The 57,479-nt window shown below is 58.5% G+C and carries 49 protein-coding genes and 2 tRNA genes (1 of these 51 cut by a window edge); 29 read left to right on the forward strand and 22 right to left on the reverse strand.

Annotated features, from left to right (window positions below; translation table 11 throughout):
* The 4 genes from AC1RN6_RS09650 to AC1RN6_RS09665 form a co-directional block, all read left to right on the forward strand.
* Positions 1-53, forward strand: partial view of a SpoIIE family protein phosphatase gene (locus AC1RN6_RS09650; protein WP_493004926.1) — the 3' portion only. Its footprint begins 1,201 nt before the window's first position; only the last 53 of its 1,254 coding nucleotides appear in the window; the start codon falls outside the window, past its left edge; it ends in the stop codon at positions 51-53.
* A 19-nt stretch (positions 54-72) separates the two neighbouring features.
* On the forward strand, positions 73-633 hold the full coding sequence (locus tag AC1RN6_RS09655) for a SiaB family protein kinase (RefSeq protein ID WP_493004927.1): 561 nt from the start codon (positions 73-75) through the stop codon (positions 631-633).
* An 80-nt stretch (positions 634-713) separates the two neighbouring features.
* Positions 714-1,106: a DUF1987 domain-containing protein gene (locus AC1RN6_RS09660; protein WP_493004929.1), complete on the forward strand. Its 393-nt coding sequence runs from the start codon at positions 714-716 to the stop codon at positions 1,104-1,106.
* Positions 1,103-1,813, forward strand: coding sequence for a diguanylate cyclase (locus AC1RN6_RS09665; protein ID WP_493004931.1), 711 nt, complete (start codon positions 1,103-1,105; stop codon positions 1,811-1,813). The genes AC1RN6_RS09660 and AC1RN6_RS09665 overlap by 4 nt, the downstream gene beginning before the upstream one ends.
* A 182-nt stretch (positions 1,814-1,995) precedes the next feature.
* On the opposite strand, the gene AC1RN6_RS09670 is transcribed toward AC1RN6_RS09665, so the two are convergent.
* Positions 1,996-2,421 carry a DUF1801 domain-containing protein gene (locus tag AC1RN6_RS09670; RefSeq protein ID WP_493004933.1) on the reverse strand — a complete coding sequence of 142 codons (426 nt, stop codon included), beginning with the start codon at positions 2,419-2,421 and terminating at the stop codon, positions 1,996-1,998.
* 279 nt (positions 2,422-2,700) lie between these two features.
* Here AC1RN6_RS09670 and AC1RN6_RS09675 point away from each other — a divergent pair, with 279 nt between their 5' ends.
* Both AC1RN6_RS09675 and AC1RN6_RS09680 read left to right on the forward strand, forming a co-directional pair.
* On the forward strand, positions 2,701-3,111 hold the full coding sequence (locus tag AC1RN6_RS09675; RefSeq protein WP_493004935.1) for a hypothetical protein: 411 nt from the start codon (positions 2,701-2,703) through the stop codon (positions 3,109-3,111).
* A gap of 717 nt (positions 3,112-3,828) precedes the next feature.
* Positions 3,829-4,926 carry a DUF4268 domain-containing protein gene (locus AC1RN6_RS09680; RefSeq protein WP_493004937.1) on the forward strand — a complete coding sequence of 366 codons (1,098 nt, stop codon included), beginning with the start codon at positions 3,829-3,831 and terminating at the stop codon, positions 4,924-4,926.
* Between the two features lie 164 nt (positions 4,927-5,090).
* On the opposite strand, the gene AC1RN6_RS09685 is transcribed toward AC1RN6_RS09680, so the two are convergent.
* A tRNA-Leu gene (locus AC1RN6_RS09685) sits at positions 5,091-5,183 on the reverse strand.
* Positions 5,184-5,421: 238 nt separating this feature from the next.
* Between AC1RN6_RS09685 and AC1RN6_RS09690 the strand changes: the two genes are divergently transcribed.
* The 4 genes from AC1RN6_RS09690 (at position 5,422) to AC1RN6_RS09705 (ending at position 9,302) form a co-directional block, all read left to right on the forward strand.
* Positions 5,422-6,297, forward strand: a complete 876-nt coding sequence (locus AC1RN6_RS09690; protein ID WP_493004939.1) for an alpha/beta fold hydrolase — start codon at positions 5,422-5,424, stop codon at positions 6,295-6,297.
* 178 nt (positions 6,298-6,475) lie between these two features.
* A complete protein-coding gene (locus tag AC1RN6_RS09695; RefSeq protein ID WP_094563222.1) occupies positions 6,476-6,826 on the forward strand; it encodes a RidA family protein in 351 nt (116 codons plus the stop codon).
* A gap of 15 nt (positions 6,827-6,841) precedes the next feature.
* Positions 6,842-9,100, forward strand: coding sequence for a RelA/SpoT family protein (locus AC1RN6_RS09700; RefSeq protein ID WP_493004941.1), 2,259 nt, complete (start codon positions 6,842-6,844; stop codon positions 9,098-9,100).
* Positions 9,101-9,225: 125 nt separating this feature from the next.
* A tRNA-Val gene (locus AC1RN6_RS09705) sits at positions 9,226-9,302 on the forward strand.
* On the opposite strand, the gene AC1RN6_RS09710 is transcribed toward AC1RN6_RS09705, so the two are convergent.
* A complete protein-coding gene (locus AC1RN6_RS09710) occupies positions 9,297-9,488 on the reverse strand; it encodes a hypothetical protein (RefSeq protein WP_493004943.1) in 192 nt (63 codons plus the stop codon). The genes AC1RN6_RS09705 and AC1RN6_RS09710 overlap by 6 nt on opposite strands.
* Positions 9,489-9,533: 45 nt before the next feature.
* Positions 9,534-10,934 carry an aminotransferase-like domain-containing protein gene (locus tag AC1RN6_RS09715; RefSeq protein ID WP_493004945.1) on the reverse strand — a complete coding sequence of 467 codons (1,401 nt, stop codon included), beginning with the start codon at positions 10,932-10,934 and terminating at the stop codon, positions 9,534-9,536.
* A gap of 214 nt (positions 10,935-11,148) precedes the next feature.
* On the opposite strand from AC1RN6_RS09715, the gene AC1RN6_RS09720 reads away from it, so the two are divergent.
* Entirely contained in the window at positions 11,149-11,391 is a 243-nt protein-coding gene (locus AC1RN6_RS09720; protein WP_493004947.1) for a hypothetical protein, read from the forward strand.
* A gap of 133 nt (positions 11,392-11,524) precedes the next feature.
* Here AC1RN6_RS09720 and AC1RN6_RS09725 read toward each other — a convergent pair whose 3' ends face one another.
* Positions 11,525-12,286, reverse strand: a complete 762-nt coding sequence (locus AC1RN6_RS09725; protein WP_493004949.1) for a GntR family transcriptional regulator — start codon at positions 12,284-12,286, stop codon at positions 11,525-11,527.
* Positions 12,287-12,575: 289 nt separating this feature from the next.
* Between AC1RN6_RS09725 and AC1RN6_RS09730 the strand changes: the two genes are divergently transcribed.
* The 4 genes from AC1RN6_RS09730 (at position 12,576) to AC1RN6_RS09745 (ending at position 19,261) form a co-directional block, all read left to right on the forward strand.
* A complete protein-coding gene (locus AC1RN6_RS09730; protein WP_493004951.1) occupies positions 12,576-13,793 on the forward strand; it encodes a pyridoxal-phosphate-dependent aminotransferase family protein in 1,218 nt (405 codons plus the stop codon).
* Positions 13,794-14,032: 239 nt separating this feature from the next.
* Positions 14,033-15,316 (forward strand): MFS transporter, encoded by a 1,284-nt coding sequence (locus AC1RN6_RS09735; protein ID WP_493004952.1) that lies wholly within the window; start codon positions 14,033-14,035, stop codon positions 15,314-15,316.
* A 101-nt stretch (positions 15,317-15,417) separates the two neighbouring features.
* On the forward strand, positions 15,418-16,185 hold the full coding sequence (locus AC1RN6_RS09740; protein ID WP_493004953.1) for a 2-keto-4-pentenoate hydratase: 768 nt from the start codon (positions 15,418-15,420) through the stop codon (positions 16,183-16,185).
* Between the two features lie 61 nt (positions 16,186-16,246).
* A complete protein-coding gene (locus tag AC1RN6_RS09745; RefSeq protein WP_493004955.1) occupies positions 16,247-19,261 on the forward strand; it encodes an FAD-binding and (Fe-S)-binding domain-containing protein in 3,015 nt (1,004 codons plus the stop codon).
* On the opposite strand, the gene AC1RN6_RS09750 is transcribed toward AC1RN6_RS09745, so the two are convergent.
* The 4 genes from AC1RN6_RS09750 to AC1RN6_RS09765 form a co-directional block, all read right to left on the reverse strand.
* Positions 19,258-20,373, reverse strand: coding sequence for a YncE family protein (locus AC1RN6_RS09750; protein ID WP_493004957.1), 1,116 nt, complete (start codon positions 20,371-20,373; stop codon positions 19,258-19,260). The two genes, AC1RN6_RS09745 and AC1RN6_RS09750, sit on opposite strands and share 4 nt — an antisense overlap.
* Before the next feature lie 2 nt (positions 20,374-20,375).
* Complete coding sequence (locus tag AC1RN6_RS09755) at positions 20,376-22,841, reverse strand: TonB-dependent siderophore receptor (RefSeq protein WP_493004959.1); 2,466 nt, start codon at positions 22,839-22,841, stop codon at positions 20,376-20,378.
* A gap of 114 nt (positions 22,842-22,955) precedes the next feature.
* Positions 22,956-23,948, reverse strand: coding sequence for a FecR domain-containing protein (locus AC1RN6_RS09760; RefSeq protein ID WP_493004961.1), 993 nt, complete (start codon positions 23,946-23,948; stop codon positions 22,956-22,958).
* Between the two features lie 8 nt (positions 23,949-23,956).
* Positions 23,957-24,463 (reverse strand): sigma-70 family RNA polymerase sigma factor, encoded by a 507-nt coding sequence (locus AC1RN6_RS09765; RefSeq protein WP_493004963.1) that lies wholly within the window; start codon positions 24,461-24,463, stop codon positions 23,957-23,959.
* A 1,151-nt stretch (positions 24,464-25,614) separates the two neighbouring features.
* Between AC1RN6_RS09765 and thrS the strand changes: the two genes are divergently transcribed.
* The 9 genes from thrS (at position 25,615) to AC1RN6_RS09810 (ending at position 34,393) form a co-directional block, all read left to right on the forward strand.
* Positions 25,615-27,522, forward strand: a complete 1,908-nt coding sequence (gene thrS, locus AC1RN6_RS09770) for a threonine--tRNA ligase (protein WP_493004964.1) — start codon at positions 25,615-25,617, stop codon at positions 27,520-27,522.
* A gap of 65 nt (positions 27,523-27,587) precedes the next feature.
* On the forward strand, positions 27,588-28,109 hold the full coding sequence (gene infC / locus AC1RN6_RS09775; RefSeq protein WP_081493440.1) for a translation initiation factor IF-3: 522 nt from the start codon (positions 27,588-27,590) through the stop codon (positions 28,107-28,109).
* A 257-nt stretch (positions 28,110-28,366) separates the two neighbouring features.
* On the forward strand, positions 28,367-28,564 hold the full coding sequence (rpmI, locus tag AC1RN6_RS09780; RefSeq protein ID WP_007882755.1) for a 50S ribosomal protein L35: 198 nt from the start codon (positions 28,367-28,369) through the stop codon (positions 28,562-28,564).
* Between the two features lie 20 nt (positions 28,565-28,584).
* Positions 28,585-28,944, forward strand: coding sequence for a 50S ribosomal protein L20 (gene rplT / locus AC1RN6_RS09785; protein ID WP_007882754.1), 360 nt, complete (start codon positions 28,585-28,587; stop codon positions 28,942-28,944).
* A 266-nt stretch (positions 28,945-29,210) separates the two neighbouring features.
* Positions 29,211-30,227 carry a phenylalanine--tRNA ligase subunit alpha gene (pheS, locus tag AC1RN6_RS09790; protein ID WP_493004966.1) on the forward strand — a complete coding sequence of 339 codons (1,017 nt, stop codon included), beginning with the start codon at positions 29,211-29,213 and terminating at the stop codon, positions 30,225-30,227.
* A 119-nt stretch (positions 30,228-30,346) separates the two neighbouring features.
* A complete protein-coding gene (gene pheT, locus AC1RN6_RS09795) occupies positions 30,347-32,773 on the forward strand; it encodes a phenylalanine--tRNA ligase subunit beta (RefSeq protein ID WP_493004968.1) in 2,427 nt (808 codons plus the stop codon).
* Positions 32,774-32,828: 55 nt separating this feature from the next.
* The gene (locus tag AC1RN6_RS09800; RefSeq protein WP_050476750.1) at positions 32,829-33,242 is read left to right on the forward strand and encodes an integration host factor subunit alpha; all 414 of its coding nucleotides are present in this window, start codon (positions 32,829-32,831) and stop codon (positions 33,240-33,242) included.
* A gap of 15 nt (positions 33,243-33,257) precedes the next feature.
* On the forward strand, positions 33,258-33,653 hold the full coding sequence (locus tag AC1RN6_RS09805) for a MerR family transcriptional regulator (protein ID WP_493004971.1): 396 nt from the start codon (positions 33,258-33,260) through the stop codon (positions 33,651-33,653).
* A 230-nt stretch (positions 33,654-33,883) separates the two neighbouring features.
* A complete protein-coding gene (locus tag AC1RN6_RS09810; protein ID WP_493004973.1) occupies positions 33,884-34,393 on the forward strand; it encodes a GNAT family N-acetyltransferase in 510 nt (169 codons plus the stop codon).
* Between the two features lie 25 nt (positions 34,394-34,418).
* Here AC1RN6_RS09810 and AC1RN6_RS09815 read toward each other — a convergent pair whose 3' ends face one another.
* Positions 34,419-36,938, reverse strand: coding sequence for an aldo/keto reductase (locus tag AC1RN6_RS09815; protein WP_493004975.1), 2,520 nt, complete (start codon positions 36,936-36,938; stop codon positions 34,419-34,421).
* A gap of 30 nt (positions 36,939-36,968) precedes the next feature.
* Positions 36,969-37,916 carry a glycosyltransferase family 2 protein gene (locus AC1RN6_RS09820; RefSeq protein WP_493004977.1) on the reverse strand — a complete coding sequence of 316 codons (948 nt, stop codon included), beginning with the start codon at positions 37,914-37,916 and terminating at the stop codon, positions 36,969-36,971.
* 220 nt (positions 37,917-38,136) lie between these two features.
* Here AC1RN6_RS09820 and AC1RN6_RS09825 point away from each other — a divergent pair, with 220 nt between their 5' ends.
* From AC1RN6_RS09825 to AC1RN6_RS09835, 3 genes are read left to right on the forward strand one after another with little or no spacing between them, the layout of a single operon-like run.
* A complete protein-coding gene (locus AC1RN6_RS09825) occupies positions 38,137-38,943 on the forward strand; it encodes a WecB/TagA/CpsF family glycosyltransferase (RefSeq protein WP_493004979.1) in 807 nt (268 codons plus the stop codon).
* Complete coding sequence (locus AC1RN6_RS09830) at positions 38,940-40,349, forward strand: undecaprenyl-phosphate glucose phosphotransferase (RefSeq protein ID WP_493004981.1); 1,410 nt, start codon at positions 38,940-38,942, stop codon at positions 40,347-40,349. Before AC1RN6_RS09825 ends, AC1RN6_RS09830 begins: the two co-directional genes overlap by 4 nt.
* 32 nt (positions 40,350-40,381) lie before the next feature.
* Complete coding sequence (locus AC1RN6_RS09835; RefSeq protein ID WP_493004983.1) at positions 40,382-41,575, forward strand: GNAT family N-acetyltransferase; 1,194 nt, start codon at positions 40,382-40,384, stop codon at positions 41,573-41,575.
* Here AC1RN6_RS09835 and AC1RN6_RS09840 read toward each other — a convergent pair.
* From AC1RN6_RS09840 to AC1RN6_RS09885, 10 genes are read right to left on the reverse strand one after another with little or no spacing between them, the layout of a single operon-like run.
* Complete coding sequence (locus AC1RN6_RS09840) at positions 41,532-42,305, reverse strand: polysaccharide deacetylase family protein (protein ID WP_493004985.1); 774 nt, start codon at positions 42,303-42,305, stop codon at positions 41,532-41,534. The two genes, AC1RN6_RS09835 and AC1RN6_RS09840, sit on opposite strands and share 44 nt — an antisense overlap.
* Positions 42,306-42,347: 42 nt before the next feature.
* On the reverse strand, positions 42,348-43,487 hold the full coding sequence (locus tag AC1RN6_RS09845; RefSeq protein WP_493004986.1) for an acyltransferase family protein: 1,140 nt from the start codon (positions 43,485-43,487) through the stop codon (positions 42,348-42,350).
* Positions 43,484-44,875 (reverse strand): hypothetical protein, encoded by a 1,392-nt coding sequence (locus AC1RN6_RS09850; RefSeq protein ID WP_493004988.1) that lies wholly within the window; start codon positions 44,873-44,875, stop codon positions 43,484-43,486. Before AC1RN6_RS09850 ends, AC1RN6_RS09845 begins: the two co-directional genes overlap by 4 nt.
* Before the next feature lie 4 nt (positions 44,876-44,879).
* Positions 44,880-47,270 carry a capsular biosynthesis protein gene (locus AC1RN6_RS09855; RefSeq protein ID WP_493004989.1) on the reverse strand — a complete coding sequence of 797 codons (2,391 nt, stop codon included), beginning with the start codon at positions 47,268-47,270 and terminating at the stop codon, positions 44,880-44,882.
* Positions 47,267-48,664 carry an O-antigen ligase family protein gene (locus tag AC1RN6_RS09860; protein ID WP_493004990.1) on the reverse strand — a complete coding sequence of 466 codons (1,398 nt, stop codon included), beginning with the start codon at positions 48,662-48,664 and terminating at the stop codon, positions 47,267-47,269. The genes AC1RN6_RS09855 and AC1RN6_RS09860 overlap by 4 nt, the downstream gene beginning before the upstream one ends.
* Positions 48,648-49,574: a glycosyltransferase family 2 protein gene (locus AC1RN6_RS09865; protein ID WP_493004991.1), complete on the reverse strand. Its 927-nt coding sequence runs from the start codon at positions 49,572-49,574 to the stop codon at positions 48,648-48,650. The genes AC1RN6_RS09860 and AC1RN6_RS09865 overlap by 17 nt, the downstream gene beginning before the upstream one ends.
* The gene (locus AC1RN6_RS09870; protein ID WP_493004993.1) at positions 49,571-50,890 is read right to left on the reverse strand and encodes a lipopolysaccharide biosynthesis protein; all 1,320 of its coding nucleotides are present in this window, start codon (positions 50,888-50,890) and stop codon (positions 49,571-49,573) included. The genes AC1RN6_RS09865 and AC1RN6_RS09870 overlap by 4 nt, the downstream gene beginning before the upstream one ends.
* Positions 50,845-51,795, reverse strand: coding sequence for a polysaccharide biosynthesis tyrosine autokinase (locus AC1RN6_RS09875; RefSeq protein ID WP_493004995.1), 951 nt, complete (start codon positions 51,793-51,795; stop codon positions 50,845-50,847). The genes AC1RN6_RS09870 and AC1RN6_RS09875 overlap by 46 nt, the downstream gene beginning before the upstream one ends.
* A gap of 13 nt (positions 51,796-51,808) precedes the next feature.
* A complete protein-coding gene (locus AC1RN6_RS09880) occupies positions 51,809-53,191 on the reverse strand; it encodes a Wzz/FepE/Etk N-terminal domain-containing protein (RefSeq protein ID WP_493004997.1) in 1,383 nt (460 codons plus the stop codon).
* Between the two features lie 20 nt (positions 53,192-53,211).
* Entirely contained in the window at positions 53,212-54,000 is a 789-nt protein-coding gene (locus AC1RN6_RS09885; protein WP_493004999.1) for an SLBB domain-containing protein, read from the reverse strand.
* A gap of 585 nt (positions 54,001-54,585) precedes the next feature.
* On the opposite strand from AC1RN6_RS09885, the gene AC1RN6_RS09890 reads away from it, so the two are divergent.
* Positions 54,586-55,632 (forward strand): LLM class flavin-dependent oxidoreductase, encoded by a 1,047-nt coding sequence (locus AC1RN6_RS09890; RefSeq protein ID WP_493005000.1) that lies wholly within the window; start codon positions 54,586-54,588, stop codon positions 55,630-55,632.
* 184 nt (positions 55,633-55,816) lie between these two features.
* Here the strand turns inward: AC1RN6_RS09890 and AC1RN6_RS09895 are convergent, their stop codons facing one another.
* Entirely contained in the window at positions 55,817-56,968 is a 1,152-nt protein-coding gene (locus tag AC1RN6_RS09895; protein ID WP_493005001.1) for a glycerate kinase, read from the reverse strand.
* A 265-nt stretch (positions 56,969-57,233) separates the two neighbouring features.
* Here AC1RN6_RS09895 and AC1RN6_RS09900 point away from each other — a divergent pair, with 265 nt between their 5' ends.
* Positions 57,234-57,413 carry a hypothetical protein gene (locus tag AC1RN6_RS09900; protein WP_493005002.1) on the forward strand — a complete coding sequence of 60 codons (180 nt, stop codon included), beginning with the start codon at positions 57,234-57,236 and terminating at the stop codon, positions 57,411-57,413.
* The last annotated feature ends 66 nt before the right edge of the window (positions 57,414-57,479 follow it).

Genomic DNA, 57,479 nt, shown 5'->3' on the forward strand with positions numbered 1-57,479 from the left:
ATGACCTGACATTTTTCAGTTTCCGCCTGCGCGGATCGATTAACAGTAAATAGAAGTCAAGTGCAGATAGCTATGAACGGGATTCAACAGCAGTGGGATGATTTTCACCGATGCGTCGAGCGGCGCGACGTGATCTTTTACTACGTCGGGTATTTTTCGCAAACGATCATTGCCGCCATGGCCGATGCCGTCAAGCTGCGCGCCGAGCACACCGGCGCAGTCGCCGTCACGCGCCGCAAGCTGTTTTCTTCGTTCATTGAAATGACGCAAAACATCGTGCACTATTCGGCGGATTCGTACGACAAGGAAGGCATTTCGGAAGCCGGCATGCGTCACGGCGCAGTCTTCATCTCGCTGACCAACGAGCGCTACTATCTGCATTGCTCCAATCCGGTCAACGCCGTCGTCGCCGAAAAGCTGCGCGAGAAGCTGGAGCATTTGCGCTCGCTCACCATCGACGAAATCAAATTGGAGTATAAGGAGATGCTGCGCTCCGAGACGCCGCCCGACAGCAAAGGCGCCGGCCTCGGTTTTCTGACGATGGCGCGCGATGCCAGCGCACCGCTGGAGTTTGAATTCTCGCCGCCGGTTGCCGACGGCACCTCAATGTTTTATTTAAGAGCGACGATCTGACCCGCCATGCTTTGTTGTGCAAAGTGACGTGATGGCGGGAGATATGTTTCTCGTGGTTTGTTTGAATAAAGAATGTAAATATGGATAACTTATTTATCGCGGCCAGTGCCAGTTCCCCTGAAGTCGATTTTCGTTTCGACGAGCGCAAGCTCTCGTTGAAAGGGGAGTCCTATCCGGAAAACGCCGCGCAGTTCTGGGGCGACATCATCGCCGTGCTGCGCCAGTTTCTGGAGCAGGATGCCGAGGGCACAAGCATCACGGTCAACGTGGCGCTGGCCTACTTCAACAGCTCCAGCACCAAGATGCTGTTCTCGCTGTTCGGCACGCTGAACGAAAAAGCCAAGACCGGCACCGAAGTCGTCCTCAACTGGTACCACGACGAAGAAGACGACACCATCTTCGAGTTCGGCCAGGAACTGAGCGAAGACTTCCCCAACCTCGTTTTCCACGATCAGGCAGTAAAAAGCGAATGAGCGACGTCGACCTATTTGAAGCCGAGACCGCAGTTCTCACCCGCGCCACGCAAGTCGTAGCAAGCGGCGCTGACGAACCCGAGCAATACCGGCAAGCCCTGGAAGAACTGGTTAAAAGCTACGGCCGCCTCATGCGCGAAAGCCGCCGCCTGATCGCCCGCAGCGACCGCACCGAGCGCGAACTCAACCAGCTCAACTCCAGACTGCAACAACTCACCGACGAGCTGGACTACAAAGCCAGGCACGACAACCTCACCGGCGCGCTCAACCGCGGCGCCATCTTCGAGCGCGCGCATCACTTCCTCAAGAAAACCTCGCTGTCCCTCGTCGTCCTCGACATCGATTTCTTCAAACGCATCAACGACGAATTCGGCCACCCGACCGGCGACGCCGTCATCCGCGAACTGGTCAACCGTCTGCGCAGAACGCTCAACGGCGAAGGTGAAATCGGCCGCGTCGGCGGCGAAGAATTCACCATCCTGCTGCCCGGCGTATCGCTCGACGCAGCGGTGATCATCGCAGAAGAAATCCGACTCGCCATCGTTCAGGAAACCTTCCCCTGCCTGCCGTCACGCCCGGTGACATCCAGCTTCGGCATCTCCTGGAGCGACGTCGGCGCCGATTTTGAAGATGCTTATGCACGTGCCGATGCAGCCTTGTACAAAGCCAAGCACGGTGGCCGCAACCGCGTGGAGCGGGACGCTTAAACCTTGTTGTAAGTCTTGCTTGTCAGTGCTGATGCAGAGAGCGGGGATGAATGAGTGGAGGTGGAGGAGTGGAGTTGTTCTGAAGCGTAAGCGCCTTGGATGTCCCTCTCGCAAAGACTGCCTCTGACTGAATAGTTGCATCATTGCCGGCAGCATCGACCGCTGCCATCTCCGCAGTAAATCTAATCCTTCGCCTTCTTCACCGACTTCGACTTTGCAGCCAACTTGCCGGTGCTGTTGAAGGTGATCGCCTCACGAATCAAGGCCTTGAACGCCGCAGCATCAATCTCTTCCCCTTCATGAATATCGATCGCGCGCCGCACCTTGCCATCAAGGCTTGAGTTGAACAGCGACGCAGGATCTTGCAGCGAAGCTCCCTTGGCGAAGGTCAGCTTCACCACCTTCTTGTAAGACTCGCCGGTACAGAGGATACCGTCGTGCGACCAGACGGGCACGTCGCCCCATTTCATTTCTTCGATGACTTCCGGATCTTCTTGTCGGATCAGCTCGCGCATTCTGGTGAGAGTGGTGCTGCGCCAGTCTGCGAGGCTGGTGATTTTTTGGGAGATCAGGTTTGATTCGGATTTAGTTGTGTTCTGTTTCGTCATAGTCTCCTCCTGAAATTTATAAAAAAATGAATTTTCAAATGGGCCTGGCTAAGTGCATCACCGAGATCTATGTGAGCCGTCGACCGTTTTTTATGATGCGTATCGGCAATTTTGTTTCGTGAATTAAAACATACTCAGATGTATGCGTTTCGAAATCAAATTTATGCGGAATAAAGTGCTGTTTGGCTCTTGCTTACCAGTTTGATATCCAAGTAATCTTTAAGCTTGAATATCAATTACTCGAAAACAAACGAACATCAAACAAGAACCGGGGGAAGCATGGAAGTCTTTTGGATAGTGGTTGTTCTTGGCATTGCTGCAGTGATTTGGAATGCAATAAAAAAACAACGAGAACTGGAAGCTGCCAAAGCCAGCTATATGAACAGCCTTGAGGAGTTGAAGCAGCATCCAGCGAATCCCGAACTCAGGCAGGCAACTCTGGCCAAAGGCCGCTATTACTCCAATCTGACGAGAAATAAAAAAGGCGTCACGATGTTCGACGAGGTTGCGTTGATGAATGACATCAATGCAGCTTGCGCTGGCGCTGCCACTTTCAAATCTTCGTTCCCAGAGGCCGTCTCTGATTCAATTGAAGAGCGTCTTAAAAAACTCACCAAGCTCAAAGAATCGAATTTGATTACGGAGCAGGAGTACAACGATAAGCGCGTGGCTATTCTTGCTGAGGTTTAACTGCCAAGTAATGACAACTGTCTATGTCCTGAATCTGGACGCTGATCTCACACGCTGCTCATGTAGCCGAATGAAAAACACAAAAAATAAAGGCAAAAAATGGGTTCTTTCAGCATCTGACACTGGCTTATTTTATTGATTCTTGCTCTGACGGTTTTTGTCCCGTTCGGAAAAATACTGTCTCGCACCGGCCATAGTCCTCTCTGGGCAATTCTTTTAATTATTCCCATCGTCAACTGGATTGTGATTTGGGTATTTGCTTTCAAGAAATGGCCGATTGATAGGTACTAAATAACGACAACTCAAGGGGGGCGCATGAGGCAATACATCAAGACGGGTGTCATCGCAATAGTGCTTGCGGTGGGGACATCTGCTTACGCAAAAGGTGGCGGCGGGCATTCGAGTTCTGGTCATTCGCATAGGGCTGCAACAGGTACCGGTTCCAGCATGTCGAAAACGCATGTCAGCGGCTACTCTACGCACACGGGTAAGCACGTTGATAGCCATAACCGATCTACCAAGGATCAGACGAAGACGAATAACTGGTCAACGAAAGGAAATGTCAATCCAGATACTGGTAAGCCGGGGACTAGATAATTTCAAAATACGTATTTACTCCTTAACTGGCTTTGATTGGCTCAAGTCAGTTATCGTAAAAGAGCCACACCGGTGCGTTCGAATTTGTGATGATTTTGAGAAAACGGAGTTGGAGAAAGAATGGCGCTATTTGAAATGACGGAAGAAAATTTAACCGCTATCAGTGAAACCAGTTTCGATATTGAGGGAATCTACGAACGTAGAGATCTTCAACGGCACCTCAAGAAAAATATTTCCGCCCTTGCACCTGACCTCATGGTCATCGCAGAGGAATATGGCGATTGGATTGATAGCCTGCGCCGAGTTGATTTGCTCTGTATTGATAAAGATGCCAATCTCGTCGTCGTTGAAATCAAGAGGACAAATGACGGCGGTCACATGGAGTTGCAGGCCATCCGTTACGCTGCGATGCTATCAACAATGACTTGGAAACAGCTCATTGAAGCGCATGTGACATACCTGAGTGCCGAAGGCAAGCCAATTGATACAGCAGAAGCCGATATTCTCGCGTTCCTCCATGTTGAAAGCCGAGATGAAGAGGCGTTTGGAAAGGATGTACGAATCATCCTTGCTTCTTCCAATTTCTCAAAAGAAATTACGATGGCTGTCCTATGGTTGAACGATCACGATTTGGATATTCAGCGCATCAAGCTCAAGCCATATCGCCTACAAGACAAGCTTTTATTGGATGTTCAGCAGATAATTCCTCTTCCCGAGGCCGCAGAATTTCAGACTCAAATCCGCGCGAAAGAGAACGCAGAGCGCGTTCAAAAAGCTGAAAGATATGATATCCGTTTCCAGTTTTGGGAAGAGTTGCTTGCCTATGCCAAGACAAGAACCCAACTCCATGCTTCGCGCCGCCCTGGTAAATATCATTGGATTGGTGGAACGACGGGTAAGGCAGGGGTTTATATCAATTACGTCATTCGAGGCGACGATGCACAGGTTGAACTCTATATTGATGACCATGATGAAATAACCAATAAAGCGAGGTTCGAATACTTCAAGAGCCATGCTGACGATATCAATGCCAAATTTGGTGAAGGTTTAATTTGGGAGGAGCTTCAGAGCAAAAGAGCTTGCCGAGTAAAGTATGAGCTTCAAGGTGGATGGCGAGCTGATAAGGCCGAATGGAAGGTCATGCAGCAGAACATGGTCGACGCTATGATTAAGCTCGAAAATGTCTTTCGACCGTATATCACTAGCATGACCATCTGATGCGATCAGGAGTGCGCTATATGCGGTCTTTCTTGTTTGGCGCAGGCGCCTTAGTCTCACTTGCTATAGTGCCGCTTTAGACTGACTAGGACAACAAAAAGCCCGCGAGGCCATAAAGCGTGCGGGCTTTTAAATTTCTTTGGACTTGCTTTGAAACAGCTTCTTGGTACCTGAGACCGGACTTGAACCGGTACGCCCCTTTCCAGGTAAGCGGCGGATTTTAAGTCCGCTGTGTCTACCAATTTCACCACTCAGGCAGCTGTTTTTCGCGATGTCGTATCGCGGAAAAGGAACGCATTATAGCAGCGACTCCGTCCGAAATCAGCCTATTGTGACGACGACTTCCTGTTTCCTTCCGTTTTACCCCCTGCGTTGCCCGTAAGCAGGCATGGGCCGGTCTCGGACCGGCTCTTCCCCGTCGTTTCTCTTTCCGGTCTACAACAGCCGCCTCAGGGAGTAAAATATCGAGTATTCCAACCTGACTTGGCCGAGACCATGACACAAGCTGTATTGAAGACAGTTCAATGTATTTCGCCTGCCGGTTTGCATTCGATGGCTTACAAGGAGTGGGGCAATCCTCACAATCCCAATGTGCTGGTGTGCGTGCATGGCGTGACGCGCGTGGGCGACGATTTTGATGTGATGGCGCGTGAGTTGTCCGAGACGTATCGGGTGGTGTGCCCGGATGTGGTCGGGCGCGGGCGCTCGGGGCGCTTGCAGGCGCCGCAGTATTATGTGATTCCGCAGTATGTGAGCGATATGGTGACTTTGCTGGCGCGTCTGGATGCGGAGTCGGTGGACTGGTTCGGCACCTCGATGGGCGGGCTGATCGGCATGGGTCTTGCATCGATGCCGGAGAATCCGATTCGCCGTCTGGTGCTCAACGATATCGGTCCTTCGATCAATGCGTCGGCATTGGCGCGCATCGGTGAATACATCGGGCAGGATATCCGCTTCACGACCTTTGACGAGGCGGCGCAATATATTCGCACTATTTCGGCGACTTTCGGGCTGCATACGGATGAGGAGTGGCACAAGCTGGCTGCGGATGTTTTGCGCCAGGACAAGGACGGCAAGTGGACGCGCCACTATGATCTGAAGCTGGCGGAACCGTTCAAGACCATGACGCCGGAAGCGGCGAGCATCGGCGAGTCGATGCTGTGGGCTGCTTACGATGCGATCCGCTGCCCGACGCTGCTGGTGCGCGGCAAGCAATCCGACCTGCTGCTGCCGGAGGTGGCGCAGGAAATGACGCAGCGCGGTCCCAAGGCGAAGCTGGTGGAATTTGAAGGCGTCGGTCATGCGCCGACGTTCATGCATGCCGAGCAGATCCAGGTTGCTAAGGACTTTTTGCTCGGCCAGGTCGTTTGAAATCGTTTGAACAGTTTCAACCGATGAATTCGGTTGAAACAATGGAATTACTAACAGGTTGATTCGTCCAACATCAAAAACAGGCTGCAACGGCTGACAACAGCCGTTCAAAAACGGCGATAGGTCAATAGCGCCGGCAGCACCGGACATCAATTCATACACTTACAGAGGAAACATCATGACAGTACAACGTCTCCACGTCGGCAAGCGTCTCTCCGAAGCCGCGATTCACAACGGTACCGTCTATCTGGCCGGCCAGATCGCCGAAGACACCACCCAGAACATCGAAGGCCAGACACGTGAAGTACTGGGCCACATCGACCGTCTGCTGGCTGAAGCCGGCAGCAGCAAGGAAAACATCCTGTCGTGCCAGATCTATATCGCCGACGTGAAGGATTTTGAAGGCATGAATTCGGTCTGGGATAGCTGGGTGCCTGCCGGCAACACGCCGCCGCGCGCCACCGTCGAGGCCAAGCTGGCCCGTCCTGAATTGCTGGTCGAGATCATCATCGTCGCTGCTCAAAAATAATCCAAGCAAGGTTTCATGGTTTCAGTCGTCGCAGTTCCGCAAGAGGGCACCGCCCCCATCGTCGCCGGATTGAGTCCGGATGACGCCGCGCGCGTATTGAGCGCGCTGGCGTTCGTCGCGCCTCTGTATGCCGGCAAGCCGATTCCATCGGGGCAGGATGCCTTGCAGTTCGTGCAGGGCGTGGTCAGCGTGCTGACCGCGCTGAACGTCGACGCTGAAACACGCATCGCCGGTCTGCTGTTCGAGTTGCACGTGCTTGATCTGGATGCTGCGGCGTTGATTGAAGAACGCTTCGGCAAGGACATCACCGATCTGGTTGCGGGTGTGCGCCAGTTGATGCGTTTTCATAGTCTGACCTTCCAGCATCCGCAAGAAGTCTTGCGCGGCAAGAACGCGGCGCAACAGGCTGCGGCGCAGGTTGAGACCTTGCGCAAGATGCTGCTGGCGATGGCCAGCGACATGCGCGTGGTACTGGTGCGCCTGGCTTCGCGCGTGACCACCTTGCGCTACTTCGCCGAGAACAAGCTGGAGAACGAAGGCACCGCGCAATATGCGCGCGAGACTTTCGACCTCTATGCGCCGCTGGCCAATCGCCTCGGCATCTGGCAGCTCAAGTGGGAGCTGGAGGATTTGTCCTTCCGCTTCATTGAGCCGGCCACCTATAAACGCATCGCTAAGATGCTGGAAGAAAAGCGCATCGAGCGCGCGGAGTTTGTCGCCACCGCCATCGACCGTCTGCGTACCGAGCTGACCGCCGCCGACATCAAGGCGGAAGTCTCCGGCCGCCCCAAGCACATCTACAGCATCTGGAACAAGATGCGCGGCAAGGCCATCGATTTCTCCGAGCTGTACGACGTGCGCGCCTTCCGCGTCATCGTGGACGACATCAAGACGTGCTACACGGTGCTCGGCATCATCCACAACATCTGGGTGCCGATTCCCAAAGAGTTTGACGATTACATTTCACGTCCCAAGCAGAACGGCTATCAGTCGCTGCACACGGTCGTGATCGCCGAAGACGGCCGTCCGCTGGAAGTGCAGATCCGCACGCACGAGATGCATCATTTCGCCGAATACGGCGTGGCGGCGCACTGGCGCTACAAGGAAAGCGGCGGCTCCAATTTCGCGGCGCAAAAGTACGATGAAAAGATCGCCTGGCTGCGTCAGCTGCTGGCATGGAAGAGCGAAGTCTCCGACGCCGTGGTCGAGCAGGAAGAAGTGCGCCGCGACTGGGTCGAGAAGCTCAAGTCGACCACGCTTGACGAGCGCATCTACGTACTGACGCCACAAGCGCGCGTGATCGAGCTGCCCAACGGCGCCACGCCGATCGACTTCGCGTATCACTTGCACAGCGACGTCGGCCATCGTTGCCGCGGCGCGCGCGTCGATGGCGTGATGGTGCCGCTGAACACGCCGCTGAAAAACGGCCAGACCGTCGACATCATCACCGTCAAGAGCGGCCCTGGTGTGGGGCCGTCGCGCGACTGGCTGAGCCCGGGTTACGCCGCCAGTTCGCGCACGCGTTCCAAGGTGCGCGCCTGGTTCAACGCCATCGAACAGGAAGAGACGCTGGCCCACGGCCGCACCGTGCTGGAAAAAACGCTGCAACGCGAAGGCAAGACCGCAGTCAATCTGGAAGAACTCGCGCACAAGCTAGGCTTCGCCAAGGTCGACGATCTGTGCCTGTCGCTGGGGAAGGACGAATTCAGCCCGCGCCAGATCGAACAGATGCTGCACGAAGGCGAAGAGGGCAAGGAAAGCAAACACGCCGAACCCGACGAAGCCTCCATCACCCGCAAGAGCCGCGCATCGAGCGTGGTGCAAGGCGCCAAATCCGGCGTGCTGGTGGTCGGCACTGAAGGCCTGATGACGCAGCTGGCGCGCTGCTGCAAACCGGCGCCGCCGGACAGCATCGTCGGCTTCGTCACGCGCGGCAAGGGCGTATCCATCCACAGGCTGACGTGCAAGAACTTCGCCGAGATGAGCAGCAAGGCGCCCGAACGCGTCATCCAGACCGAATGGGGCAGCTCCGGCAAGGACACGGTTTATCCGGTGGACATCTTCGTGCTGGCAGGCGATCGTCAGGGCCTGCTGCGCGATATTTCAGAAATTTTCCTGCGCGAAAAGATCAACGTCATCGGCGTCAGCACGCAAAGCGTGAAGGGGCAGGCGCGCATGGGATTCACTGCCGAGATCGGCTCGACCGCGCAATTAATCAAGGCGCTGGCGGTGATCCGCGAAGTGAAGGGCGTGCTGGAAGCCAGACGCCAGTAGGCTTTGCGGCGGGTTGGCTAGTTGCTGAAAGATGTCGGAAGAAGCGGCGAACAAGATTTTTTAAAAAACTTTTCGCCAAGACTAGCCAAAAATAAAAAATGCCCCTATAATCTCGCTTCTTCACTAGGCGCGTAGCTCAGCTGGTTAGAGCACTACCTTGACATGGTAGGGGTCGTTGGTTCGAGTCCAATCGTGCCTACCAATATTCTTGATGTTGTTGAATATTGGTATCGAAGCAGGTCATCATGACCGTTTCGACAAACAGCATCAAATGTAAAAAACGGAAGCGCAGTGCGGCTTCCGTTTTTTCTTTTTGTGCGCCGTTTTTTCTGCTTTTCTTTCCCAGGTAATCTTCTCTTCTCGCCAGGAATACTCTTCTTTCAAACATTCCATTGCGAGAGCTCCCGGATGAAGCGCCGTGTTTCCCGGCCAGTTAAACCACAGCAGCGCTGAACGACTCGGGCCGCCGCGCAAGCAGATGAGACAGCCGTTGAAGACCGGCCTGTAAGCGTCCGCGGTCCTTGATGCTACCCAAAGAGATCCGAATTGCATTCACGGATCGGCCGCCAGTTGCGAATGCCTCCGCCGGCGTGACTGCGATGCCCTCGCTGTCGGCGGCACGCGCAAGCTGGGAGGAGTTCCAATACGCCGGTAACTCGAGCCATACATGCAGGCCGTCTCCGGCGCCGCTGTATCGCCCCGCCAGAATATCCCGAGCCATCCGGTGGCGCAGGCGCGCCTCCTTGCGTACACCTTCCATCAATCCGTTCGCCGAACCGTCGAAGATCCACTGCGTGGCCAGTGCTGCCGTCAGAGGAGCAACCATCAGCGCAAATGATCTTAGCGCGACCAGGAAACGTTCGCGTTCGTGCGGGTCGCGTATCAGCACGAAGGCGACACGCAAACCGGGCGTCAGGCATTTTGACAGGGTTGAGATGTAGTACACCTGTTCCGGGGCAAGCGTGGCAATAGGTGGCGGCGGGGCATCGGCAAGGAGCCAGTAGGGATCGTCCTCGACGATGCGTACATTGCAGCGCTTCGCGATGCCGGCGAGCTCTTTGCGACGGCGTTCCGGCACGGTGATGGCGGTCGGGTTCTGCAATGTCGGATTGAGGTAGACCAGCCCGGGCTTGTGCCGGCGGCACGCTTTTTCAAGCATCTCAGGCAGCATTCCGTACTCGTCCGCTTCCACCGCAATGATGTGCCGGCCGAATTGGGTCGCTGCGGCACGCAAACCGGGATAACTCATTGGTTCTGCCAGGATGACATCGCCAGGCTCCGTCAGCGCAAGGATCAATGCGGCGATCGCCGCTTGCGCACCCGGACAGGCAACAACCTGTCGAGAATCCAGCTGTCCGAACATCGGTGCCAGCCATTTGGCTCCAGCCTTGCGGTCGGAGTCGCTTCCACCGGCCAAGTGGTAAGTCATCAGCAATTCATTGTCTGCCCGCATCAATACTTGAGACAAACCTTGTTTCAACATGTCGTCGAAGTCCACGCCCTCCGGCGGTGGCGGGGTATTCATGCTCAGGTCGAGGACCGAGGTCAATTCAACTTTCGGCGCCGCGATATAAGTGCCTCGAGCGCCGCGGCCCTCCAGCAAGTTGCGGCGTCTGGCTTCGTCGTATGCGCGCGTGACTGTCGTCAGGTCGACGTCCAGCTGCGCCGCCAACTGGCGCTGCGGAGGCAGACGGTCGCCCGGTTTCAGCGATCCTTCCGCCACTGCCGCCTGCAACGCATCGGCAATCTGCAAAAAACGTGGCCCGCCGTGCATGGCCAATCGCGGCAACCAGAGCGGCAAATTTTCATCTTGTATGGTTGTTGACTGGGACATTTTGTCTCAATGTATGGAAATTGCTTTTAGGTAGTATGCGTCAGGACGTGCAGCAACACCATCCTTGCATGGCGGCATAGGTAGAGATAATGAAAGATCCAGGCAGAATGCCTGGATGGATGGTTTGAGCAAAAAATGAAGCTGCTGAAGCAGCGTTTTGAGGGCGTGCTCCTCACGATGGATAGTGTCAAGTAATAGCCTGGAAATATTCAAAATGGATTGGGTTCCGATAGTCTTCGTTACGTTTAAGGTTTTCGTGCTCGGCATAGGCATGTTCTTTGCCATCAAGTGGCATTACGATCAAGGGAAGAAGGAGACGGAGACAAAAAAAGAGACGCGCGCGGTGCTACGCGCGGGCGGCAAGGTGGCCGCAGTTTTCGTGCTATCGCTCCTGGGCCTGGGGCTTGTCACTGTCGTCCTTGCCAGAACGCTCGGTCTGGACTTGACCTTCCCCTGATGGCGAAGAATAGCCGGCCGGTTCAGTGATGCTGCAGCAATTCCCCGATGCGGCAGCAGTAAGGATATATTCGCTCCAGCCATAAAAAAAGCCATCGCAAGCGATGGCTCTCAGCGACAAATCACAGCTGTTTTTATTGATTATTCGTTTTCCCCGCAGGTACTTCACTTGCAGTCACCGGCACCGGAACATTGAGTACGGCGTCGCGCTTGTCCAGCAAATGCTGGCGCAGGATCGCCGCCAGGCGTTTGCCGTCGCGCGCTTCCAGCGCCTTGACCATTTCGTCGTGATCGTGCGCGGCGCTGTCCCATTTTTCGGGGCGGAAGTTGGACTTGAAGCGCAGCGCCTGCAGGCGGCGGTTCAGTCCCAGGTAGGTCTGATGCAGCACCGAGTTGCGCGCGGCTTCGTTGATCTTGTTGTGGATGGTCTGGTTGCGGCTGTAGTAGCCGGGCAGGTCGTTCTGCGCTTTGCAGGCCAGCATGGCGTAGTGCAGCGCCTTGATTTCGGCGACTTCCACCGGGGTGATGCGTTCGCACGCCAGTTCGCCGGACATCGCTTCCAGGCCGCTCATCAGTTCAAAGGTTTCCCAGATCTCGGTTTCGGACATCTTCGACACCGACGCGCCGCGGTTGGGAGAGATCTCAATCAGGCCTTCGGCAGCCAATACCTTCAATGCTTCGCGCAGCGGCGTGCGGGAAATGCCGAGCGTTTCGCACAGCTCGCGCTCATTCAATTTAGTGCCGGGCGGCAGCACCGCCTCCACGATCAGATTACGCAAATGCTCGACGACGGTGTCGTGCAGGCGCTGGCGCTCCAGTTTCGGCAGGGCGGCAGGGGTGTTCGGTGTCTCGGCTTTATCGAGTTCAATCATGGCGTTGATAGCTGAATTTTGCATTCAAAATCCTTTATGTCCTACTGAGGCGTATTTTAGCAGGGATCGTTTCATTGCCAAAAATACCAGCTTTTGACTGTGGTATGGATGAAAAATATTGCCCGTCAATCCGTATTGGTGATCCTAAGTATATCTATTTACGCGGTTTTTACCAAAATCGCGCACCCACTCCATACCTGAAGTAAGGACTGCCGGGATCAAAAAAACCTTTACCTCTCTGAATCTCGCTGCTAAAGTATTTTGCATGCAAAATACAAAATTCGATAAAAGACAGATTTCAAAGGAGGAGTAAATGTTAAAACTAGACTTTCATCCAGCCGGCCGTCATTTCCTGCAAATCCCTGGTCCGAGCCCTGTGCCTGATCGCATCCTGCGCGCCATGAGCTTGCCAACCATCGACCATCGCGGTCCCGAATTCGGCGCGCTGGGTTTGCAGGTGCTGGCCGGCATCAAGAAGATTTTCAAGACCGAGCAACCTGTCGTCATCTACCCCGCGTCGGGCACCGGCGCCTGGGAAGCGGCGCTGACCAATACCCTGAGCCCAGGCGACACTGTGCTGATGTACGAAACCGGTCACTTCGCCACGCTGTGGAAGAAGATGGCCGAAGCGCTGGGACTGAAGCCGGAGTTCCTCGGCTTGCCCGGCATCGAAGGCTGGCGCCGCGGCGTGCAGGCCGATCTGATTGAAGAGCGTCTGCGCAAAGACAGCGGTCATCAGATCAAGGCCGTCTGCGTGGTGCACAACGAGACCTCGACCGGAGTGACCTCCGATATCGCATCGGTGCGCAAGGCCATCGATGCTGCAGGCCATCCGGCGCTGCTGCTGGTGGATACGATTTCCGGCCTGGCGTCGGCGGATTATCGCCATGACGAGTGGGGCGTCGACGTCACCGTTTCCGGTTCGCAAAAGGGTCTGATGCTGCCGCCGGGCATCAGCTTCAACGCCGTCTCGAAGAAGGCCATCGAAGCCGGCAAGAGCGCAAAGCTGCCGAAGGCTTTCTGGGGCTGGACTGAAATCATCGAGATGAACGCCACCGGCTACTGGCCGTACACACCGAACACCAATCTGCTCTACGGCTTGTCCGAAGCGCTGGAGATGATTCTCGGCGAAGGCCTGGACAACGTCTTCGCGCGTCACGAACGTCTGGCCGAAGCTTGCCGCAAGGCGGTCACGGCCTGGGGGCTGGAAATCCAGTGCGCCGATCCGGCTGTGTATTCACCGGTGTTGACGGGCGTGATGACGCCGGCCGGTTTCGACGCCGATGCAATCCGCAAGGTGATTTACGAAAACTTCAACATGTCGCTCGGCACCGGCCTCGGCAAGATGAAGGGCGGCATGTTCCGCATCGGCCATCTGGGAGAAGCCAACGACCTGACCTTGATGGCGACGCTGGCCGGCTGCGAAATGGGCCTGAAGCTGGCGGGTGTGAAGCTGGCCGGCAGCGGCGTGCAGGCGGCGATGGAGAACCTGACCGCCAAGAAAAACAAGCCGGCGCTAAAGGTCGCCTGAATTAAATATCAGCCGGTTGTATCCCCGCCGTTTGCGCCGTAAGGAGCGCAACCGGCGGGGCAAGCAAAAGCAATAGCGGAGGAAAGAACGCCGGGCAGCACGCATTCATCAAGAAGCGCTGCGCCGGTCACGTGGATCAATAACGAAAACCCGGCGAAGCAACATCCCGCAGAGGAATCGAAGCAGCCCGAGAAAGCTGTTTCACGGCGCGCCGGTGTACCAATACTGGAGACAATGCAATGAGACACCTGCGTTTGCGCGCGACCACGGTCGTGCTATTGATGTTATGCATGATGTATTTCATCACCTATCTCGATCGCGTCAACGTCAGCACCGCCGCGGCCGGTTTTGCCAAGGAATTCAACCTCTCGAAGACGGAAATCGGTCTGGTCTTTTCCGCCTTTGCTTATCCCTATTTAGTGTTTCAGATCATCGGCGGCTGGGTCAGCGACAAGTTCGGTGCGCGCCGCACGCTGATTTATTGCGGCTTGCTGTGGGCGCTGGCGACGGTGCTGACCGGTTTTGCGGGCGGTCTGGTGTCCTTGCTGCTGGCGCGTCTGCTGCTCGGTCTCGGTGAAGGCGCTACCTTCCCGGCGGCGACGACGGCGATGTCGCGCTGGGTGTCGAAAGACAAACGCGGTTTTGCCCAAGGCATCACCCACGCTTTTGCACGCATCGGCAATGCGGTGGCGCCGGCGGCGGTGGTGTGGATCATGGCGGAGCATGGCTGGCGTGAATCGTTCTACATCTTCGGCGCGTTCAGCCTGGTGTGGGTGATCGTCTGGGCTTTCGTGTTCACCGAAGATCCCGCCAGGCATCCGCGCATCACGTCGGAAGAACTGGCGATCCTGCCGGCCGGCAAAAAGAAGAACCCGCAGATTCCTTGGGGCCCGCTGTTCAAGCGCATGATGCCGGTCACCATCGTCTACTTCTGCTACGGCTGGACGCTGTGGCTGTTTCTGAGCTGGATCCCGCAATACTTCCTGCACAGCTATGACCTCGACATCAAGAAGTCGGCGCTGTTTGCTTCCAGCGTGTTCTTTGCAGGCGTGGTGGGAGACACTCTGGGCGGCATCGTCAGCGACAAGATTTTGAAAAACACCGGCAATCTCAAACGTGCCCGGAGCTATATGGTGTCGGTGTGCATGCTGCTGACCTTGCTGTCGCTGCTGCCGCTGATGTTTACGCACAATGTTTACGTCTCGATCCTGAGCCTGGGCGCCGGTTTCTTCTTCGCGGAAATGACGATCGGTCCGATGTGGGCGATTCCGATGGATATCGCGCCGGAGTATTCGGGCACCGCCAGCGGCATGATGAATACCGGTTCGGCGCTGGCCGCGATCATCTCGCCGGTGCTGTCGGGCTACCTGATCGACAAGACCGGCAACTGGGAACTGCCTTTCCTCGGCAGCATGGTGCTGATGGGCTTCGGTGTGCTGCTGGCTTTCCGCATGCAGCCGGACAGCAAGTTTGAAAACACGACGCCGGATGCCGGCGGCCACGTGGTCAAGGCGCGCGCCTGATTTTCAGACTGTACAAAACAAGTGCTTCCGGCAAGGAATGCCGTCGCTGATCAGCGGCATTCCTTCGCCTCACTGACCACCGACTACCGACATAAATGGCCATGACGACTTTACTTTCTGCGGCTGAAGAACTCGGCCATCTGTTGAGCGACGCTTATTCCCGTCAGGCGACACTGGCCATCGTGCCGGACGAGCTGGAACCCGCGAGCATTGACGACGCTTACCTGGCGCAACAGGCTTTCCTGCGCCGCAGCCGCGCTACCATCGGCGGCTGGAAGATCGGTTCCAAGACGGAAATCGGAGCGGTGCAAGGCGCCCCGTTGCCCCTGAACGGTATTCATCCGGCATCTTCCTCCCTGCGGCGCAGCGCTTTTCCGGTGCTGGGGATCGAGCTGGAAATCATGTTTTGCTTCGACTGCGATTTCACGCCGAGACCGGCGCCGATTGCCGAGGCGGAGATCATGGACAGCATCAGCGCCATGGGCGCGTCCATCGAAATCGTTTCCAGCCGCATCGCCGGATGGCCTGAAGTGCCCAGGCTGAGCCAACTGGCTGATCTGCAAAATCACGGTGCACTGGTGATCGGCGAACTGTGCGACTACCGCGATGGCTTCGACTTCCGCCGTCCCGAGGCGCATCTGACTTTCAACGGCGAGGACGTGTTCAAGGGGCAGGGTGTCAATCCCGCCGGCGATCCGCGCCGTCTGCTGAGCTGGCTGGTCAATCACTGCAGCGAGCGCGGCATCGCCATCCCCGGCGGCACTGTGATCACTACCGGTTCCTACACCGGTATGTATTTCCCGAAGGCGCCGGGCATGGTGATCGGACAGATCGCCGGATTGCCGCCGATTCATTTCGAATTGAGTTGAATTGAATGACTTGAGCTGAACTTCGCTCCCTTTTTTCCCGTTTTTTTGACAGGACTACCTCATGCTGGTCAAGCCCATCCATCTTGTTCCCCCGAGCGGGCGGAGCACTGCACCCGCTACGCCATTCGCCATGCAATTGCAGCGCGAGATACGGGGCGAAGTCATGTTCGGCAAAGCCGATCGCGGTCGCTATGCCACCGATGCTTCCATTTATCAGATCATGCCGCTGGGCGTGGTGGTGCCGCGCGATCAGGACGATCTGAAAATTGCGCTGGATGTCGCACGCCAGCACCGCATGCCGGTATTGGCGCGCGGCGCAGGCACCAGCCAGTGCGGCCAGACGGTTGGCGAGGCGCTGATCGTCGACAACAGCAAATATCTCAATCAGGTGGTCGACTTCGATCCGGTGGCGCGCACGATCACGGTCGAGCCGGGCATGGTGCTCGATCATCTCAACGCCTGGCTCAAGCCGCATGGCTTGTGGTTTCCGGTGGATGTGTCGACGGCGGCACAATGCACCATCGGCGGCATGTCGGGCAACAACTCCTGCGGCTCGCGCTCGATCGAATACGGCAACATGGTGCACAACGTGCTGACCATCGATGCCGTGCTGGCCGACGGTACTGAAGGCCGCTTCGGCCGCTTGCCTGAGATGTCCGGCAATGGCCGCATCGGCGATATTGTGCGCGGCTTGCAAGCCATCGCGCAGCGCGAACGCGGCGAAATCGTTGAACGTGTTCCCAAGGTATTGCGCCGCGTGGCCGGCTACAACATCGACATCTTCGATTGCCAGAATCCGCGCGCCTATACCGACGACGGCGTCGCCAATCTCGCGCATATTCTGATTGGTTCGGAAGGCACGCTGGCCTACAGCCGCCAGATTACGCTGGCGCTGGCACCGCTGCCGGCGCACAAGGTGCTGGGCGTGGTCAACTTCCCGACCTTCTATCAATCGATGGACATGACGCAGCACATCGTCAAGCTGGGACCGACTGCAGTCGAGCTGGTCGATCGCACCATGATCGATCTGGCGATGAGCAATCCGGCATTCAAACCGGTAATCGAGAAGGCGCTGGTCGGTCATCCGGAAGCGATTTTGCTGGTGGAGTTCTCCGGCGAAAATCTCGACCGGCAACTGGAGCAGCTCAAGCGTCTGGGCGAACTGATGGGCGATCTCGGCTTGCCGGGTTCGGTGGTCGATATGCCTAACGCCAATGAGCAAAAGGCGCTGTGGGATGTACGCAAGGCCGGTCTCAACATCATGATGAGCATGAAGGGCGACGGCAAACCGGTGTCCTTTATCGAAGACTGCGCCGTGCCGCTGGAGCATCTGGCCGAGTACACGCGCCAGCTGACCGAAGTGTTCCATAAGTACGGCACCGAAGGCACCTGGTACGCCCACGCCAGCGTCGGCACTTTGCATGTGCGGCCGATTCTCGACATGCGCCGCGGCGGCGCCAAGGACATGCGCGAGATCGCCGAGGCCGCTGCCGTGCTGGTGCGCAAATACAAGGGCGCGTATTCCGGCGAGCACGGCGATGGCCTGTGCCGTGGCGAATGGGTGGCATGGCAGTACGGGCCGAAACTCAACGCCGCCTTCAGCGAGATCAAGGACTTGTTCGATCCCGACAACCGCTTCAACCCGGACAAGATCGTGCGCCCGCCGAAGATGGATGACGCTAGCAACTTCCGCTTTGCGCCAGGTTATCGCGAACTGCCTTACAGCCCGGCGCTGGACTGGTCGCCATGGAACGTCAGGCGTGATCCGCTGACCGGCAAGGAAAGCGCACCCGGCAGCGGCGGCGACCGCAGCGACGGTCTGGCCAAGCTGGTCGAGATGTGCAACAACAACGGCCACTGCCGCAAGTTCGATGCCGGCACCATGTGCCCCAGCTATCGCGTCACGCGCGACGAGAAGCACGTCACTCGCGGCCGCGCCAATACTGTACGGCTGGCCTTGTCGGGACAGCTCGGCAACGAGGGCATGGCCAGTCCCGAGGTCAAGGAAGTGCTGGACCTGTGCGTCTCCTGCAAGGGCTGCAAGCGCGATTGCCCGACCGGCGTCGACATGGCAAAGATCAAGATCGAAGCGCGCGCGGCCTGGGCCGGCAAGAACGGTATCAGCCTGCGCGACAAGCTGATCGCCTACATGCCGGCGTATGCGTCCTATGCCGGCAGCGTTGGCGGCGCGCTGGCGTTGGCGGAAAAGATTCCGGTGATTTCAGGCTGGGTGAAGGGTTTGCTGGGGCTGGCGCCGCAACGTTCGCTGCCGCGTTTCCGCAGATCTTTTTTGAGCAATGCGCAGAGCGCACCGGCGATGAACACCGGCAAGGAAGTCCTGCTGTTCGTCGACACCTTCAACAACAACATGGAACCGGAAAACGCCCGCGCCGCGCAGCGGGTTTTGGAAGCAGCCGGTTACAAAGTGCATTTCAACACGCTGCCCGAGCAACGCCCGCTGTGCTGCGGCCGTACTTATCTGGCGGCGGGACTGGTCGACCAGGCCAAGGCGGAAGCGCGCCGCACGCTGGATGCGCTGATGCCCTACGTGCGCCGGGGCGTGGCCGTGGTGGGGCTGGAGCCGTCCTGCTTGTTGTCCTTGCGTGATGAGTTTCTGAACTACGGTTACGGCGAGGAAGCGCAGCAACTGGCGAAGTCGGCTTTCCTGTTTGAAGAATTTTTGGTGAGGGAACACAAGGCCGGCAAGTTGAAGCTCGACCTCAAACCGCTGTCGTCCAACAAGATCGTGCTGCACGGTCACTGCCATCAAAAGGCCTTCGACGCGTTCCGTCCGGTGCCGACCGTGCTGCAGTGGATTCCACAGGTGGAAGTCGCTGTGATCGAGTCATCCTGCTGCGGCATGGCTGGGAGTTTCGGCTACGAAGAGGAGCACTACGAGGCATCGATGGCGATGGCGGAGTTGTCGCTGTTGCCGGCGGTGCGCAAGGCTGCGGCGGAAGCGATCGTGGTGGCTGACGGCACCAGCTGCCGTCATCAGATTCATGACGGTGCCGGGCGTGAAGCAGTCCATGTGGCTCGCGTGCTGGCGGCCGCGCTGGACAGCGAGAAAAATTAACGCGATGGCGGGTTCAGCGTGAGTGTGAGAACCGTGAAGCTGTCTGCGTGAAAAACGGGATCTTGCTTGTGGCCGGCGGCATCCGCCGCCGGCTGGGTGAAGTCCATGGTGAACAGATAGGCAGCGCCGCGCGCTGGGTCGTACACCATGTTGTGCGCCCACAGGCGCGTGCCGACGTAACCGAGCATGCGGTAATGATCGGGGTCGTCCTGTTGTACGACGGAGAGGTTGCCGGCATTGCCGCTCGGGATAAGCAGGCGGCGTTGCGTGCTGTCCCATGCCAGCGCATTGACCGCCGGTGTGATCGGCAGGCTGGCGATCGGTGAACCGCTGTCGAGGTCGGCGATCGTCAGGATCGGCGCCTTGCCGCGGCAGGCGACAAACAGGCGGCGATTGACATTGTCGCTGGCGAGTGCGCTGGGCTGCACGCAGCCGGGAAAACTGTAGCTCGCCAGCGTTTCCAGCGTCTTGCCGTCGAGGCGAATGACCTTGCCTTCATCGCGCATCGGCAGCAACAGGTTACCGTCGCCGAGCACCAGCAGAGGATCGATTTTCTTGATGTCGACGTTGCGTTCGCCGACGATGCGATCCTGCTTGGGATCGAGGATATATAGCGTCGACTGGTTGGCGCGGCGACCGCTGGCGATGATGACGCGGCGGCTGACTGGTTCGTACACGGCGCTGTTGAGGTTGGCGTCGGCGACCGGCAGGCGCTTGAGCGTCTTGAGGTCGGACAGGCGCACGACGGTCAGCGAGCCATCCATATTGGTGATGTAGGCGCGGTCCGCATCGGAGACGAATACGATGCCGTTGGCGCCGGTGCTGTCGTCGAGCGTGCGGACAGTTTGCTGCGTGTCGGTGTTGAACACGGTCAGGCCGTTTTCGCGGCGCGCGATGAACAGGTAGGGGCGGGTCGGATCCTTGGCGGCGAAGCCCCAGCTGTGGCCGGAGCCAGGCAACACGCTGACGTGTGTGGTCCGCGCCAGCGGCTGAGGGGCGGATACTACGGATTCTGCGGCAACTGCGGTGGCTGCGGTGGCCGCCACACCGGAGCCGAAGCCCAGGGTGGCAAGCAACAGCGCCAATCCGTGATGGCCGACGGCGGCGCGCATGATCAGAATTCCAGCGTGGTCAGCAGCGAGACCTGGCGCGCATCACCCATCGAGACGAAGTACTGGTTCGCGCTCGAGGTGTAATAAACACGGTTGAACATGTTCTTCACATTGAGCTGGAACTTGACCGACTGGCCGCCGATTTTGGTGTCGTAAGTAGCGAAGGCGTCGGCGGTGGTGTAGCTCGGCAGCATGAAGCTGTTGGCCGAATCACCCGCGCGCTTGGCGACATAGTGCATGCCGGCGCCGGCGCGCAGCTTGTCACCGCCGGCGATGGCGCCGAAGTCATAGGCGGCGGACAGCGCGGCAGTTTGCTTGGCGACGTTCCACATGCGCAGGCCGGCGTAGAGTGGATCTTCGGTGGTCTTGGCATCGGTGTAGGCGTAGCTGCCGATGATGTTCCAGCGATCGGTCAACTGGCCGGTGACGTCCAGTTCAATACCGCGCGAGCGGGCGGCGCCGGCAGTACGGTAGTCGGTCAGGTTGGTGACGGCGTTGAACTGCGACACCAGCACATTTTTCTTCTTGATGTCGTAGACCGCCAGGGTTGCTGTCAGGCCGGAGGCCAGGTCGTACTTGGCGCCGGCTTCCCATGAAGTTGCCTGTTCAGGCGCGACGTTGGAGTCGATCACGACGCCGGTCCCGAAGGGCGCGATGGTCGAGGTCGGCTTGAGCGATTTGGTGAAGCTGGTGTAGAGCGACAACTGGTCGTTCAATTTGTAGATCAGACCGGCGCGCGGCAGCCATTTGGAGCCGGCAAGATTGGTGTTGGCTTTGAACGGACGCCCGCGTCCGGCCAACTGGTTGTAGTCCTGATAGCGCATGCCGCCGACCAGGATCCACTTGTCGGTCAGGTACAGTGAGTCTTGCATGAACAGCGAGCGATCGTGCAGCAGATCGGTCTGGTCACTGTCGCTTGCCGATACGGTGGACGACGGCTGCAAGGTGCCATATACGGGATTCAGAAAATTGAAATTGGGGGCGGCCTGACGCAGCAGATCGGCGCGATAAATCTTGCGGTATTCAATATCGGCACCGACCTGGATATCGTTGCGCAGACCGGCGATATTGGTCTTGCCTTGCAGGTAGGCGGTGCCGTAGCTGTCCGTGCTGAGCGAACCGTGGGTAGCGTCGTTGCTGCGAGTGATGACGCCGGTGACCGGATTCAGGCCGGTGATGCGTAACTGGTTGGCGTCGTAGAGTTCGCGGTTGTAGCTCAGGCCGATGTGGGCTTTCCAGTCGGCGTTGATGTCGTGATCGACATTCAGTTGCACCAGGTCGCTGTTGCCGACCATGTTGTTGAAGGGCTCGTCGAGGCGACGGTCCGCAGGGATATTGAGCGGACGGCTGGTGCGCGAATCGATGGCGGTGCCGCGGTCAAATGGATAGAGGAAATCGCGATGTTCGTAAGAGAAGACAACTTGCGTTTCTTTTCCGTACCAGGCCAGCGATGGTGCGACCAGTGTTTCCTGATGCTGGCCGAAATTGCGCCAGTAGTTTTCATCGACGCGGTCGACGATCAGGCGATAGGCAAGGTTGGTGTCGCCGATGGCGCCGGTGGTGTCGAGTGTTGCGCCACCGCCGTTGCGGCCGTGGTCATAGGTGGAACCCAGCAGCGAGATGGAGGTGCGGCGTTCCAGTTGCGGCTTTTTGCTGACGACGTTGATGACGCCGCCGGGGTCCATGATGCCGTACAGCAGCGAAGATGGGCCTTTGAGCACCTCCACGCTTTCCGCAGCGGCGTTCAGGCCGCGTCCTTGCACCAGCGGCATGCCGTTACGCATGATGGAGCCGTCGCGGTTGCCGCCGAAGCCGCGCTTCATGATGGTGTCTTGCGTGCCCGCCAGGGTGTTGCCCTGGGTGATGCCGCTGACATTGATCAGCGCGTCATCCAGATTGCGCGGACGCTGATCGGAGAGAACCTGCGCCGGGACGATATTGACGATCTGGGGGATTTCCAGCGTCGATGCATTGCTGCGCAAGGTGCTGCTGCTGGGCACGACGCGATACGTGCCATCTGCCTGCGAAGTACGGCTGCTGGAAGCGACGATGGTCGGTAGCGGCGCCTGCGCGGCGGAAGCGGCGGCGGATTGCAGGATGTAGCTGCCATCGTTTTGCATGACGGCGACCAGGCCGGTGCCGGTCAGCAATTGCTGCAGGCCCTGGCTGACCGAGACGCTGGCATTGAGGCCGGGACTATTCTTGCCTTGAGTCAGGCTGGCGTCGGCGGAAAGCAGGATGCCGGCTTCGCTGGCGAACTGGCGCAGCGCCTGGCCCAGCGGCGCTGCGGCAATGCTGTAGCTGCGCACGACTGTAGTGCTTGCGCCGGCGCTTTGCGCATGTGCAGGGAGTGTCGCCAGCAGTGGCAGAGTCAGCAAGGCCAGTCGCAGGTAGTGCGGCAGCGGGCGCATTTTCAGCGAGCGTGTTAGCGAGCGTGTGGTGGGCACAGGGAGTTGAGCAACGGTCATGACGGTCCTTTCGGGTTGCGTGTTCGGCAGAGTTCTTTTTCCATTGCCAAGCGAAACGCAAAAAAGGGAACCGCTTCGGTAAAAATATTTTAAGAGGAATAGTTAAGAGGGCAATCAGGCGGGTTCGACGCTGATCCACCACGGCAGGATGCGCCGCACTTTGATCGGCAGGCTGGCGGTCAGGGCTGCCAGTACGCGGTCGGTATCGGCCAGCGGATAGACGCCGACCAGGCGCAGATCAGCGACGTCGGGCGAGCAGGCGATGTAGCCGCGGCGATAGCGGCTGAGTTCGTCGAGGAAGTCGGCCAGGCGTATGTTGTCCGGGGTCAGCATGTTGCGCGACCAGGAGGTGCGGCTTTCATCGGTGGCGACGGGCTGGCCGATCCAGTTGCTGCCGAAGCTGACTTCGCTGCCGGCGGCGATCACGCGTGTTGCGGTGCCGTCAGCCGGCTCGACACTGACTGCGCCTTGCAGCACCGCCAGATGGGTACCCTTGTCGCCCAGGCGCACGGTGAAGCGCGTGCCGAGGGCGCGCAGCCGGCCATCTCTGACGTCCACTACCAGAGGACGTTTCGGCGCATGGTGGTCCGGAGCAGTTTCAATCAGGACTTCGCCCTTGTGCACGACGATGCGGCGCAGATCGCCGGTGAAGTAGGCGTCGGCGGCGCTGGCGGTGTTGAGCCACAGTTGCGAGCCGTCTGCCAGTACGATTTTCCGGGTGATGCCGATGTCGGTGCGGTACTGGGCGTTGAGTGCGACCAGATAGTCGCGCGGTGCGCGCGTGGCGAGCAGGCCGCCGGCGGAGGTCGTCAGGCACAGCAACGCCAACTGCTTCGCCAGTTTGCGGCGCTGCGCGCCTTTGGCGGTCAGCGCATCGCGCGCCACTTCGCCGGGCAACATATTGAATTGTTCGTTGACGGCTTCGACTTTGCGCCAGGCTTCGCGATGCGAGGGTTCGGCGTCGAGCCAGATCTGCCAGCGCTGCCGGTCGCGGCTGTTGGCGTCATCGGCACGCAGCAGGGCGAACCATTCGGCGGCTTCCTGCAAGGTGGGGAAGTCGGGCGTCGACGACATGGATGCCGCTTTGCCGTGTTGATTGCTGCGCATGCTGGCGCTCATGGGGCGACCAGCAGCATACATTGGAGCATTGCTTGCGCCATGTACTTCTTGATCATGCGATCCGAGACGCCGAGTTGCTCGGCGATCTGGGCATAGGTCAGGCCATCGAGTTGCGCCAGCAGGAAGGCGTGGCGCGCCTTGGGAGCGAGACGTTCCAGCATGGAGTCGATCTGGCAGAGTGTCTCGATGACGAGGGCGCGTTCTTCCGGGGAGGGGGCCAGCATTTCCGGGCGAGCTTCCAGCGCGCTCAGGTAGGCGCGTTCGAGAGCCAGCTTGCGCCAGTGATTGACCACCAGCCCATGGGCGACGGTGGTCAGGTAGGCGCGCGGTTCGGCCAGTTCATCGGAGGGCTTGGCGCTCAGCAAGCGTACGAACGTGTCTTGCGCCAGTTCCGCCGCATCTTCGCGCGAGCCGAGTTTGCGCCAAAGCCAACTGTACAGCCAGCCGTGATGGCTGCTGTAGAGGTGGCTAAATGCGTCGGCAGAAGGGCTGTTGGCGGACACGATAGGATGCTGAATATATGCGGATAAGACGGTTGCAGTAAAAGCGGCCTTGAAAAGCGGTGGGGCGGTGAAGTGAGGCCCGGTATCTTTTCGATCTCAAAAATTATATAATAAAAATCATTCGCATTTACAAATGTATTGCGATATTCGTAAGCCTTCAGGCATTTGCTGTCGGCGTTGTTGTTGGGGCAGTACAAAGTTTCTTGACAAGCTAAACTGCGTCGGCTATATTGTTGGCTGTTCCTCGGTTCGAAGCCGGGAGGTAAGTCGAAAAAGCAATAAAAACGCTCGGCTTGCTGGTGAAGGTTACTCCGCATTACTTCTTCATTTTTGACCTTTTCGGTCATGTCTGTAGCAGCAATTCATCTGTAAATCTTCCTCTATACATAAGTTTTAAGCGCGTTCGCATACGGTCGTCATTGTCCGCATGTTCAGTTTTTGGCATTCGTGCCGATATCAGAGCAGATTCACCTTTCGTCGTCGCCACTTTCCAGATAGGGCTGGGTGACGGGAATCTCCTCTTGTATCCGCATCGTTCATGTTTGTCGGCGTTGTTACGACTTGCTGTGCCGATACCAGAGTAGATTCACCTTTCGCGCCACCACTTTTCAGATAGAACTGGGTGGCGGGAATCTTCTCTTGTATCGGTACTCTAACCAGTTCGTTGCAGTTTTCTGTGCTGATACCAGAGCAGATTCACCTTTCGCGTCACCACTTTCCAGATAGGACTGGGTGGCGGGAATCTCCTCTTGTATCGGCGCCGTCCGGAGCATCTTCACTTCATCGTACCGATACAAGAGTAGGTTCATCGTCGGGGTCACTTTTCAGATAGGACTGGACCCCGGGAATCTGCTCTTGTATCGGTATTTTCACGCATGGGATGCGACATTTTTTTATTGTTGCTATAATCCTTATCTGCTTCATGGTTGTTTCAACCATTCAGTCATATTCAGCAATACCCCAACATCTGTAAGAGCGAGAAAGGCAAACCGGTTATGACACCGCGAACTACCACCAAGGTCTCTACGCGACGCTAGTCGGGTTCTTTTTCGTCTTCTGAAAAAGCGCGGCTGGTCCGCGTTTTTTTTCGTCCTTATTTTCCGCATTCTATAAATCAAGCGTCGGCAAAAAATGCCGAGATGGAGTTCAAAATGGTTTCAGTTCGTCTCCCCGATGGTTCGCAGCGTCAATTCGATGCGCCTGTCACTGTGGCGCAAGTCGCCGCCAACATCGGCGCGGGTCTGGCCAAAGCGGCGCTGGCCGGCAAGGTCGACGGCAAGCTGGTCGATACTTCCTTCCTGATTGAAAAGGATTCCGATCTGGCGATCGTTACCGACAAGGATGCGGACGGTCTGGAAGTGATCCGTCACTCGACCGCCCACTTGCTGGCGTATGCCGTGAAAGAATTGTTCCCCGATGCGCAGGTGACCATCGGTCCGGTGATCGACAATGGCTTCTATTACGACTTTGCCTATAAGCGTCCGTTTACCCCGGAAGATCTGAGCGCGATCGAAAAGAAAATGGCCGAGCTGGCCAAAAAGGATGAGCCGGTTACCCGCAAGGTGCTGCCGCGCGACGAGGCGGTGGCTTACTTCAAGTCCATCGGTGAAGCCTACAAAGCGGAAATCATTGAGTCCATCCCGCAAGATCAGGACGTCTCGCTCTATACAGAAGGTAGCTTCACCGACCTGTGCCGCGGTCCGCACGTGCCGTCCACCGGCAAGCTGAAGGTGTTCAAGCTGATGAAGCTGGCCGGTGCTTACTGGCGTGGCGATTCGAATAACGAGATGCTGCAGCGAGTCTACGGCACTGCCTGGGCGAAGAAGGAAGACCAGGAAAGCTATCTGCACATGCTGGAGGAGGCCGAAAAGCGCGATCACCGCAAGCTGGGTCGCGCGCTGGACTTCTTCCACTTCCAGGACGAGGCGCCTGGCCTGATTTTCTGGCATCCGAAGGGCTGGTCGATCTGGCAGCAGGTTGAGCAATACATGCGCCGCGTGTATCAGGACAGCGGCTATCAGGAAGTCAAGGCGCCGCAAATCCTGGATCGCTCGCTGTGGGAAAAGACCGGTCACTGGGAAAACTATCGTGAAAACATGTTCACGACCGAGTCGGAAAACCGCGCCTACGCGCTGAAGCCGATGAACTGCCCGGGTCATATCCAGATTTACAATTCAGGCCTGCACAGCTATCGCGACCTGCCGCTGCGTTACGGCGAGTTCGGTCAATGCCATCGCAATGAGCCGTCGGGCGCGCTGCACGGCATGATGCGCGTGCGCGGTTTTACCCAGGACGACGGCCACATCTTCTGTACTGAAGATCAGATCCAGGACGAAGTTGCAGCCTTCAACAAGGTGGTTCGCGAAGTTTATGACAACTTCGGCTTTACCGATGTCGCCGTGAAGCTGGCGCTGCGTCCGGAAAAACGCATCGGCGAAGAAGCCGTCTGGGACAAGGCTGAAAACGCTTTGCGCGAAGCCATTCGCGCCTCCGGCACCGAATGGGAAGAACTGCCGGGCGAGGGGGCCTTCTACGGTCCGAAGATCGAATATCACCTGAAAGACTCGATCGGACGTTCCTGGCAGTGCGGCACCATGCAGGTCGATTTTTCGATGCCGGCGCGTCTGGGTGCGGAATATGTCACGGAAGACAACGACCGCAAGGTGCCGGTCATGCTGCATCGTGCGATTGTCGGCTCGCTGGAGCGTTTTATCGCGATTCTGATCGAAAATCATGCCGGCGCCATGCCGCTGTGGCTTGCTCCCGAGCAAGTTGTCATCCTGAATATTTCCGATGCGCAAGCCGAATACGTCAAAAACGTTGCGCAAACGCTGAAAAAACAAGGGTTTAGAGTGGTGACCGATTTGCGTAACGAGAAGATTACCTATAAAATACGGCAGCATTCTTTACAGAAGCCGCCCTATATTCTGGTGGTCGGCGATAAAGAGCGCGATACAAATACAGTGGCCGTGCGTGCGCGAGGCAATGTCGATCTGGGTGTCATGCCTATCGATGTCTTGGTGGAGCGCCTCAGAACTGAGGTGGAAACCAAAGCCTAAAGGAGCAAAGCTCCTTCCTGCGCAAGAGCACGGCTTAATTTATTGGACGTTAAAAGGAAACTGCAATAGCTACTGACAAGTCGCATCGCATCAACGGTGAAATTACTGCACCGGAATTGCGTTTATCCGGAGTCAATAACGAACCGCTTGGTATCGTCAATTTGGCTGAAGCTTTCCGTCTGGCTGAAGAGGCTAACGTGGATCTGGTGGAAATCGCGCCGACCGCACAACCTCCTGTTGCTCGCCTGATGGATTATGGCAAGTTCAAATATCAGGAGCAGAAAAAAGCTCATGAAGCCAAGCTGAAGCAGAAAGTCATTCAGGTCAAGGAGGTCAAATTCCGCCCTGGCACGGATGACGGCGATTACAACATCAAGCTGCGTAATCTGACCAAGTTCCTGGAAGAGGGTGACAAGACCAAAATCACCTTGCGCTTCCGTGGCCGTGAAATGGCTCACCAGGAAATCGGCATGCGCGTGTTGGAGCGCCTGAAGGCAGACCTGGAGCCCTTTGGCCAGGTCGAGCAGTTTCCAAAGATGGAAGGACGCCAGATGATCATGGTCCTGGCGCCGAAAAAGAAGAAGTAACAGCAACACATTCAAGAAAAAGCAGCCATGCTTTTTCGCGCATCGCAGGGGCAGGTCTTTGCGATGCGTATTCCGGTCCAGCAAGCGTCAGCTATAGCGAAACCGAAGATTTTGTCGGGAAGCAGTCGTTTTGTTTCCCGCAAAAGCAGCAATGAAAATTGCTGCCAATAAGTGAGAGCAGGCATCCAAGAGCAGCGCATTGTTGCCACCTGCAATCATCAAAAAATGGAGCTGTCCAATAAAGGACAGATAGTGTTATGCCAAAAATGAAGACGAAAAGCAGCGCCAAAAAGCGCTTCCGCGTCCGTCCAGGCGGTACTGTTAAGCGCGGTCAAGCGTTTAAACGTCACATCCTGACCAAGAAGACCACCAAGAACAAACGTCAATTGCGCGGTGCAGTGGGAGTCCATGAGACTAACATGACATCCGTTCGCGCAATGCTGCCGTTCGCTTAACCTCACACTAAGGAGCTACTATGCCTAGAGTTAAACGTGGGGTAACAGCACGTGCCCGTCATAAAAAAGTCCTGGCGCAAGCCAAGGGTTACCGTGGTCGCCGCAGCACCGTCTATCGTATCGCCAAGCAAGCAGTCATGCGCGCTGGCCAATACGCATACCGTGACCGCCGCAACAAGAAGCGCGTTTTCCGAGCACTGTGGATCGCCCGTATCAACGCTGCTGCTCGTGAGCATGGCGTGACATACAGCGTGTTCATGAACGGCCTGAAGCGTGCTTCGATCGAGCTGGACCGTAAGGTTCTGGCCGATATGGCTGTGACTGACAAGCCAGCGTTCGCTGCGATTGTCAATCAGGTGAAAGCCAACATCGCTAAGTAATTAGCTATGTTGCAGTCGCTGTCCGGTATCGGACGGCGCTGCAAATCCTGCGGGGCAGAGGTGAAATACCTGTGCCCCGTATTCGTTTTGAATCTCAGTATTTCAATTTGTTTTTTCGACTTCGTCGTCATAACTTGTTCAAGATCTGTAGCCAACGGTAGCAAAGGTCGGATCATGGCTCGCAGTAAGATGTTGAACAGGTTCTCAGAGCCGGATCGGTTCTTAGATTACTCAGATGTCTGTCTGAATGGAGCGAGACTTACCGCATGAATTCCCTAGAACAACTCGTTGCACAGGCCCAGGCCGACTTTGCTGGCGCACCTGACGCCGCAGCCCTGGAAAACGCCAAAGCCAAGTATCTCGGCAAAACCGGTCAGATCACCGAGCAAATGAAGGGCCTTGGCAAGCTGGCTCCGGAAGAGCGCAAGGTGCAAGGCGCCGTCATCAACGCCGCCAAAGAGCAGATAGAAAGCGCGCTGACTGCGCGCCGTGATGCACTGGCCAACGCACAGATGCAAGAACGTCTGAACGCCGAAGCGATCGACGTCACTCTGCCGGGCCGTGGCCGTGGCAAGGGCGGCATCCATCCGGTGATGCGTTCGTGGCAGCGTGTTGAAGAAATCTTCCGCTCGATCGGCTTCGACGTTGCCGACGGCCCGGAAATCGAAACCGACTGGACCAATTTCTCCGCACTGAACAGCCCGGAAAACCATCCCGCGCGTTCGATGCAGGATACCTTCTACATTGAAGGCAACGACACGCAAGGCAAGCCGCTGCTGCTGCGCACGCATACCAGCCCGATGCAGGTACGCTATGCGCGCATGAACAAGCCGCCCATCAAGGTCATCGCGCCGGGCCGCACCTATCGCGTCGACAGCGATGCAACCCACTCGCCGATGTTCCATCAAGTCGAAGGCCTGTGGATCGCCGAAGACATCAGCTTCGCTGATCTCAAGGGCGTCTACCTCAACTTCGTCAAGGCTTTCTTTGAAACTGACGACCTGCAGGTGCGTTTCCGTCCGTCGTATTTCCCGTTCACCGAACCGTCGGCAGAAATCGACATCGCCTTCGGCAGCGGTCCGCTGAAAGGCCGCTGGCTGGAAGTGTCCGGCGCCGGCCAGGTGCATCCGACCGTGGTGCGCAACATGGGGCTCGATCCTGAGCAGTACATCGGTTTCGCATTCGGCTCCGGCCTTGAGCGTCTGACCATGCTGCGTTATGGCATCAACGATCTGCGTCTGTTCTACGAAGGCGATCTGCGCTTCTTGAAGCAATTTAACTGACACAATTCAATTGAACAATGTGATGCCGGGCCGGCGCGAATATCATCATCGCCATCCGCGCCGCCTTGCGAACTGTGTGGACCGTCCGGACTTCCGGACCATAGCTGAAGGTTTGAATCATGCAATTCTCTGAAAACTGGTTGCGCACCATGGTCAATCCGAAGATGACTTCGGATGAGTTGTCGCACTTGCTGACAATGTCGGGCCTGGAAGTGGAAGAAGTCGAAGCGGTCGCGCCGCCGTTCTCCAACGTGGTGGTCGGCGAAGTGCTGGAAATCGCCAAGCACCCGAACGCCGATCGCCTGAACGTCTGCCAGGTGGACGTCAAGACCGGCACCATTCTCAATATCGTCTGCGGCGCGCCGAACGTGCGCGTTGGCATGAAGGTGCCTTGCGCCATGGCCGGCGCCGTGCTGCCTCCGGGCGCCGATGGCAAACCGTTCGAGATCAAGGTCGGTCAGTTGCGCGGCGTCGAGTCGCAAGGCATGCTGTGCTCCGCGCGCGAACTGAAGCTGTCGGAAGATCACGGCGGCTTGCTCGAGCTGCCGGACGACGCGCCGGTCGGTCAGAATTTCCGTGATTACTTCCTGCTGAATGACCTCAAGTTCACGATCAAGTTGACGCCGAACAAGGCAGACTGCTTGTCCGTGCTGGGCGTGGCGCGCGAAGTGTCGGCGTTGACCGATACGCCGCTGAAGCAACCGACCTTCCAGAAGGTCGCCGTCAGTATCGACGAAAAACTGCCGGTCAAGATTTCCGCGCCGGATCTGTGCGGCCGTTTTGCCGGTCGCGTCATCCTCGGCCTCAATGCCAAAGCATCGACACCACAGTGGATGAAGCAGCGCCTTGAACGCAGCGGCCAGCGTCCAATTTCGGCACTGGTGGATATTTCCAATTACGTCATGCTGGAACTGGGCCGTCCGTCGCATGTGTTCGATCTGGACAAGATCCACGGCAGCCTCGATGTACGCTGGGGGAAGAAGGGCGAACAGATCAAGCTCCTCAACGGCAATACCGTTGAAGTCGACGAATGGGTCGGTGTGATCGCTGACGACAAAGAACTCGAATCGCTGGCCGGCATCATGGGCGGCGATGCCACCTCGGTGTCGCTCGAGACGACCAACATCTATCTGGAAGCCGCGTTCTGGTTCCCGCAAGCGATCCAGGGCCGTGCGCGCCGCTACAACTTCTCGACTGATGCTGCACATCGTTTCGAACGCGGCGTTGACTTCGCCACCGTGGTGGATCACATCGAGCGCATCACCGCCTTGCTGATCGAAATCTGCGGCACCGCCGACACCAAGGTCGGCCCGGTCGACGACCAGATCGTCAACCTGCCCAAGCGTGATCCGGTCAAAGTGCGCACCGCACGCGCCACCAAGGTCATCGGTGTGGCTATCACCGACGACATGATCGCCAACATCTTCACGCGCCTCGGCCTGCAGTTTACGCAAGAGCCGGGCTTGTTCGCGGTGACGCCGCCGTCTTTTCGTTTCGACATCGAAATCGAAGAAGATCTGATCGAAGAAATTGCGCGGGTCTACGGCTTCGAAAACATCCCGGCCTTGCCGCCGGTTGCCGCCAGCGCCATGAAGATCGCGCCGGAAAACATTCGCTCGCTGTTCGATGTCCGTCACCTGCTGGCCGACCTCGACTATCAGGAAGTGGTCAATTTCAGTTTCGTCGAGAGCGCATGGGAAGCCGACTTTGCCGGCAACCAGGCGCCGATCAAGCTGCTCAATCCGATCGCCAGCCAGATGAACGTGATGCGCTCCTCGCTGATCGCCAGCCTGGTCGCCAATGTGCGATACAACATCAACCGCAAGGCCAACCGCGTGCGTGTGTTTGAGGTCGGCGCCGTGTTCCATCGCGACGCCCAAGTGCAGGATGGTCCGCTGGAAGTCGCCGGTTATCACCAACCCAAGCGCGTCGCCGGCCTGGCCTATGGCCCGGTCGCTGAAGAGCAGTGGGGACAGGATTCCCGCAATGTCGACTTCTTCGACGTCAAGGCCGATCTGGAAGCCTTGTTCGCGCCGCGCACCTTGCGTTTTGCACGCGTTGAACATCCTGCGCTGCACCCGGGACGTTCGGCTCAGGTTGAGCTGGACGGCAAGAATATCGGCCTGATCGGCGAGCTGCATCCACGCCTGCAACAAAAATACGACCTGCCGCTGGCGCCGGTCGTGTTTGAAGTTGATGCTCTGGCGCTGCAGCAACGCGACGTGCCTGCGTATGTGGAAATTTCCAAGTTCCCGGCCGTCACGCGCGATCTTGCACTGGTCGTCAAACAGGCTGTTCAGGTGCAGGAATTGCTCGATATTTTTGCCGCCGAAAAGCAGGGCAACGCCGCATGCGGGATCATCCAAGCCATTGTTTTATTTGATGAATATCAAGGCAAGGGTCTGGAAAATGACGAAAAAAGCCTTGCTTTCCGATTCACCTTGCAAGATACTCAAAACACACTCCAGGACGACACTGTTGACGCTGCAATGGCCGCTATCGTAGCCGCTGCGACGGGGAAACTTGCCGCCAAATTGCGTGCTTGATAACAGACAAAGCAAATAGATAAAGAACCGGTAGAGAACAGGCCAACCACCCGTCATGAACAACGTGAATTCAAGTGAATTTCAATCTGTGCTGGATGCCGACTTACAACGTGCCGTACTGGAATCCCAGGTACGCTCGCAAGCGGAAAAAAATCTCCCGACGCTGACCAAGGCCGAGCTTGCCGAACTTTTGTTCGAGCAGGTCGGTCTCAACAAGCGTGAAGCAAAAGACATGGTTGAAACTTTCTTCGACGAAATTCGCAATGCCCTGGAGCGTGGTGAGGCCGTCAAACTTTCCGGCTTCGGCAATTTTCAATTGCGCGACAAGCCGCAGCGTCCTGGCCGCAATCCCAAGACCGGCGAAGAAATTCCTATCACCGCACGCCGTGTCGTTACTTTCCACGCCAGTCAGAAGCTCAAGGAAATGGTTGAGGATTCCAGCAGCCAGCCCCTCGCTCTCGTTGTGTAACGTACACCCACACTCATGAACGAACGCGTTAATAAACCTGCGGTGATCGTCTTGCCGCCGATTCCCGCCAAGCGCTATTTCACCATCGGTGAAGTCAGCGAATTGTGTGGCGTGAAGCCGCATGTGCTGCGCTACTGGGAACAGGAATTTACCCAGTTGAAGCCGGTCAAGCGCCGCGGCAACCGACGCTATTATCAGCATCATGAAGTCCTGCTGATCCGCCGTATCCGCGAGCTGCTTTACGAGCAAGGCTTTACCATCAGCGGCGCCCGCAACAAGCTGGACGGCCATCTCAATGAAGACCAGCCGGAAATCGTCGAAGAGATCGAAATCTCGATGGGCGCGGAAGAGATTGAAGTCATGCGTACCGAGCTCACCGGCATTCTGGAGTTGCTCCGGCCGCGCGTGTGAACTGATGCCGGATGGTTGATGCCAACCGCCACGCGTCTTTATCGCTACCAATAAGCTGCCGTCGGCAGCTTATTGACGTTTACGCGACCAGCACGCGTCCAGCTTTTCTCGGACAGTGAGAAAACAATATCACTGAATTTGAATGGAAGCAGCTTGCAATGACGACGACAGCAAGAACGACCGCTGACTCAAATACGAACTCAGATGCGAATTCAGGCGCGAATTCAGTCATGAATTGGCGTGCCATGCAGGCGCATGATCTTTCGGCAGTTGTCGCCATCGCAGAGCAAGTGCATCCCGATTATCCTGAGTCGCCGGAAGTGTTCGCCGAGCGCCTGCGGCTATTCGCCGAAGGCTGCCGGGTGGCCGTCGATGGCGAGGGCCGGGTGCATGGCTACGCCATCACGCATCCCGCCAGGCTGGGCCAACCGCCGGCCTTGAATTCCTTGTTGCGTGTTTTACCGCCGCAGGCTGATTGCCTCTACCTGCACGACGTAGCGCTCAACGGCGCAGCGCGTCAACACGGGCTGGGTGGGAAGCTGGTGGAATTGATCAGGCTGCATGCCGTGACGATGCAGGTTAGCCATGCAGCGCTGGTGGCGGTGAACGATTCGGCAGGCTACTGGCGCCGGCGTGGTTTTTCGGACTACCCGCAAGCCGATGCCGCGTTGTTGAAAAAGATCGGCAGCTACGATGCCGCCGCGCAGTATCTGGTGATGGACGTCGCGCGGACCGTCTGAGTGCTTCGACGAATCCGATCAACAATTATTCCGCAGCCCGCGCCAGTGCCGCCACGCGTTCCACACGGCGCGTCGATACCAGAATCGAGCCGGTCGCATTGCGTTGCAATGCTTCTCGCAACACTGCCGCGCCATCCGCACCTTGCGGCGTACCGCCCGCCATATATCCATAGGTAAATTGCAGTGTGCGCTGATGGCGCAAGAGTGCGTCCGCCTGATGTTTATCCAGACTATCGCGCACCTGCACGATGTTCGTCAGCGACGGGCTGCCATCCAGCATGGCGGCGATCAGCGGTGCTTCTCCTGCAATGCCGAAATGGTGGATTTTTCCTGATTGCACGAGCGACTCCAGCCATCGCTGCCACTCCTCGGTCTGGATCAGCGTCTGCACCGGTTCATGCAGGAAGAGAATGTCCAGCCAGCCACGGCGCAACCGGCGCAGACTGTCTTCCAGGCTCTTCTGTGCAAGCGCAATGCTCCAGTCGACTACAGGTTTGTTCAGCGCCGGCAAGGCCTTGCCGGCAATCTTGCGCAACAGAATTTCCGGCACGCTGGGGCTAGCGCCGTTCGGGCCGTACAGGCCGACCTTGCTGGCGATGGTAATGCGTTGCAAGTCGGCGGTGGGGAGTTCACCCAGTGACTTTTCCGCCAGGCCGAAGCCGTAGTAGGGCGAGGTGTCGAAATGCGTGAAACCTGCATCCAGCGCAGCCGTCAGCAAAGCCTGACGCTGCTGAGGCTTGAACAGGTGATGCAGGCTGGCGGTGCCAAAAGACAGGCGAGTGACGTCCAGCGTCGTGCCTGGAATGCGAATGGACTGCATGCGAGTGGATCCTGTTGAAGACGGCGAGGATGGGTGGGGGCGAGGGGATTGGTTTGCCTGCGCAGGCGCAAGATCTTTGCTCCGGCCTGCAAGTTCGTCAGCCAGATGCGCGGCAAGACGCGCCGCCAGCGCCACCGCAAGGAAAGTAGGATTGGCTTCCCCGGTGGTCGGGAAGACGCTGCTCGACGCCACATACAGATTCGCCATGCCGTGTACGCGGCAATCACGATCCACCACGCCCATCTGGGGATCGTCATGCATGCGCGTGGTGCCGACCTGGTGGAAGCCGTCGGTGGCCTGTTCCATGACATGGCCGATACGCAGACTTTCGGGACGGTGATAGTCGAGTTTGCCTTTGTTGGATGCGCGCAGTTGGGTATCCAGGATGGCATGCGCTTTCAGCACCGATTCGGCGTCGTCGTGCAGATAGCGGAAATCGATTGTCAGGCGCGGCATGCCATGGACATCGTGCTCCTGATTCAGTACGACGCGGCTTTCCGGATTCGGGATCTGTTCGGCATGGTAGTTGAGCGCATAGGTGCCGCCCTGGTTGCGCAGCACGAAGCCGGGCTTGCGTACCGGCGACAGATAACGCAGGCGCAGGATGGTAATGATGTCGGTCGCCGCCTGCCATGGCCGGCGTAGAATATTCAGCACGTGCGCACCATAGCGATAAGGCGGTGGACCGACATGGCGCAGGCGGATCGCTTCCGAAATCATGCGTCGTCCGACTGCCGGAATCGACAGGCCGAGAAACACCATCGACAGCGTCGGATTGCGATGGCGCTCGTCATAAAACGCCGGATTATCAGCGAAGAACGACGTGTTAAGCACATGCTCGCGGCGTTGCGCTTCTTCCGACACGGTGAATCGCCGGCGCACATAGGTGCCGGTATCATCTGCAGAAAAATCAAGATCGGCAAAATCGTCGGGCTGGTTCAGCGCGATGCTGGCGATGCTGCCGAAGATATGTCCCATGTAATACCGCCCCAGCGGCCCGCCGATGCCGCCGAACAGCGATGGATGCATCTGCTGTACGGACAGCAGCAGGCGTGTTGTTTCCAGGCCGCCGCCGGCGAGGACGTAACGCCGCGCACGGACCTCAATCGGCATCTTCTTGTGGTGGACCTGCAGCGCGCTGACTTCCTGTTCCCTGTCGTCGAAGGAGAGGCCGGTGACAGTGGCATCGAACAGGATGCGTATGTTCGGCGAGGCCATGACGCGCGGGCCGAGCCGCGACACCAGTTTCGGCTGCCTGGCCCAGCGTTCCAGCTGCGACAGTTCGATATCGCCTTCGCCTTCAGCCATGCCGGGCCAGCGTTCGGGCGGCTTGCGGAATTCGGCCTTGCCGCAATCGAGATAGTCGGCCGCCCTGGCGTACCACGGCGCGATGTCTTCCAGCGCGAACGGCCAGCCGGAGTGCGGGACGTAATTGCGCGCTTCAAAATCGATGGCCTCAAACGGCACACAGCGGCCGCCCCATAGCCATGAGCTGCCGCCCAGCGCGCGGTTGGACGCCAGCTCCATGGGCGAGTGGGCTTTTTCATCGAGCACTGTGGCGCGCGACCATTCCTGCGTCGCGGTATTGTGTTCGGCGCCGCCGGACTCCAGCATCAGCACCTGCAATCCGCGCGCCTCCGCCTCCAGCGCGAGCGCCAGACCAACCGGGCCGGTGCCGACAATGCAGACGTCAACGGTTTGATCAGCCTGGAAGACCGTCAGCATCACCATAAAATCCCTGAGTGTGAGTGGTTCTTATTTTTTGCCGAGAATGAAATTCTTCAGCCGCGCCATCTGCCATTGGCGCAGATAGCGCCGGAATTCCATATTCTCGTAGCGCGGCAGGCGGCGCAGTCCCGACCAGAAGTAACTGAAAATCATCAGCAGGCCGCCGATGACGACCGGTTTTTCACGCATGCGGTTGATGCCGGTGGCAATGGCATACAGCGGGTGGTAACCCATGTACCAGTTGCCGCGGCCCCAGCGCAGACGTCCTTCGTAGATATGCTTGTCTGACGAACCCATGATGCGGTGATGCCACAGCCATGCTTGCGGATCGTAGTAGCAAAAGGTCTTCCAGCCTTTCATCCAGGCTGTGTGGACGTCGATGCCGTCCCATGACAGATGCTGGACGAAGCCGCCGATGTCTTCAAAGGCAGTGCGTTTGTAGAGCTTGAACTGACCCGCGACCTGTTCGTCGATGTGGCTTTCTTCGATGTACTGGCCGTCTTCAAAACGATAGACCTTGCCCGATACCGCAGCGAGCTTGGGGTCTTCGTCGAGCTTTTGGAACATATGCTCCAGATAGCGCGGGCCGAACGACATGTCGCCGTCGAGTTTGGCGATGTACAGGTAATCCTTGTTCTCGATATGCTCGACGCCGAAATTGAAGGCGGCGATAACACCGCCACCCAGTTTGCGAAATCCGCGGTTCTGGCGCGGCACCAGGCGGATGAAGGGATATTTCTCCGCATATTCGCGCACGATGTCAGGCGTGGTGTCGGCTGAACCGTCATCCACCAGAATCCACTCGACCGGACGGCAGGTTTGGGCCACTATGGAATCCATGGTCAGGCGCAGATACTTGGATTCGTCCCGTACCGGTGAAATAATCACCAGCGGGACAATGCGCGGATTGACGGCGGGAGGCGCTTCTACCGGTTCCAGTGGCTGCTGTCGGTGTTCTTGCATAGTGCCTTGCATGGTACCGTCCTTGTGCTTATCTTGTGAGATGTAAATTGGATTGAGATAGCGGCCAGTTCTGCTTATGCTGTCCGATCCGCGCAGTCAAATCAAGAATTAATCAGAAAACTCATGTCAAACAACAAGTACGCGTTTCATAATATTGTTAAAATGATATCAAATTAATCCTGAATTTCATTCGATTAAATTGATCTTTGTTTAATTTTCTGCGCTGGAACGGATGAAAAAACAGACTGTATTCCCTACGTCCCATCTGTTCGGACTCGATATCTGCGCTGCGAGTTTCAACCAGGCTGCGCATCAACTGATGACGCTCGCTGAACGTCGCGAGGGACCGCCTGCGATCGTCGTCACGCCGAATGTCGATCATGTGGTGCGACTCGATGCCGATGCTCAGTTTCGCTCGCTCTACGTACAGGCCGACTACATCTTCGCCGACGGCATGCCGCTGGTCTGGGCCAGCCGCATGAGCGAAGCGCCGCTGCCGGAACGCGTGACGGGATCGGATCTGTTCGTCGAACTGGCGCGCTCGGCCGCCAGACAGCAGGTGCCGGTATTTGTCATCGGCGGCATGCCTGGGCAGGAAGACATGCTCACAGCGGCCTTTGCGCGCGTCTACCCGGGTCTGCAGGTCGAGATGTATTGTCCCTCGATGCAGTTTGATCCTGCCGGGGCGGAAGGGCTGGAAGCGCTGCGTCGCGTCAATGCGTGCAAGCCGGGAGTCGTGTTCGTCTGCCTCGGCATGCCTAAGCAGGAGCGCTGGTCGTTTGCGCATAAGGACGAGATGCAGGCGGGCGTGGTGATGTGCGTCGGCGCGGCGATGGAGTTCGCGCTGGGCTTCAAGTCGCGCGCACCGCTGTGGATGCAGAAAGCCGGGCTGGAATGGTTCTGGCGGCTGGCTTCGGAGCCGCGCCGTCTGTGGCGCAGATACATCGTGCAGGGCTCGAAGTTCGCCGGTTTGCTGCGCCGCGAGCGGAAGCAGCAGCGTACAATCAAACTCAACAAGACGACAGGGAGCGGCCATTGAGCTTTTACTCTGACAAGCGCAACCATCACACTACCTTGCTCGGGCTTGCCGTCGGCGCAGCCTATGCCTTTACGATCATCCTGACGCTGGAGATCTGCGTCGCCATCTATCAATGGGCGGCGTTTTCGACATTTCATTTTGTGGCCGCCATTGCCGGAGTGGTCGGCTTCATCGTCTTCAGCGATCCGCGCCGCTACGCCGTCGAGAACTCGTCGATGATGGTGCATAACTTCGGCACCATCGTGCGGCTGTGGATAGGCACCTTCTTCGTGGTGGTGCTGTCGCTCTACCTGACCAAGACCGGCGAAGACTTTTCGCGCGTGGTGATGACGATCTGGCTGGTGGCGACGCCTTTCACGCTGGCGCTGACATCGCTGCTGTGCCGTTGGTGGGCGCTGCGCCTGTACACCGCCAAGGGGCAGCGCCGCACGGCGGTGTTCGTCGGTTTCAGTGAAGATGCGCAACGCTTGTCCGAATCCTTCCAGACGTCGAAGATGCTCGGCATTACCGCGCTGGGCTTTTTTGACAACCGCCAGGGAACACAGCGCGTGGGCTCTGAACTGCCGCGGCTGGGCAGCCTGATGGAAGCGATCACCTGGATCGAACACAATCCGGTCGACATTGTTTTCGTCGGCCTGGTGCATGCACGCGCCAGCGATATCGCGCCCGTCGTGGATGCCTTGCATGACTCGGTGTCGTCGGTCTATTTCGTGCCGGACTCCAAGATGTTCGGCCTCGGTCACATCCAATATGGTGAAATCGCCGGCACGCCGGTGCTGGTGGCCTACGAGACGCCTTTCATCGGCGTGACGCGGCTGCTCAAGCGCTTTGTGGACGTGATCCTGTCGTTCGTTATTTTGCTCTTGCTGAGCCCGATTCTGTTCGTCATCGCGATAGGCGTAAAGCTGTCGTCGCCGGGACCGATCGTGTTCCGTCAGATGCGATACGGCGTCGGCGGCCAGCGCATCGTGGTGTCCAAATTCCGCTCCATGCGCAACGATCCGCTGCCGCAGGAAGACGGTGAGGTCAAGCAGGCCACCGTCGGCGATGCGCGCGTGACGCCGTTCGGACGTTTTCTGCGCAAGACCTCGCTGGACGAGTTGCCGCAGTTTTTCAACGTACTCGAAGGCTCGATGAGCATCGTCGGTCCGCGTCCGCATGCGGTCCAGCATAACGAGCTGTACCGCAAGCAGGTCAAGGGTTACATGCTGCGGCACAAGGTCAAGCCTGGCATCACCGGCTGGGCGCAGGTCAACGGTCTGCGTGGCGAAACCGATACGCTCGACAAGATGCAGCGCCGTATCGAGTTCGATCTCTACTACATCCGCAACTGGTCGCTGGCGCTGGATTTCAAGATCATCCTGCGCACCGTGCTGGTGGTGTTCAAAGACCGCAATGCTTATTGAATCTACCGACGCTGCCAAGCTGCATATTGAATATGTCTCATGAAGTCGCCCGACACCTGCTGAGCGAACTGGCGCCGGATATCGCCGGCCGTTTTGCTGCGGGGACGGCGGTGCGCGTTCACTCTTCTTTCGAACACAGCGAGATGCGCTGGCGCGCGGCGCAGACAGCATGCGCAGCCTACGGCTTTCAGGCCTACGACTGGCTGGCGACCTGGCAGCGTGATCTTGGCGCGCGGCAGGGCTGGGAAGTCTGTATCGTCGAGCTGACGGATCTGGAAGACCGCACGCTCATGCTGCTGCCACTCGGGCGTCAACGCAAGAAGGGGATTCGCTATGCGGGTTTCCTCGGCGGCGAGATCACCGACTACAACGCGCCGTTGCTCCATCCCGATTTCGATGCCTCATACTTTGCTGCATTGTGGCCGGTCATCATCCGCTTGCTGGGCGGCGTCGACGTCTTCCGCGTCCGGCGCATGCCCTTGCATGTGGAAGGCGTTGCCAATCCGATGGTCTCGCTGCTCGGTATGGAGCATACCGAGCAGGCGCATGCGGCGACGCTGACGCCGACCTATGCCGAATTCCAGAAAGCCCGCAGCGCCAAAATGTTTGCCGACACGCGTCGTCAATTACGGCGTCTCAACGAACTCGGTACGGTGAAGTTGCTGATCGACGCACCGCCGGATCAGCGCGCAGCGGTGACCGCCGGGATGGCGCAGCAGAAAGCGCGGCGCTGGAACGAAACCGGCAGCCGCGATCTGTTTGCAGAACCCGGTTATCTGGACTTTTATCAGCATCTTGCGGCGCAGGGTTTGTCCGGCGGCGAGATCGTCGTGTCGGCCTTGTATGTCGACGACAACCTGGTGGCGACGCATTGGGGCATGCGCTACGGCAGCCGTTTCTACTGGCTCATGCCGGGCTATCAGGACGGCGAATGGGCACGCTATTCGGTGGGACGTATCTTGCTCGATGCCGTGGTCCAGCACTGCATCGCAGAAGGGCTGGCGGTGTTCGATCTGACCGTGGGCGATGAAGGCTACAAGATGCAGTGGGCCGATCATATGTTGCCGCTGTATGCCGGTCAACAAGGTCACAGCCTGCGCGGCAAGATCGTGGTGGCGCTGAGCGAAGCTTATCGGCAACTGCGTGCGCAGGCGCGCAACAATGAGCGTCTACGCAGTCTGGTCAGGCGTCTGCGCGGGCAGCGCTCTTCTCAAAATAATCAATAGCTGCATTTACCGGCAGCACCTTGCAGCCTGCGGCCAGCGCGGCAGCGACGGCATGTTCCAGACGATCCGGCGTATAGCCGAAACGGCTCGGCGGGCTTTCTACATCATGCGTATTGACGATCAGCCAACCTTTGCTGCGCGCAGTGCGCTCCAGCAGCGTTTCGTAATTTTCGGCATCTACCGGCAGGTCATACAGGCGGTGCGTCTTGAGTGCGTTCAGATCCGCGACCTGTTCATGCGTGCCGCCGCCGGTGACGCGGCTGGAACGGAAGCGCCTGCTGCAGATGCGCTTGGCGTTGTAGGCATACGCGCCGAACGGGTAGGCAAAATTCAACGTCCCGATATCCACGCCCAGTTCGGCGAGGAAGGCGGCGTTGCGGTCCAGTTCTGCTTCCAGCGCGTCGGCGCTGAGGTTGTCGCAGCGGATGTGCGAATAGCTGTGGCAGCCCAGTTCGTGGCCGTTGGCCAGCAGGGTTTGCAGATGTTCGCGGGTATGGCAGGGCTTGCCTTCTTCCATGCCCCCGGTCAGGCCGCCGGCAACGTAGAAAGTGCCGCGCACGCCATGGTGTTCCAGCGCGTGTGCGCCTGCTTCACATGCCGAGGCGGGTGCGTCGTCGAAGGTAAAGCTGACCACGCCGGTCTCCGCCTGCAGCGGCAGGAGGTTGCGGAAGGCATGCTGGGACAGTCGGCGACTGATACGCAGGGCAAGTTTGGACGCGGAATCGGTCATGAGTGTTTTCCGGTAGCGATGGCAATGATGTCAACTCGTCAATCAGTTGTCGACCACGTGCGCGCCAAAACGGCGGCGCCAGCGCAAGAACGGTTTCTCCACAAAATGGTAAGACGCTACGGCGAATACAAATGATAGCAGCACCGCCGTCAGCGCAAAGGGCGGAAAAGCCTGCCAGCCGATACGCTGCGGGCCAATGCTGCCGGGACCCCACCACATCTCCGCCAGTACGATGGCGATAGGGTGATACAGATAGAGCGAATACGACCAGCCGCCGACGCGGCGCATCGGTTTGGTTTCCAGCAACCGGGTTAAAGGCGTCACCGACGAGGTGAAGCAAATCGCGGTCATCAACGGCATCAGCGCCAGCCCCTGCAGCGAGTAACGCAGCGTGTCGCGAAAACCCGGATGGCGAATCACGAAGCACGCCAGCAGCAGCAGCAGGCACACCGCCTGCACCACGTGGCTGGCCGAAAAGCGCCGCCAGTGTTTTTGCGTATCGTTGGCCAGAATCAGCGCCAGCCACGCGCCATAAAGAATCGAATCGATGCGCGTATCGGTCGCCATGTAGATGTAATCGCTGCTGCCGCCGTTGCGGTGCACGATCACACGCCATACCAGCACCAGCACCACGCTGGCCGCCAGTGCCCAGGAGAAGCGGCGCAGATTGGCGGTCCCGGCCAGCAGCGCAACGCAGATGAAAGGGAAGACCAGATAGTATTGTTCTTCCACCGCCAGCGACCACAAGATGCTGAAGGGATCGAAGCCGTCGCGGCCCTGGCCGAAGTGGATGTAGATGCCGTAGTAGTTGGCGTAGTAAAACAAGGCCGAAAACACCTTGCCCCAGCCCATGATGCCGCCGGCTGCGCTGAACACCAGCGCCGCCAGAGCGACCGCTACCACCAGCGCGGGATATAGCCGGAACAAGCGCCGCACATAAAACCGTCCTACAGCGATGCGGCCATTCTGTGTGTGCTCAGCCAGCAGCAAGCGGGTAATAAGCAATCCGCTGATGAAGAAAAACACCGTCACGCCGAAGCCGCCGGGGATCGCCGTGCTGAATCCCAGATGCGCCACCAGCACCAGCAGCACAGCGCAGGCGCGCAAGCCGTCGAGGCCGGGAATGTAGTCGAATGAAGGTCGGGCGCTTGCCGCTGTATTCATGCCGGTGCTGGCCGTCATCGCAGATCCTCAATTTGTTGGCGCGCGCGGTTATAGCCTTGCTGGTTGTCGAAGTTGAACGGTCCGGTGATGTTGTCGAAGGTGTAGTTCAGACTGACTTGCACGGTGCTGCGCCGATAGTCGATATTGCCGCCCGATTTGGAGGTGGTCTGCTCACGCATGGCATCCACGCGCAGGGCCAGGCGGCGCGTGATGTCATAGTCGTAGCGGAAACCCAGCCGCAGCAGCTGATCGTCGCCGCTGGTCGGCGTGCTGATCTGCGAGGTGGCGAAGTTCTGTGATTTTTGCGATTCCAGCGAGGCCAGCAGCGACACACGTGTTTTCGGCGTGGCTTGCCACACGACACGTCCCTGTACGCCTTTGGTGATTACATAGAGACGGCTGTCGGCTTCGTCATTGGCTTGAGGACGATCCCAGATGCGGCCGTAGAAAGTGGTCTTGGCCGAATAGTGCCAGTCGATTCCCAGCTCGCCGGACACCAGCCGGCTGTCGCGGTTGGGCAGCGTGTTGAAGTGGCGCGCGATGGAACCGAGATGGGCGATGAACACGGTGTTCTCGGTATAGCGCCACGCAGCGTCGGTGAAGAACTCGGTGTCGGTATAGCCCGAGTCGAAGTCCGCAATATCCTGCGCCGTGCGATTCGGAAAACCGACGCGGTTGCGGCGCACGCCCGCCGACAGCGTCGACTTGGTGCCGGCGGTGTAGCGGATTGCCGCCTGGATCGCGTTGCTGTTCATGTTGTACATCTCAACCCGTCCCGGAATCATGTAGCTCAGGGTTTGCTGGGTCCAGGTCAGCGGCACGTCGAACCGATTGGTGACGCGATAGGCCACTTCGACATTGTCTTCGCGGATATGCGGAAACTCCGGTTCGACGTTGGAAATGCCGCGCGGCGGTGTCGTCGCGCTCGGCGCGATTTCGCCACCGAAGTAGTTGTACAGGCGATCATCGCTGCGATGGCGCAGGCGGCCGCGCAGCAGGTCGCTGAATTCCCAGGTGTAGATACCTTCGAACTGTTTCTTGGCCTGGTTCAGATTGTAAGGGCCGTTGCCGTTGAGATCGGTGTAGTTGCCGAATGAGCTGCCGTAATGCATCTGCGATATCGATGCCGTCAGCTGCAGATTGGTACGCTCGGTCGGCAGCGGCAAAAACAAAGCGCCGCGGATGTCTGTCGACCAGGCCGAGTCCGATGTCTTCAGCTTGTTGTCGCTATTGCTCGGAAACATGAAAGGGTTGTCGATGCGATACCAGCTCACACCGCTTTGCAGGGCGTATTCGGCAGTGGCACGCGCCGGTGACGACAGCAGCGACATGCCGAGTGCGGCACAAGCCAGCAGACCTGATCGGGCCAGCGGGGGCCGCCGTAGTGTTGTGTGTAGCGCTTGCATGGTTTTATTCATCGGCAATGACCTCGTACCAGGGGCTGGCCTGGGCAATATCTGCCTGGATATGGATGGTGGCGATACCGTTGTTCAGACTGGCGCGGCTGCCATCAAGCGCGGCCAGGCGCTTGCCGCTGCCGTCCAGTGGATAGACGCTGATGCGTCTGGCTTGCGTGCGCAGGCTGATACGCGCCTCATTGCGCTCCATCCAGACCGGTCCTTCGACATCGCGTGGACCGGAGGGTTTGTTGTTCATGCCCGCGTCCTGCTCCAGCGTCCACCATTTGGCGTCGCTCCTGTAGCGGATCAGTTCCTTCGGGCGCGGCGGCATGGAGCCGGGCTGGTTGCCGGTGACGGCGCTCGCTGCCGAGATCAGGATTTGCCGCGATGACACGAGCGGGCGGTTGTCCAGCGCCGTCAGCAGTACGCCGGTAAAGCCGCGGCTCTTGCCGAGCAATTCGATGGCGGCATTGTCGTCCCCGACGCGGCGTTTCATCAGGAAGCCGAAGAAGCCGCGTGCCTGCGGCGTACGCAGCTGGATGGTGCGCTGTTGCGCTTCAAATTGGAATTCGTTGTTGGCGGCGCGCAGCGGTGCAGTCGCCGGTGGCGTTTGCTTGTCGAGTTTGCCGGTGCCGGTCAGATCCATGCCCAGCCGCGCTTGCGTTGCCAGCTCCGGCGTGACGCCGTAACGTACGGACAGATGCGTTTCGAAGGCGCTCTGCTCACGCACCGCTGCGACTGCTGCACGCGCTTCTGCCCCGAAAGGAATTGCCGTCTGCTTCGGCAGCGTTCCGACCAGTCCGTTGCGGAACAGCATGGCGCTTTGTCCGGTGGCGGCATATTTGCCCCAGTCGCCGCTCAAGGTGAAGGCGGACGGTGTGGGGGCCCAGTTGTCGCCGTCGAGGTAGTCAAAGAAGAACAATCCATCCCAATCCTGCGCCGCGCCGATGGCTGCCATGAGCGGCTGGATCTCGCTGCCTTGCTTGTTGGGGAAGGGCTGGTTGTATTCACTCACGACGAAGGGCTTGCGGATATCGCGGCGCAAGGATAACGCCAGCAGACGGTTCAGTTCGCCATCGCTGGCGGAACTATTGTGAATGCGCCAGTCGTTGCGATCCCAGGCCGGGCCGGGAAAGTCGGGGTGATCGATGTAAAAGTGCTCATCGATGTAATCCATCTGCGCCTGTGAATCGAAGTTGAGCACGCCGCCATAACCCATCTGGGTTCCCGTCACCGGTACCAGCGCGTCGGTCTCGCTCTGCACGACCTGGCGCAGGCGATTGAAGTAGGCGCGGTCGGTATCCGCGAGGAAGAGCAGGAAATCGCGGATGCGCAGGGCTTCGCCGGAGGTATTGGGCGTGCCTGGATCGGCAGGGCCCAGCACCTTTTCGGTCAGCGACTTGAGTTTGCCGTCGAGACGATCGCGCCATTGGCCGACTTGCGAGGCATCGGTCGGCGTCAGCAACGGCACCGGCGAATTGGGCGACACACAGGTATTCCATGCCGCGCAGGCTTTGGCGGTAGAGCCATAGCGTTTGATCAGCCACTCCTGCCATTGCCTGCGCAGTTCTGCTTCGTAGGCCTTGGGAACTGCATCGCTCCATTCGCGGCGTTGCCAGGCGGCCAGCAGCGACGACTCATTGTTGATTTCCACCATCGCCAGCGCAGGGTTGTTGCGCAAGCCGAGTGCGCGGATCAACTGGCGTGCGTACTCTTCCTGAAGCGCGACCATGCGCGGGTAATAGACGTGGATGGGGGCGCCCAGTGGCGTGGCTTCAGAATTGCCGTCCAGCGGCGGTAATTGATCGATCGCGGGGCGGAAGCGATAGCCGACGTGCAGGTTGAGGTCGACGTAAATGCCTTGCTGCTTTAACGCATTGATGAAGTTGCGCAGACGGCTGACTGCCACCGGATTGAAGGTCGGATACGGGCCGGGTGTGAGCAGGCTACGTGGCGGGTTGTCCTGGGTGCCGGGACTGCTGTCCATGTGATGCAGGCGCACGGCGTTGATGCCCAGCTTGCGCAGGCGTTGCGCCAGCCGCACCGCGTCGGCGTCAGTAGGGAAATTGGTGGCAAAGCTCAGGTTGATGCCGTACAGACGCACGCGCGTGTCATCGGCCGTGTTGGGGCGATTATCGGCCCCGATGCGGTAAAAGTGGCCGTTGCGCACAAAGATGCGCGACCCGCCGTCCAGCGGCTGATTCATGGCGGAGCGATCTGGCGCGCCGGCCAGCTTGTCTTCGTCGATGGCGAAATTGAAATACGCGATTCCGTTGTCGCCGATGGTGAAGGCTGCGGGTGTTGTCTGCCCTGCCTGCGCGCTTGCCGGCAGCGGAAGCGCAGACAGCGCCAGGCAGCCGGCGGCCAGCATCAGTGCGCGCAGGTGCAGGGGCTTGCTCATGATCCGATTCTCCGCAGGGCGCTGTCGGAAGGTTGCTCCTGTTCGGCTTGCTTTGCCATTTCCACCTGTTCCATGCGATGCAAGGTCAGGCGTGCAGAAATCGCGGTTGACGAATAGATGAAGAAAATGTTCTGGAACAGCACGCCGCGAAACACTTCACTCTCGGACAAGTTACTGATCAGGATCAGAATCAGCATCGCCCAGTGGATGGCCGCTTCTTCGCGATCGATGCGCGTGAGCTTGACCAGATTGCGGATGTGGAAGACGAACACGCCGGCCATGATCACCAGACCGACGATGCCGAGCTCGTTGAGGATGTCGAGGTAGCCGTTGTGCGCTTGCAGCGGAATCCAGTGCAACGCGTTAATGATCATTTGCGACGGGCTGCCTTCACCCAGCCAGAAAGCGCCGTAGCCAATGCCGAACACCGGATGGCGCTGCACTTCCAGCAGCACCAGACGCCAGATGTCGGTACGGCCGGTGAGGTCGGTGCTCTTGTTGAACAAGGCGCCGAAGGGGGCGAACAGCTCGTTCCATTCAGGCAGGCGTCCGTTGATGACGTAGAAGATGTGGAAGCCGAGCAGGATGATGACCGCCAGGCTGATCGTCAGCTTGCGGCCGTCGAATTCGCCGGTCAGATAGCGGCGGCGGATCAGCAGATAAATCCCGGTACCCAGCGTCGCCACCAGAATCGCCGTGCTGCTCTTGGCCATCACCAGCATGAACAGGCTGAACAAGATGCCGAAATAGCAGATCGAGCGCGGGAAAGTCGTGCCCAGGCTCTCCTTGATCCACAGCACTACGCACAGGCCGGAGATCGCGCCCAGCGTATTTTTCTGTGTCAGGATGCCGCGCCAGGCGCCGCCCAGTTCATAGTCCACACCGATGCGCGGCATCACCAGCGACACCACAAATGAAAATGCCATCAGCGTCATCAGCGTGCCGAGCATGGTGCGGATCAGCTGCTGCTTGCCGCCAATCGGCGGTGAGATCGCGATGCCGACCAGCGTCAGGCCGATCAGCTGGATGCTGCGCTTGAGCGTGACGACCGGGTAGGGCGACCACAGGATGGTGATCAGACAATACAGGATGATGCCGATCAGCAGCGGGTTCAGATGCACTACGTGGCGCAGACTCCAGCCGCGGTTGCGCCAGGCCAGCCAGGCGCCGATCAGGAACACCGAACCGAACTCCATCTGGAAGATCAGCGAGCCTTCCGCATAGCTGCCTTGCGGGTCGGTATTGCCCCAGTTGAAGCCGGGCGGCAGCAGTGAGAACGTCATGCTCATGACGATCAGCAGGCGCACGAGAAACGGATCGATCTTGCTCGCGACCGGCGCTGATTGTTCCTGGGCCGGTCGCGCTGCGTCCAATTGGTCAGTTGCCGTATTCATGATAGCGATGGCCCGCGAGGGCGCTTAATTTGCCGCACTGTGCCAGCGTGGTGCGCAGCCAGCGGATCGACATGATGCGGGAAAAAGGAAACGCCGCCAGCGTCACGCCGGCGGCAATCAGCAATTGCAGCACCGCGCGCACGCCGAGCTGGGCTGCGCGCAGGAAGCGCTGTATGCCGTGCAGACGGGCGATTTCCGACAAGACGTAAGTTTGCCCGAGCCGGTACGAACGGCGCAGCAGCCAGTTCAGGTTGGCACGCTGGGCCGGGACTTCTTCACTGACGGTCGCTTCGTCGCACCAGACGAACTTGGCGCCGTGCGTCAGCATGTCGCGAAACAGCATGGTGTCTTCTGCGCCGGTGCGGCCAAAGGCGGCGTCAAACGGACCTGGAACCGCCATCAGCTTGCTGCGCCGGATAAGCACGTTGCCGGTACGGGCGTCTTTGGTTGTGATGACGGTGCCGGTGGCGAAGCGGCGGCGATTGAAGAAGTCGCCGTTGCGTATCCACGTCGGCGTGTCGTCGCGGTAGCGCGGCAGCACGGGGGCAAACACCGCATCGGCATCGTACTGGCGCTGCGTGGCGACCATGTGGCGGATCCAGTCCGGATCCGGCGCTTCGTCGTCATCGATGAACAGTACCCACTCGCCCTGGGCGGTATGTACGGCAGCGTTGCGCGCTTTGGCGATGTTGGGCGTGCTTTCATGCCGGGCGTGCAGTGGCATGGGAAAGTGCGCCTGCCAATCGCGCAAGACGGATGCCGCAGAGCCGGCCGGGTCGTTATCCACCACGACTACTTCGATGCGCAAGGCGTCGCAGGATTGTTCTGTCAGCGCAGCGAGCAACTGGTCCAGCAGTTCGGGACGGCGGAAGGTGCAGATGCAGATGCTGATATCGATGGGCGCCGTCATGTCTGTTTGCGCCTTAGCATAGGCAGAAAAAACGCCCAGATCAGCAACAGGTCGAACACTTCCACGATGATCAGAGACAGGATGGCACCCCAGGTGCCATACAGCGGAATGAATACGGCCGCGGAAATCAGCATGATGACCAGGCAGGCGATGCCGCTCAACAGCAGCAGCTTGTACTGGTCATTGCTGGTCAGCCAGGACGAGCCGATCCAGCGCGCCGCATTGATGGCAAAGTAGCCGCCCCAGGCCAGCACCATCGGCTCCAGCCCGTGATATTTGGCTCCCAGCACATGCGCCTGCAGCCAGGGCAAAGCCAGCCACAGGGCGATGACGTAGACGATGGTGACGATTTCGATGCCGGCGACCGAAGCCCAGGCCAGGCGGTCGAGATGCTTCCAGTCGCGCGCCGCAAACAGGCGGCTGACCATGGGGCGCGCCACACGCGACCAGGCCAGCACCGACAGCGAGATAGGCATCAGCAGCAGGCGCGAGGCGTTCAGATCCGCCGATGCGGCGACGCCGAGTACGGCCGCGGCCAGATACAGATAGCTGTAGTTGGTAGCCCAAGCCACCAGTGCGCCGGGTAAGGCCCAGCGTCCGCGTTGCATGACTTCGCCGACGGCGGCGCGGTATTCGGTCTTGTCCTCCGGCTGTGGAGAGGCAGGCGAGGCAAGCCCGTGGTCGGTGCTGCGCCACATGCCGGCAATGTTCGCCAGACCAAGCACCAGCAGGATTGCAGGCACGGTCAGATAGCCGACCAGCAGCAGGATGCCGACGCCGACCAGCACGCCGAGCGCATAGGAGACATCGGTATGCAGTACGCGGCGAGGGCGGGCTTCGATGAAGCTGATGCTGCGATGGTATTCACGCTGGGCGTTGGCGAGGATGTAGATGGCAAAGGCGACGCCCAGCCAGACCGGATGCGAATCGATTTTGGTGAGGGCGGCGATCACGGCGCTGCCGACGCCGAACAGGACCGCCAGGCCGATACTGAGCTGCCATTGAAAACGTAGCAGCAGCGTCGTCAGGCGTGCGCGTTCAGCGACTGTTTTGCCGGGGGCGATGGTGGTCAGCGGACCGGTGATCAACGCTTCGATCACGGTGGAGGCAAAGATGCCGGCGACGTACATCTGAGAATAAACGCCATAGGACTCTTTGGTGGCCAGACGGATCAGCACCAGACCCAGCGCAAAGTTCAGGCCGCTCAGCAGGGCCTGGTCGAGCAGCGACGCCAGTGAGTGCGTGAGCAGCTTCCGGCTGCTGACGCCACCTACCTGTTGAGAGGGCTGCTCAGCCATTTGCGCAGACGGTGCCATAGTTTCTTGCCCTTGCCTTCGAGCTGGTCGAACGTGTCTTCTTCGGCGAACTGGTTGTAGACCGTGCCGATGATTTGCGCCCCTGCGGTCTTCATTTGCGCTTGTGTCTGACGCAGGTCATCCAGGCGGGAATAGTGCTGTCGCGCCACCAGCAGACACATGCCGACTTGCTGCGAAATGGTCTGCGCATCAGATGATGTCTGCGCAGCCGGCGTGTCGACGATGAAGACATCGAAGTCGTTGGCCAGTTGCAGCATCAGGTTGCTCAGCGCCGGTTGCAGCAGGATTTCCAGCGGATTGGGCGGTTTCGGTCCGGCGTTGAGAATATGCAAATGCGGGAAGCCCTCAGCCAGACCGCCTGCGGAAATCTCGGTACGGCCGGCCAGCATGGTCGACAAGCCGGTCTTGTTTTCCACCCCGAACAAGAGATGTTGTTTGGGCGAGCGCATGTCCGCATCGATCAGCAGCGTACGCTTGCCCATTTGCGAGAACGCCAGGGCCAGGCTGGCGGCAAGATAGGACTTGCCTTCGCCTTCGGCGGTGCTGACGATGGCCAGAGAAATCTTTTCCTGATCGCTCAGGCGGATCGACAGCTCGGCGCGGATCTGGCGGATCGCCTCGGCTTCCATGCCGAACGGCGCCAGCGCGATGTCCAGCGACTTGTCCAGACCCTCGGTCGATACCAGCGCAGTCGCATAGTTGAACTGTTCGGATAGTACCGCCTGCACGTTTTGTTCGGTCAGCAGTCCGAGACGCACGGCGGCTTCGCCGAAGCGTATGTTGGCCGAGTTTTGCAGTTCGACGACGCGCGCGACCTGCGCCTCGGTCAGCAGGCCCGCCTCCACGAAGCGGGAGCCCATCTTGTCGGCAGTTGCCGCGCTGGTCGATGTAGTTTCTGTTGCCATGGTCATTGCAGTCTTAGCGGATACCGATGTTGCCGATTAACGGGAGGTGGATGCCGCGCACCAGATCGTCTTCGCAACGCACGCGGCGTTGGCTCAGTTCATACAGCAGGGCGAGGCAGAAACCGAGCGCCAGGCCTACCAGGATGCTGGCGGCGATGTTCTGCATCAGCAAGGGCTTGGAGTGTGTGCTCGGTGTTTCCGCTACGCGCAGGACCGTCAGGTCGAAGGTGTTGATGTTGCTCGCCATGAGGATTTCATCGTACTTTGCCAACGCGGTGTTGTAGACGCGTTCGACGCTGTCGAGCTGACGTTGATAAGACGTGATGGTGTCGCGATGCTGTTTTTGCTCAAGCAGTTTGGCGCGCTGGGTATCGACTTCCTTTTGCAGCGCCTGTTCTTGCATGGCCAGGCGGCGTGCGTCGATTTGCTGCGCATCCAGCGAGCTGCGTGCTTCGCGGGCGATGCGTGTCGAGATATCGTCACGCTCGCTGAGCAGCGCCAGCGTTTTCGGATGGCGCGGGCCAAGCACATCCTGGACATCGGCCAGACGCTTGTTGACGTCGCTGAGCTTGGATTTCAGATCATTGATATTGGGACGCTGGGCAACTTCCGGCAATTCGTCGATACGCATGCCGCCGCGCACCAGGCTGTCGGTGGCGCTCTTGCGGGCTTGCGCTTCCTGCTGCTGGTTCTGTACAGCGATCAGCGAGGTCATCAGGTCGCCCAGCTGGCGCGATTGCAGGTCGTTGCGTTCGTTCGGATCGAGGATGCCGACTTCTTGCTGGTACTGGGTCAGCTTTTGCTGAATGGAGTCGGCTTCCTTGCGCAGATGCTCGAGCTGCGCGTTGTACTGCTCGCGGCGCGCACGCGCGGAGGCGGAGGAAATCTGCTGGTTCAGTTCGATATAAGCCCGTACCACGGCGTTAGCCAGATCACGCGACTGTTCGGCGGTGCCGGCGGCGTATTCGACTTCGATCACGCGGCTGGAGCGGCGTGTGACCACCATCGTATTGTCGTTGATGCGTTTGACCAGCTGCGAGTGGGCACGCGCCTCGCCGCTGCGTTCAACGGCTTCGTGATAGGCCGCAGTGCGTTCCAGGTCGAGCGTATCGATGACTTTTTCTGCGACCGCCTGGCTCTTGATCATGTCGAGCTGGGTCTGCATGTAGCTCTCGTCCATCATCGGCGAAAACAAGCGTCCGTTGATCGGATCGTTACCCTTGTAGTCGAGGAAGACGTCGGACGAGGCGGTATAGGTCTTCGGCAGCAATAGGGTCACGATGATCGTGACCGCCATTGTCGCCAACAGGGTCTTGAATATGGTGCTGCGCCGCGCCGCAATCATCGACGCCAGCTGCTTGGACGATAAACCGGTTTCGGGAGCCTGCAGATTCACGTTATAACCTTGATGTTTGTTCAGAATAGACTTTCATTGACGTACACGACGTCGCCAGGCAAGACAGGGTCCGTCAATTTTGCCTTGATTTCTTCCACGGCCTTGTCAGGCATTTCCCTATTGATATAAATGCGGCGCTGCGACGCGCGCTGCGTCATGCCGCCGCCGAGGGAAATGGCGCGCATCACATTCATGTCCTGTTCCATCGGATAGGAGCCGGGGCGATTGACTTCGCCGTGGATGTAAAAGAGCTTCTTCTTGTTGACGTAGACCACGTCGCCGCTGTTGAGCTCGACATCAAGCGGGCTGCGCTCGGTGGCCTTGGTTTCACCCAGCAGGATGGGGATGCGGACATCATTCTCGGTGCCGCCATCGGTTTTGCGTCGCAGCAGCGTGACGGTCTGATCAGCCTGGGTAGTGAGGCCGCCGGCGGTTGCCAGCAGCTCCAGCACGCTCAGATGGCCGGGAATCGGATAGCGGCCCGGGCGGCTGACTTCGCCAAGTACGGACACCATCTGGCTGCGCAACTGGACTACTTCTACGGACACTTCCGGATTGCGCAGGTATTGACCCTTGCGCAGCGCGTCGGCCACGCGTGCCGAAATTTCGCTTGTCGTCAGGCCGGTGACGTCGACGCCGCCGATCAGCGGCAGGGTCAATATACCTTTGTCGTTGACGCCGACTTCTGCGGACAAATCCGGTTGGCCGAACACGGTCACGCGTAACACGTCGCCGGACCCGACACGGGTATTGGTCACTGCGGAAGAGGGAAGCGCCAGCGTGGACAGCGTGCCCGGCGGAGCGGACATCAGCTCACCGGTTTTGGTAGGATCCGTCGGCACCTGCGCCAATGCGGAGATGCCCGTCAGGATAGAAACAACAGCAAAAAGAGAAAGGACTAATCGGCGCAAACTTGACTCCCAGGACTGATTACAAAACGTTTTGCGATTTGCGTTGTGCGGGATGTTGGCGGAGCAACAAACGTGAATCAGTGAGGCAAAGTTTTGTAAATATGACAACTTAAGCCGTGCATCTTAATCGAAAATGCGTACGTTTTGAAGTAATTCTAATGACACTACAAATCTTTACAGTTTGAGTCATCCTATCTGCAAATGTTTCCGCTTGGGAAATTTACCTGTTTTTATTTATCTGCCGATGGATCCCAGCTATGCATGTTAGTTCGCCGAACTATGCCGGAGAAACGCTTAAGCATTCGTGGTGCAGCCAGTTAAGCATATAAATTGCACGATATCAATTCAATGTTGCACGAACATTACGCCGCCTGAAGCGCCCGTTGGCCCGCTGTGGCGGCACCGGCGCAAAATCGGCCGCGAAAAAAACGGTTTGAGCGAATTCGTCTATCCTTGCCGGATTAATCGCTGCTCTCTATCACTATGTCCGTTTCCACCAACAATTCAGCCCGTTCTTCTTCAGATTCGTTGCAGATCAGCGTCCTCGATCAGGCACCGGTATCAGAGGGGATGTCCAGTGCGCAGGCACTGAAAAACGCCATCGATCTGGCGACGCTGGCGGATCGTCTCGGCTATTACCGTTATTGGGTGGCGGAGCATCACGGCACCACTTCATTGGCGTGCGCCAGCCCCGAAGTGCTGATCGGCCCGATTGCGGCAGCGACCTCGCGCTTGCGGCTTGGCAGCGGCGGCGTCATGTTGCCGCATTACAGCCCGTTGAAAGTTGCGGAGTCGTTCAGCATGCTCAGCGGCTTGTATCCCGGACGTATTGATCTGGGGCTGGGACGGGCGCCGGGCAGCGACTCGCTGACGGCCTCAGCGCTGCAGCGTGACCGGCGCCAGCGTGCGCAGGACGATTTCCCGGAGCAACTCAATGAACTGCTTGGCTATCTGTGGGACGAGCTGCCGGATGATCATCCGTTTGCGCGGCTGTCGTCTTTGCCGGGCAGCCCGGAACTGATACAGCCATGGATGTTGGGCTCTTCCGCGCAAAGCGGGATCTGGGCCGCCGAGATGGGTTTGCCTTATATGTTTGCGGACTTCATTCACGCCGCGGGCGAACCGGTGGCGGAACGTTACCGGCGCGACTTTGTGCCCTCGCTGCGTTGCCCGTCCCCGAGGCAGGGCGTGGCCTTGCAAGTCATCTGCGCCGACACGGACGAAGAGGCCCGCTTGCTGGCGACCAGCTACGGCATGCGTCTGATCCACATGCACAGCGGACGGCGCCTGGACAAGATTCCCTCGGTGGATACCGCACTGAAGTTTTTTGAAGAATACAATCTGCCGCCGTCGACCTTGCCGTCCGGCCGGCGCGCCGTAGTAGGCTCTCCGCCCAAAGTCCGCGAACAGATCGAAGCATTGGCTGCGGCGTATGGCGCGGACGAAGTCATGATCGTGACGATCATTCATGAGCATGAAGCGCGTAAGCGATCCTATGAGCTGATCGCGCAGGAATTCGGGCTTTCCTGAGAGGATTGGGCGCCGGTTTTGACCGTGGAAAAGTGGGAGCACAGTGGAAGCATCTCAATGCATCCACTTTTGTCAGTCAGGTAAATCTATTTTAAATCAAAAGGATAGCGAGAACTCCTCAACTTTATCCACAAAGTTACCCCCAGTTTTTGTGGGTAACTTTTGCCTGTGGAAAAGTGGGCTTTCAGTGCTGATCCCGGCCCGACAGCCACAATCTGGTCATCTGTTCGGCGCTGTCTTTCAACAGCGCTGCTGCGTTATCGATAGCGTCATTCAAGGTCGTTGGACCAAAAACGATCGAAAAACACCCCGAGAAACTGGTCTGCAATTGCGGCAATGACGCACGGTCGATACCGCCCGACAACAGCGAGGTTGGTACGCCGGCCAGGCGCGCGCGTTGTGCGGCAATGAAGGGTGCTTTGCCATGCAGGGTCTGGACGTCGCTGCGGCCTTCGCCGGTGATGAGCCAGTCGGCGTTTGTCAGCGCGGTGTCCAGGCCGATATAGTCGGCCACGGTTTGCGCTCCGGATTGAAACTCCGCCCCCAGCATCAGCAACGCATAACCCAGTCCGCCTGCAGCCCCCGCACCGGGCGAGTTGGCTTCGCTACGGCCGCTGGCTTGTTCGAACAGCGCCGCAAAATGGCCGAGCAGTGTGTCCAGCGGTTTGACTTGTTCAGGTTTGACGCCTTTTTGCGGGCCGAAGATGGCGGTCGCCCCATGGTCGCCGCATAAGGGATTGTCGACGTCGGACATGGCGACGATGTGAATGTCTTTCAGACGCGGATCTAGGCCGCTGACGTCGACGCGGGCCAGTTTGTCCAGTTGCGAAGGCACTGGATCAAGCGGTTTGCCTTCTGCATCCAGCAGTTTCAAGCCCAGCGCGGCCAGCATGCCGATGCCGCCGTCATTGGTACTGCTGCCGCCCAATGCGATCAGAAAGCGCCGGGCGCCGCTATCCAGCAGCGCCAGCAAGGCATCGCCGATACCCAGCGTGGAGCGATCTTCCACTGCGACCGCGGTACCTGTCGCATCGGTCAGGCCGACGATTTCTGCAGATTCAATCACGGCGCTTTTATCGCTCAGGATGCCCGTTGCCGCCTCGCGCATCGCGCCGGCCGCACCGCGTACCTGCAGGCGGTGTACTTCGCCCCCTGCGTGGAGCAGAGCGTCGAGCGTGCCTTCGCCGCCATCGGCGATCGGACACAGGCGGACCTCGGCGTCCGGCGCTGCGGCCAGCACGCCGGCGCCGATTGCTTTGGCGACTTGCTCGGCGCTCAGGGAGCCTTTAAATGAATCGGGGGCGATGACAACAACGGGGGCGGAAGCAGCAGTCATGGGTACTTGTCGGTGGGTGAGGCGGGCAGCGATCCAACGTCGGGCGTCAGGGCTTGCCTTTGCACGGATCGGATGTCTCGGGTGATTGAATATTTTTATGGAGCGCTGATTATATAAGCATCTTTCCGGCGGCACGATAGCGGCAGCGCATGGGCGCTATCAATGTATCAGTATCACGGGCAAGGTAACAAAAGGTAATTGCACTGGAAAAGACGCCGCCGGAATAGGATCATGTAAAAAGAATAATTCCGGCAGTGAGGGCATTATGAAACGTTTATTGTGGATCATTCCGGCGTTGATGCTAAGTGGCTGCGTCGCGGTACCTTACGATCCGTATTACGCCTCGCCGGGACCGGTCTATGTGGTGCCGTCGGCCAGCGTGTATTACGGTTATGGCGGCGGCTATTGGGGCGGCTGGCGAGGCGGTGGTCGCTGGCGGCATTAAAATAATCAACGCTGCAGATAAATCATGCCTGATGGCGAAGTGATGGTAATGGGGAAGAGGGACGCC

Source organism: Herbaspirillum sp. GW822-FHT03A08 (assembly GCF_058801885.1).

Coding starts and splice junctions, on each gene's coding strand:
- AC1RN6_RS09710 (WP_493004943.1), bottom strand. CDS start 9,488: ATGTTTGAAAGAAGAGTATTCCTGGCGAGAAGAGAAGATTACCTGGGA.
- AC1RN6_RS09715 (WP_493004945.1), bottom strand. CDS start 10,934: ATGTCCCAGTCAACAACCATACAAGATGAAAATTTGCCGCTCTGGTTG.
- AC1RN6_RS09835 (WP_493004983.1), top strand. CDS start 40,382: ATGTCTCATGAAGTCGCCCGACACCTGCTGAGCGAACTGGCGCCGGAT.
- AC1RN6_RS09690 (WP_493004939.1), top strand. CDS start 5,422: ATGACACAAGCTGTATTGAAGACAGTTCAATGTATTTCGCCTGCCGGT.
- rpmI (WP_007882755.1), top strand. CDS start 28,367: ATGCCAAAAATGAAGACGAAAAGCAGCGCCAAAAAGCGCTTCCGCGTC.
- AC1RN6_RS09875 (WP_493004995.1), bottom strand. CDS start 51,795: ATGGCAACAGAAACTACATCGACCAGCGCGGCAACTGCCGACAAGATG.
- AC1RN6_RS09885 (WP_493004999.1), bottom strand. CDS start 54,000: ATGTCCGCTCCGCCGGGCACGCTGTCCACGCTGGCGCTTCCCTCTTCC.
- rplT (WP_007882754.1), top strand. CDS start 28,585: ATGCCTAGAGTTAAACGTGGGGTAACAGCACGTGCCCGTCATAAAAAA.
- AC1RN6_RS09805 (WP_493004971.1), top strand. CDS start 33,258: ATGAACGAACGCGTTAATAAACCTGCGGTGATCGTCTTGCCGCCGATT.
- AC1RN6_RS09810 (WP_493004973.1), top strand. CDS start 33,884: ATGAATTGGCGTGCCATGCAGGCGCATGATCTTTCGGCAGTTGTCGCC.
- AC1RN6_RS09740 (WP_493004953.1), top strand. CDS start 15,418: ATGACGACTTTACTTTCTGCGGCTGAAGAACTCGGCCATCTGTTGAGC.
- AC1RN6_RS09800 (WP_050476750.1), top strand. CDS start 32,829: ATGAACAACGTGAATTCAAGTGAATTTCAATCTGTGCTGGATGCCGAC.
- pheS (WP_493004966.1), top strand. CDS start 29,211: ATGAATTCCCTAGAACAACTCGTTGCACAGGCCCAGGCCGACTTTGCT.
- AC1RN6_RS09735 (WP_493004952.1), top strand. CDS start 14,033: ATGAGACACCTGCGTTTGCGCGCGACCACGGTCGTGCTATTGATGTTA.
- AC1RN6_RS09660 (WP_493004929.1), top strand. CDS start 714: ATGGATAACTTATTTATCGCGGCCAGTGCCAGTTCCCCTGAAGTCGAT.
- AC1RN6_RS09720 (WP_493004947.1), top strand. CDS start 11,149: ATGGATTGGGTTCCGATAGTCTTCGTTACGTTTAAGGTTTTCGTGCTC.
- AC1RN6_RS09750 (WP_493004957.1), bottom strand. CDS start 20,373: ATGCGCGCCGCCGTCGGCCATCACGGATTGGCGCTGTTGCTTGCCACC.
- AC1RN6_RS09865 (WP_493004991.1), bottom strand. CDS start 49,574: ATGACGGCGCCCATCGATATCAGCATCTGCATCTGCACCTTCCGCCGT.
- AC1RN6_RS09745 (WP_493004955.1), top strand. CDS start 16,247: ATGCTGGTCAAGCCCATCCATCTTGTTCCCCCGAGCGGGCGGAGCACT.
- AC1RN6_RS09860 (WP_493004990.1), bottom strand. CDS start 48,664: ATGAATACGGCAACTGACCAATTGGACGCAGCGCGACCGGCCCAGGAA.
- AC1RN6_RS09820 (WP_493004977.1), bottom strand. CDS start 37,916: ATGCAAGGCACTATGCAAGAACACCGACAGCAGCCACTGGAACCGGTA.
- AC1RN6_RS09815 (WP_493004975.1), bottom strand. CDS start 36,938: ATGCTGACGGTCTTCCAGGCTGATCAAACCGTTGACGTCTGCATTGTC.
- AC1RN6_RS09870 (WP_493004993.1), bottom strand. CDS start 50,890: ATGGCACCGTCTGCGCAAATGGCTGAGCAGCCCTCTCAACAGGTAGGT.
- AC1RN6_RS09675 (WP_493004935.1), top strand. CDS start 2,701: ATGGAAGTCTTTTGGATAGTGGTTGTTCTTGGCATTGCTGCAGTGATT.
- AC1RN6_RS09670 (WP_493004933.1), bottom strand. CDS start 2,421: ATGACGAAACAGAACACAACTAAATCCGAATCAAACCTGATCTCCCAA.
- AC1RN6_RS09840 (WP_493004985.1), bottom strand. CDS start 42,305: ATGACCGATTCCGCGTCCAAACTTGCCCTGCGTATCAGTCGCCGACTG.
- AC1RN6_RS09855 (WP_493004989.1), bottom strand. CDS start 47,270: ATGAGCAAGCCCCTGCACCTGCGCGCACTGATGCTGGCCGCCGGCTGC.
- AC1RN6_RS09760 (WP_493004961.1), bottom strand. CDS start 23,948: ATGCGCAGCAATCAACACGGCAAAGCGGCATCCATGTCGTCGACGCCC.
- AC1RN6_RS09700 (WP_493004941.1), top strand. CDS start 6,842: ATGGTTTCAGTCGTCGCAGTTCCGCAAGAGGGCACCGCCCCCATCGTC.
- AC1RN6_RS09730 (WP_493004951.1), top strand. CDS start 12,576: ATGTTAAAACTAGACTTTCATCCAGCCGGCCGTCATTTCCTGCAAATC.
- AC1RN6_RS09900 (WP_493005002.1), top strand. CDS start 57,234: ATGAAACGTTTATTGTGGATCATTCCGGCGTTGATGCTAAGTGGCTGC.
- AC1RN6_RS09850 (WP_493004988.1), bottom strand. CDS start 44,875: ATGCAAGCGCTACACACAACACTACGGCGGCCCCCGCTGGCCCGATCA.
- AC1RN6_RS09890 (WP_493005000.1), top strand. CDS start 54,586: ATGTCCGTTTCCACCAACAATTCAGCCCGTTCTTCTTCAGATTCGTTG.
- AC1RN6_RS09680 (WP_493004937.1), top strand. CDS start 3,829: ATGGCGCTATTTGAAATGACGGAAGAAAATTTAACCGCTATCAGTGAA.
- AC1RN6_RS09655 (WP_493004927.1), top strand. CDS start 73: ATGAACGGGATTCAACAGCAGTGGGATGATTTTCACCGATGCGTCGAG.
- pheT (WP_493004968.1), top strand. CDS start 30,347: ATGCAATTCTCTGAAAACTGGTTGCGCACCATGGTCAATCCGAAGATG.
- AC1RN6_RS09825 (WP_493004979.1), top strand. CDS start 38,137: ATGAAAAAACAGACTGTATTCCCTACGTCCCATCTGTTCGGACTCGAT.
- AC1RN6_RS09755 (WP_493004959.1), bottom strand. CDS start 22,841: ATGACCGTTGCTCAACTCCCTGTGCCCACCACACGCTCGCTAACACGC.
- AC1RN6_RS09695 (WP_094563222.1), top strand. CDS start 6,476: ATGACAGTACAACGTCTCCACGTCGGCAAGCGTCTCTCCGAAGCCGCG.
- AC1RN6_RS09725 (WP_493004949.1), bottom strand. CDS start 12,286: ATGCAAAATTCAGCTATCAACGCCATGATTGAACTCGATAAAGCCGAG.
- thrS (WP_493004964.1), top strand. CDS start 25,615: ATGGTTTCAGTTCGTCTCCCCGATGGTTCGCAGCGTCAATTCGATGCG.
- AC1RN6_RS09845 (WP_493004986.1), bottom strand. CDS start 43,487: ATGACGGCCAGCACCGGCATGAATACAGCGGCAAGCGCCCGACCTTCA.
- AC1RN6_RS09895 (WP_493005001.1), bottom strand. CDS start 56,968: ATGACTGCTGCTTCCGCCCCCGTTGTTGTCATCGCCCCCGATTCATTT.
- AC1RN6_RS09665 (WP_493004931.1), top strand. CDS start 1,103: ATGAGCGACGTCGACCTATTTGAAGCCGAGACCGCAGTTCTCACCCGC.